47 protein-coding genes (2 of these 47 cut by a window edge) are annotated in these 57,671 nt (G+C 70.4%); 26 read left to right on the forward strand and 21 right to left on the reverse strand.

Going from position 1 to position 57,671, the window contains the following annotated elements:
• The 6 genes from H4W31_RS44305 to H4W31_RS19795 all read right to left on the reverse strand — a co-directional run.
• Nucleotides 1-465 carry the 5' portion of a sensor histidine kinase gene (locus tag H4W31_RS44305; RefSeq protein ID WP_318783279.1) on the reverse strand. It extends 792 nt beyond the left edge of the window, so the window shows 465 of its 1,257 coding nt (coding positions 1-465); the start codon lies at nucleotides 463-465; its stop codon lies off the left edge, out of view.
• Complete coding sequence (locus H4W31_RS19775) at nucleotides 462-1,289, reverse strand: ABC transporter permease subunit (protein WP_192768020.1); 828 nt, start codon at nucleotides 1,287-1,289, stop codon at nucleotides 462-464. The genes H4W31_RS44305 and H4W31_RS19775 overlap by 4 nt, the downstream gene beginning before the upstream one ends.
• On the reverse strand, nucleotides 1,286-2,221 hold the full coding sequence (locus H4W31_RS19780; protein ID WP_192768021.1) for an ABC transporter ATP-binding protein: 936 nt from the start codon (nucleotides 2,219-2,221) through the stop codon (nucleotides 1,286-1,288). Before H4W31_RS19780 ends, H4W31_RS19775 begins: the two co-directional genes overlap by 4 nt.
• A gap of 157 nt (nucleotides 2,222-2,378) precedes the next feature.
• Nucleotides 2,379-3,008: a VOC family protein gene (locus H4W31_RS19785; RefSeq protein WP_192768022.1), complete on the reverse strand. Its 630-nt coding sequence runs from the start codon at nucleotides 3,006-3,008 to the stop codon at nucleotides 2,379-2,381.
• A gap of 290 nt (nucleotides 3,009-3,298) precedes the next feature.
• Complete coding sequence (locus H4W31_RS19790) at nucleotides 3,299-4,600, reverse strand: hypothetical protein (RefSeq protein ID WP_192768023.1); 1,302 nt, start codon at nucleotides 4,598-4,600, stop codon at nucleotides 3,299-3,301.
• A gap of 10 nt (nucleotides 4,601-4,610) precedes the next feature.
• Complete coding sequence (locus H4W31_RS19795; protein ID WP_192768024.1) at nucleotides 4,611-5,123, reverse strand: SigE family RNA polymerase sigma factor; 513 nt, start codon at nucleotides 5,121-5,123, stop codon at nucleotides 4,611-4,613.
• 223 nt (nucleotides 5,124-5,346) lie between these two features.
• On the opposite strand from H4W31_RS19795, the gene H4W31_RS19800 reads away from it, so the two are divergent.
• Complete coding sequence (locus H4W31_RS19800; protein ID WP_225945601.1) at nucleotides 5,347-8,775, forward strand: S8 family serine peptidase; 3,429 nt, start codon at nucleotides 5,347-5,349, stop codon at nucleotides 8,773-8,775.
• Nucleotides 8,776-8,882: 107 nt separating this feature from the next.
• Here the strand turns inward: H4W31_RS19800 and rox are convergent, their stop codons facing one another.
• Entirely contained in the window at nucleotides 8,883-10,364 is a 1,482-nt protein-coding gene (gene rox / locus H4W31_RS19805) for a rifampin monooxygenase (RefSeq protein WP_318783280.1), read from the reverse strand.
• A 451-nt stretch (nucleotides 10,365-10,815) separates the two neighbouring features.
• On the opposite strand from rox, the gene H4W31_RS19810 reads away from it, so the two are divergent.
• Nucleotides 10,816-11,643 (forward strand): DUF72 domain-containing protein, encoded by an 828-nt coding sequence (locus tag H4W31_RS19810; protein WP_225946848.1) that lies wholly within the window; start codon nucleotides 10,816-10,818, stop codon nucleotides 11,641-11,643.
• 49 nt (nucleotides 11,644-11,692) lie between these two features.
• On the opposite strand, the gene H4W31_RS19815 is transcribed toward H4W31_RS19810, so the two are convergent.
• Both H4W31_RS19815 and H4W31_RS19820 read right to left on the reverse strand, forming a co-directional pair.
• Entirely contained in the window at nucleotides 11,693-12,034 is a 342-nt protein-coding gene (locus H4W31_RS19815; RefSeq protein ID WP_192768026.1) for an MmcQ/YjbR family DNA-binding protein, read from the reverse strand.
• A 387-nt stretch (nucleotides 12,035-12,421) separates the two neighbouring features.
• Nucleotides 12,422-12,706, reverse strand: coding sequence for a hypothetical protein (locus H4W31_RS19820; RefSeq protein WP_192768027.1), 285 nt, complete (start codon nucleotides 12,704-12,706; stop codon nucleotides 12,422-12,424).
• A 208-nt stretch (nucleotides 12,707-12,914) separates the two neighbouring features.
• Here H4W31_RS19820 and H4W31_RS19825 point away from each other — a divergent pair, with 208 nt between their 5' ends.
• Nucleotides 12,915-14,801: an alkaline phosphatase family protein gene (locus H4W31_RS19825; protein WP_192768028.1), complete on the forward strand. Its 1,887-nt coding sequence runs from the start codon at nucleotides 12,915-12,917 to the stop codon at nucleotides 14,799-14,801.
• Between the two features lie 25 nt (nucleotides 14,802-14,826).
• Here the strand turns inward: H4W31_RS19825 and H4W31_RS19830 are convergent, their stop codons facing one another.
• Entirely contained in the window at nucleotides 14,827-15,864 is a 1,038-nt protein-coding gene (locus H4W31_RS19830) for a hypothetical protein (protein ID WP_225945602.1), read from the reverse strand.
• Nucleotides 15,865-16,169: 305 nt separating this feature from the next.
• Between H4W31_RS19830 and H4W31_RS19835 the strand changes: the two genes are divergently transcribed.
• Nucleotides 16,170-17,402 carry a hypothetical protein gene (locus tag H4W31_RS19835; protein ID WP_192768029.1) on the forward strand — a complete coding sequence of 411 codons (1,233 nt, stop codon included), beginning with the start codon at nucleotides 16,170-16,172 and terminating at the stop codon, nucleotides 17,400-17,402.
• A gap of 13 nt (nucleotides 17,403-17,415) precedes the next feature.
• On the forward strand, nucleotides 17,416-18,108 hold the full coding sequence (locus tag H4W31_RS19840; protein ID WP_225945603.1) for a formylglycine-generating enzyme family protein: 693 nt from the start codon (nucleotides 17,416-17,418) through the stop codon (nucleotides 18,106-18,108).
• Nucleotides 18,109-18,154: 46 nt separating this feature from the next.
• Here the strand turns inward: H4W31_RS19840 and H4W31_RS19845 are convergent, their stop codons facing one another.
• Nucleotides 18,155-18,970, reverse strand: a complete 816-nt coding sequence (locus tag H4W31_RS19845) for a class I SAM-dependent methyltransferase (protein ID WP_192768030.1) — start codon at nucleotides 18,968-18,970, stop codon at nucleotides 18,155-18,157.
• A 136-nt stretch (nucleotides 18,971-19,106) separates the two neighbouring features.
• Complete coding sequence (locus H4W31_RS19850) at nucleotides 19,107-20,153, reverse strand: LacI family DNA-binding transcriptional regulator (protein WP_192768031.1); 1,047 nt, start codon at nucleotides 20,151-20,153, stop codon at nucleotides 19,107-19,109.
• Between the two features lie 315 nt (nucleotides 20,154-20,468).
• On the opposite strand from H4W31_RS19850, the gene H4W31_RS19855 reads away from it, so the two are divergent.
• From H4W31_RS19855 to H4W31_RS19940, 18 genes are all read left to right on the forward strand, one after another.
• Entirely contained in the window at nucleotides 20,469-21,815 is a 1,347-nt protein-coding gene (locus H4W31_RS19855) for an ABC transporter substrate-binding protein (RefSeq protein ID WP_192768032.1), read from the forward strand.
• Nucleotides 21,812-22,786: a carbohydrate ABC transporter permease gene (locus H4W31_RS19860; RefSeq protein ID WP_192768033.1), complete on the forward strand. Its 975-nt coding sequence runs from the start codon at nucleotides 21,812-21,814 to the stop codon at nucleotides 22,784-22,786. Before H4W31_RS19855 ends, H4W31_RS19860 begins: the two co-directional genes overlap by 4 nt.
• Entirely contained in the window at nucleotides 22,783-23,700 is a 918-nt protein-coding gene (locus tag H4W31_RS19865) for a carbohydrate ABC transporter permease (RefSeq protein ID WP_318783281.1), read from the forward strand. Before H4W31_RS19860 ends, H4W31_RS19865 begins: the two co-directional genes overlap by 4 nt.
• 135 nt (nucleotides 23,701-23,835) lie before the next feature.
• Nucleotides 23,836-25,359: an arabinosylfuranosidase ArfA gene (gene arfA / locus H4W31_RS19870; RefSeq protein WP_192768034.1), complete on the forward strand. Its 1,524-nt coding sequence runs from the start codon at nucleotides 23,836-23,838 to the stop codon at nucleotides 25,357-25,359.
• Nucleotides 25,356-27,116, forward strand: coding sequence for a family 43 glycosylhydrolase (locus tag H4W31_RS19875; RefSeq protein WP_192768035.1), 1,761 nt, complete (start codon nucleotides 25,356-25,358; stop codon nucleotides 27,114-27,116). Before arfA ends, H4W31_RS19875 begins: the two co-directional genes overlap by 4 nt.
• A gap of 149 nt (nucleotides 27,117-27,265) precedes the next feature.
• Nucleotides 27,266-28,672, forward strand: coding sequence for a coiled-coil domain-containing protein (locus H4W31_RS19880; protein WP_192768036.1), 1,407 nt, complete (start codon nucleotides 27,266-27,268; stop codon nucleotides 28,670-28,672).
• Between the two features lie 123 nt (nucleotides 28,673-28,795).
• Nucleotides 28,796-29,353: an MMPL family transporter gene (locus tag H4W31_RS19885; RefSeq protein ID WP_192772828.1), complete on the forward strand. Its 558-nt coding sequence runs from the start codon at nucleotides 28,796-28,798 to the stop codon at nucleotides 29,351-29,353.
• An 11-nt stretch (nucleotides 29,354-29,364) separates the two neighbouring features.
• Entirely contained in the window at nucleotides 29,365-29,835 is a 471-nt protein-coding gene (locus H4W31_RS19890; RefSeq protein WP_318783282.1) for a sensor histidine kinase, read from the forward strand.
• Between the two features lie 114 nt (nucleotides 29,836-29,949).
• Nucleotides 29,950-30,402, forward strand: a complete 453-nt coding sequence (locus H4W31_RS19895; RefSeq protein ID WP_192768037.1) for an amphi-Trp domain-containing protein — start codon at nucleotides 29,950-29,952, stop codon at nucleotides 30,400-30,402.
• A gap of 274 nt (nucleotides 30,403-30,676) precedes the next feature.
• Complete coding sequence (locus H4W31_RS44310; RefSeq protein WP_192768038.1) at nucleotides 30,677-32,998, forward strand: rhamnogalacturonan lyase; 2,322 nt, start codon at nucleotides 30,677-30,679, stop codon at nucleotides 32,996-32,998.
• 65 nt (nucleotides 32,999-33,063) lie between these two features.
• A complete protein-coding gene (locus H4W31_RS19905; RefSeq protein ID WP_225945604.1) occupies nucleotides 33,064-33,861 on the forward strand; it encodes an SAM-dependent methyltransferase in 798 nt (265 codons plus the stop codon).
• A 211-nt stretch (nucleotides 33,862-34,072) separates the two neighbouring features.
• On the forward strand, nucleotides 34,073-38,362 hold the full coding sequence (locus H4W31_RS19910; RefSeq protein WP_404825721.1) for a GH92 family glycosyl hydrolase: 4,290 nt from the start codon (nucleotides 34,073-34,075) through the stop codon (nucleotides 38,360-38,362).
• Between the two features lie 139 nt (nucleotides 38,363-38,501).
• Complete coding sequence (locus H4W31_RS19915; protein WP_318783283.1) at nucleotides 38,502-39,947, forward strand: cellulose binding domain-containing protein; 1,446 nt, start codon at nucleotides 38,502-38,504, stop codon at nucleotides 39,945-39,947.
• Nucleotides 39,948-40,352: 405 nt separating this feature from the next.
• A complete protein-coding gene (locus H4W31_RS19920; protein ID WP_192768041.1) occupies nucleotides 40,353-41,462 on the forward strand; it encodes an Ig-like domain-containing protein in 1,110 nt (369 codons plus the stop codon).
• A 661-nt stretch (nucleotides 41,463-42,123) separates the two neighbouring features.
• A complete protein-coding gene (locus H4W31_RS19925) occupies nucleotides 42,124-43,503 on the forward strand; it encodes an ABC transporter substrate-binding protein (protein WP_192768042.1) in 1,380 nt (459 codons plus the stop codon).
• Between the two features lie 85 nt (nucleotides 43,504-43,588).
• The gene (locus H4W31_RS19930; protein ID WP_192768043.1) at nucleotides 43,589-44,542 is read left to right on the forward strand and encodes a carbohydrate ABC transporter permease; all 954 of its coding nucleotides are present in this window, start codon (nucleotides 43,589-43,591) and stop codon (nucleotides 44,540-44,542) included.
• A gap of 12 nt (nucleotides 44,543-44,554) precedes the next feature.
• Nucleotides 44,555-45,442, forward strand: a complete 888-nt coding sequence (locus H4W31_RS19935; RefSeq protein ID WP_192768044.1) for a carbohydrate ABC transporter permease — start codon at nucleotides 44,555-44,557, stop codon at nucleotides 45,440-45,442.
• A gap of 151 nt (nucleotides 45,443-45,593) precedes the next feature.
• Nucleotides 45,594-46,106, forward strand: coding sequence for a hypothetical protein (locus H4W31_RS19940; protein WP_192768045.1), 513 nt, complete (start codon nucleotides 45,594-45,596; stop codon nucleotides 46,104-46,106).
• Between the two features lie 47 nt (nucleotides 46,107-46,153).
• On the opposite strand, the gene H4W31_RS19945 is transcribed toward H4W31_RS19940, so the two are convergent.
• On the reverse strand, nucleotides 46,154-46,804 hold the full coding sequence (locus H4W31_RS19945; protein WP_192768046.1) for a response regulator: 651 nt from the start codon (nucleotides 46,802-46,804) through the stop codon (nucleotides 46,154-46,156).
• Nucleotides 46,801-47,964, reverse strand: coding sequence for a sensor histidine kinase (locus tag H4W31_RS19950; protein ID WP_192768047.1), 1,164 nt, complete (start codon nucleotides 47,962-47,964; stop codon nucleotides 46,801-46,803). The genes H4W31_RS19945 and H4W31_RS19950 overlap by 4 nt, the downstream gene beginning before the upstream one ends.
• 127 nt (nucleotides 47,965-48,091) lie before the next feature.
• On the opposite strand from H4W31_RS19950, the gene H4W31_RS19955 reads away from it, so the two are divergent.
• Nucleotides 48,092-48,955, forward strand: coding sequence for a hypothetical protein (locus H4W31_RS19955; protein WP_192768048.1), 864 nt, complete (start codon nucleotides 48,092-48,094; stop codon nucleotides 48,953-48,955).
• A gap of 31 nt (nucleotides 48,956-48,986) precedes the next feature.
• Here the strand turns inward: H4W31_RS19955 and H4W31_RS19960 are convergent, their stop codons facing one another.
• Nucleotides 48,987-49,373, reverse strand: coding sequence for a hypothetical protein (locus H4W31_RS19960; RefSeq protein WP_192768049.1), 387 nt, complete (start codon nucleotides 49,371-49,373; stop codon nucleotides 48,987-48,989).
• Between the two features lie 138 nt (nucleotides 49,374-49,511).
• Here H4W31_RS19960 and H4W31_RS19965 point away from each other — a divergent pair, with 138 nt between their 5' ends.
• On the forward strand, nucleotides 49,512-52,664 hold the full coding sequence (locus tag H4W31_RS19965; protein WP_192768050.1) for an AfsR/SARP family transcriptional regulator: 3,153 nt from the start codon (nucleotides 49,512-49,514) through the stop codon (nucleotides 52,662-52,664).
• A 42-nt stretch (nucleotides 52,665-52,706) separates the two neighbouring features.
• Here H4W31_RS19965 and H4W31_RS19970 read toward each other — a convergent pair whose 3' ends face one another.
• Nucleotides 52,707-53,546 carry a hypothetical protein gene (locus H4W31_RS19970; protein WP_192768051.1) on the reverse strand — a complete coding sequence of 280 codons (840 nt, stop codon included), beginning with the start codon at nucleotides 53,544-53,546 and terminating at the stop codon, nucleotides 52,707-52,709.
• Nucleotides 53,543-54,763: a hypothetical protein gene (locus H4W31_RS42915; protein WP_225945605.1), complete on the reverse strand. Its 1,221-nt coding sequence runs from the start codon at nucleotides 54,761-54,763 to the stop codon at nucleotides 53,543-53,545. The genes H4W31_RS19970 and H4W31_RS42915 overlap by 4 nt, the downstream gene beginning before the upstream one ends.
• A 721-nt stretch (nucleotides 54,764-55,484) precedes the next feature.
• On the opposite strand from H4W31_RS42915, the gene H4W31_RS19985 reads away from it, so the two are divergent.
• Entirely contained in the window at nucleotides 55,485-55,670 is a 186-nt protein-coding gene (locus H4W31_RS19985; protein WP_192768052.1) for a hypothetical protein, read from the forward strand.
• A gap of 73 nt (nucleotides 55,671-55,743) precedes the next feature.
• Here H4W31_RS19985 and H4W31_RS19990 read toward each other — a convergent pair whose 3' ends face one another.
• The 4 genes in view from H4W31_RS19990 to H4W31_RS20005 are tightly spaced (at most 19 nt apart) and all read right to left on the reverse strand, a layout consistent with a single transcriptional unit that may run on beyond the window.
• Nucleotides 55,744-56,298, reverse strand: coding sequence for a GTP-binding protein (locus H4W31_RS19990; protein WP_192768053.1), 555 nt, complete (start codon nucleotides 56,296-56,298; stop codon nucleotides 55,744-55,746).
• A 19-nt stretch (nucleotides 56,299-56,317) separates the two neighbouring features.
• Entirely contained in the window at nucleotides 56,318-56,683 is a 366-nt protein-coding gene (locus tag H4W31_RS19995; RefSeq protein ID WP_192768054.1) for a DUF742 domain-containing protein, read from the reverse strand.
• Nucleotides 56,673-57,110, reverse strand: a complete 438-nt coding sequence (locus H4W31_RS20000; protein WP_192768055.1) for a roadblock/LC7 domain-containing protein — start codon at nucleotides 57,108-57,110, stop codon at nucleotides 56,673-56,675. The genes H4W31_RS19995 and H4W31_RS20000 overlap by 11 nt, the downstream gene beginning before the upstream one ends.
• Nucleotides 57,107-57,671, reverse strand: partial view of a sensor histidine kinase gene (locus H4W31_RS20005; protein WP_318783284.1) — the 3' end only. It continues 1,907 nt past the right edge of the window; the window shows 565 of its 2,472 coding nt (coding positions 1,908-2,472); its start codon lies beyond the right edge, outside the window — the gene reads right to left on this strand; it ends in the stop codon at nucleotides 57,107-57,109. The genes H4W31_RS20000 and H4W31_RS20005 overlap by 4 nt, the downstream gene beginning before the upstream one ends.

Here is a 57,671-nt window from a genome sequence, read left to right on the forward strand (position 1 = left end):
CCATGAGCCGCCGACGAGCAGCCAACCGATGATGATCAGGCCGGGCCCCTCCTGCCACCAGTACGCGTGCGCGCTGCCGGCCGGGCGCGACGGTACCGTTCCGGCGATCCCGAGCGCCGTCAGGACGGCGGCCGGCGCCCACCGCCGCCCCGCCGCGCTGACCCCGACGCTGTAGAGCGCCACAGCCGTGGCGAGGAACGGGTCCGTCAACACCCCGAGCGGCAGCGCCAGCACCGACCCGCTCAGCACCACGGCCAGGACCGGCAACGGCCACAGCCGTCGTACGGCGAGCGGCAGCCCGATCGCGGCGGTCAGCGCGTCCGCCGCCCAGCCGGGCAGTTCCGCCGGCACCGGGGCGGACGCCTGGGTGTGCCGCAGCAGCAGGAGCGCTCCGACGTAACCGGCCGCGCCGAGGCAGTCCAGCGCGACCAGTCGTCGGTGACCCGGCCGGTTGACCGAACTCACTGATCCCGGCGCCGCATGCTCAGATAGCCGCCCAGTGCGGACGCGAGCGTCCAGAGCAACAGCACTCCGATCCCGGTCCACGGGCCGAGGACGGTGTCGTCCGGCGGCTCCCGACGCAGGATGATGCTGCCGGCCGCGTCGGGCAGGAACTGGGCCACGGTACGCACCTTCGGCAGGTTGTTCAGGATCTCCGACCCCATGAAGAAGATCGGCACCAGGATACCCAGCGTCAGGGCTGAGCTGCGCAGCATGGTTGCCAGCCCCATCGAGAACGCGCACGCCAGCGTCAGGTAGAGGACGGCGCCGGTGATCGCCCGGGGTACGCCGTCGTCGGTGAGCGCTGCGTTGTGCTCACCGCCGATGGCCGCCTGCGCGGTGAGGAACGTGACGAGGGTGACGACGGCGGCGACGCCGAACGCGATCAACGTCCCGGTGACCAGTTTCGCCGTGTAGAACACGCCCCGCCGGGGCACCGCCGCCAGCGAGGAACTGATCGTTCCGGTGGCGTACTCACCGCTGGTCAGCAACACGCCGAAGACGACCAGGGCGATCATGCTGAGCCGGAGGCCGTTGAATCCCGACCCGACCGGGTCGAAGGACGCCTTCCCCTCGGGGCTCATTCCGTCGTACGCGCCGCGCAGCACCATCCCGAACAGCAGGGCGATGCCGACACTCGCCGCGAAGCACAGCACCAGGGAGCCGAGCGACGACCGCAGGGTACGGGCCTTGGTCCATTCGAACGCGATCGCCGATCCGATGGCGGCCGGTGTGGACGCCGGTGTGGACGCCGATCCGACGGCCGATCCGGTGGTTGCCATGCTCATTCTGCCCCTCCGGTCGACCGTACGGCCGATCGCTCCGCCCGATGACCCACCGAGTCGGCGGTGAGTCGCATGAAGGCCTCCTCCAGCGACGCCGACTGCACGCTCACCTCGTGGACCGTCACCCGGCTCTGCGCGACCAGCGCCCCCACGGTCTCGACCGGTGCGCCAGTCACCTCCAACGTCGCGTCGGGACCGCTGTCGGCCCGGACACCCGCCCCGGCCAGTACGTCCCGGAGCCGCTCCGGCTCGGGGGTACGGATCCGGATGTAGGAACGGGAATTGGCGGCGATGAACGCCTCGACGGAGGTGTCCGCCAGCAGCCGGCCCCTGCCGACTACGACCAGGTGGTCGGCGGTCAGTGCCATCTCGCTCATCAGGTGGCTGGACACCAGGATCGTCCGACCCTGCGCCGCCAACCGCTTCATCAGGTCGCGGATCCAGCGGATGCCCTCCGGGTCGAGTCCGTTCACCGGCTCGTCCAGCAGCAGTACCGGCGGGTCGCCGAGCAGCGCCGTGGCGACGCCGAGCCGCTGGGCCATGCCGAGGGAGAGGGCGCCGGCACGCCGCCGGGCCACGCCGCCCAGGCCGACCGTTTCGAGCACCTCTCGGACCCGGCTCTCCGGAATCCGGTTGCTGCGGGCCAGCCCCAGCAGGTGGTGGTACGACGTCCGCCCCGGATGCACCGCCCTCGCTTCGAGCAGGGCTCCGACCTGCCGCAACGGCTTGGCCAGTTCACGGTACGGCCGCCCGCCGATCAGGGCCGTACCCCGGGTCGGTCGGGTCAGTCCGAGCAGGGCGCGCATCGTGGTCGACTTGCCCGCCCCGTTCGGACCGAGGAAACCCGTCACCTGGCCCGGCTTCACCTCGAAGGAGAGCCCGTCGACGGCGACCGTGTCCCCGTAGCGTTTCGTCAGGTCACATACCTCGATCATGGGCCGAAGAATGGCCCAGGAACCGAGCTGGGCACATCGGGCCCGGGACTGTCATCCTCGAGACTGAGGCCGCGGACGTCGACCAGTTGTCACGATCGGGAACCGTGGATTCTCAGCCAGGGTGATTCGCGGCCGAGTGCCGCCCGCCCACCCCCGCTCACTGGGGCGGTTCCGTGCCCGTCTGCTCGCTCACCAGGTAGGCCGCGTACCAGTCGGGCCAGTTCGGGTCCGTCTCTCCGGTCCGCTTCTCGTGCTTGTCGTGGGCGTCCGCCGCGCGCCGGAGTGCGCTCGCCAGGTCACTCGCGGAGCCGTACGACGTCGGGCCGGCCTCGATGCGCCCGGGCAGTCGAGTCGTGATCTCCTGTAGCAGCCAGGTGTTGCCGTCCGGGTCGCGGAACGTGGCGCGCGAGAAGTAGCTGCGCCGCTCGGGATCTGGGCCGTCGACCGGGCCGTCCGGACCGAGGTGGAAGGTCTCGCCCACCTCGACACCGGCGGCGACCAGCGCCTTCCGGGCCGCCTGGACGTCGGAGACGATCAGGTACGAGTTTGCCGAACCGGGCGCCGCCGAGGTGAGGTCCGGGCCGAACTGCACGGAGCATCCGGAGCCGTGCGGGGTGTACTGGACCACGCCGGGCGGGGTCTGGTCGAGCCGCCACCCGAGGCGCCCGTAGAACTCCTTCGCCCGGTCGACGTCCGAGACGGGGACGACGACCACCTCGAGCTTCATGTCGACGTTCTCGACGCTCGTCGTACCACTCGCGTCACTTCGGGCATTCCCCGTGCTCATCGCAGCCTCCCTGGGCTGAATCAGGGCGTCAGGCGCTACCCGAAGGGCGCCGGTGACGCAGGGTCCCGGTCACCACGCTACTGCTCCAGCCGTACGGGACACCCCGTTCCCGACATCAGCCCACGATCGGAGCCGGCGGACGGCGGCCCTCGGTGCGTCCCGCCCGGCGGCCCGGCCCCGCACCGAGAGGGCCGAACCCGGCAGGGTCGGCCCTCTCCACGATCTTCCGGTCTCCGGTCGACGCACGCCTACCGCACCAGCCGGCTACCCCTTAGACCTGCCGGTACCCGTCACCTGCAGTGCCACACCACGGCCTGGATGGTGCCCGTCGCGTCGTCCGACTGTCCGCCGACGGTGCGTCCGTCGTCGCTCAACGTGTTCGGGAGGTCCGACAGCCCACCCCGCTTGGTCAGACCCGGCAGCAGCACCGTCGCGCCGTCGGCGAGCAGCACCGCACGCCCCTGCCGGTCCGTGCCGACCTGCCAGCCCTGCGCGTTCGGGACGCCCGCACCGATCCCCAACTCGGCGAAGACGCGCACCTCGCCGGTACGGACGTTCCAGCGGACCGCGCCCCTCCGGACCTCCTTCTCCCGACCTGCCGAGCGAGTGGGGTCCACGGCGGGGTTGCCTCCCATGGGACCGAGGCCGTTGCTGGCCACCCCGGTCGCCCAGCCGTTCCGGATGCTGAAGACCCGGGCGACCGTGGCCGGCCCACCGTCGAGGCTCGGCATCGCAAGCTCGCGGTGGGTGCCGTCCGGGAACCAGACGTAGGGCCGGGCGTTGTCGACGGTGCCGACAGTCGTGCCGTCGGTGTCGATGTCGATGGCGGTGGCCTGCGTCGTGCCGGTGGGCACCGGCAGCCGGATCGGCTGTGCGGTCGCCGACGGCCAGACCAGCGCGGCCTGCGCGGTGTCGTCGCCCACGATCGCGCCGGCGTCGTTGATGGCGTTCGCGGATCCCTGCGACACGCCTTTGAGCTGTGCCACCTTGCCGTCGTGGTAGACGTACGGGACCTGGCGGGCGTCCGTGTCGCCGCCGCCGAGGTAGCTCCAACCGACGGCGGTACCCGTCGAGTTGACGTCCCGCAGCGACTCCTCCAGGTCGCCGGGGAGCATCACCTTCTCGCCCCTGCCGTTGTGCCAGATCACCGCCTGGTAGCCGCCGCCCTTCGGGTACGAGCGCCCGACGAGGTACCGGCCGCCGGGGTCGGCGCCGGAGACCAGTGCCTTCGGCGCGTCGTCCGGTACGGGCAGCCGCTCCAGCCGGCAACTGCTGGGCGGGGTCGCCGCCGGGGCGCTCCAGCCCGGGGTACCCGGGATCGTGTACTCCGGCTTCGGCGCGGCATTGGCGGTGGCGGTGGCGGTACGCGGCGTACCGGTCGCCGCGGTGTGCGAGGGGGCGTCCTCGAACACCCCTGCGGCGAACGAGACACCGGCGACGGCGAGTGCGGTGACCGTCGCGACTCCCGCGTACCCGGCGCTGCGGAGGGCCCGGCGGCGGCGTCCACCGGCGATCGCGCGTTGGATGTCCACCGTGGACGGAGAGGGTGGCTCGTCGTCGAGTGATCGCAGCAGATCGAGTTCGGATGTCATTATCGGCTCCTCAGTTCGTGGCGGAGAAACCTGCGAACTCCCGCTCACCGAGCAGGCGTCGCAGCGTGGCCAGTCCACGGGAGGTCTGGCTCTTGACCGTGCCGGTCGAGCAGCCGAGTGTTCCGGCCACCTCCTCGACCGACAGGTCGTAGAAGAAGCGCAGCACCAGCACGGCCTGCTGCCGGCGGGGCACCCGACGGAGCGCCGCGCGGACGACGTGACGGTCCTCGAAGCCGTCGTCGGAGAGCGGTGGTGGCTCGGGTGCCTCCCGGAACAGCCGGACCCGCGCCCACGCCAGCCGCCGCCCGTCCAGGTACGTCCGCACCAGCATCGTGCGGACGTACGCGTCGAGATGGTCGGCGGCCTGCGCACGCCACCACTTCACGTACAGCGTGGTGATGGTCTGTTGGACCAGGTCGTCGGCGCGGTGCTCGTCGCCGGCCAGGAGGTACGCCAGCCGCCGCAGCGCGGGTATCCGCGCCGTGACGTAGTCGACGTACTCCTTCTCCGAGGCATCTCGCATCGCCCGTCCCTCCGTTGGGTCATCAACCCTCAGACGGGCACGGACGATCACCGGGTTGTCCGGTTCCGCGGATTGTTCGGGTGGGCCGGTCGGGCCCACCGGTGACCGGGTGGGGAGGGCCCGCCGCGTCGGTCGTGCCCGGGATTCGATCCGGAAGTCAGGCAACCCCGTGGACGGCCGACCCCATCTTAGGGGCGTGATCGTCGGAGCTGAATGGAGCGAGATGCGTAGACGCAGGCGTCAACTGCTGCTCGGGTTGTCCACCACCGCAGTGCTGCTGGCAGCGCTGGGGGTCCCCGGTGCGGGCGTCGCGGCGGAGGGTCGGAGCAACGCGACCGGTACGGCGACCGACGCCGTACCGTCGTTGCTTCCGGCCGGGCGGACGTACACGGTCACGCTGTTGACCGGGGACGTGGTGACCGTCCGGGGCGCGTCGTCGGGCTGCCCGGTGGTGAGCGTGCGCCCGGCGAGTCCGAGCGGCGTGCTGACCCGTAGCTGCGGCCCGGACGGGCACGTGCGGGTGGTGCCGGCCCGGGTCGCACCGCTGATCGACAAGGTGCTGGATCCGGCCCTGTTCGACGTGACCGCGTTGATCCTCGACGGCTACGACGACGCGCGTACGAAGGACCTGCCGCTGATCGTCCGTCCCGGCGGACAGGTACGCCAACTGACGGCCGATCCGCTCGTCGCCGGCCTGGTCGGGGCCCGCGCGCTGCCGAGCATCGAGGCGGTCTCGGGCCGCCGGTCGAAGGCGACGGGCGCGGATCTGGTCCGGTCGTTGTCGGCCCGGTCGGCCACGGCGCGCTCGTCGGGCCCGTCGCGCAAGGTGTGGCTGGACCGGCGGGTCCGGGCCAGCCACGGGTCGGGAAGCACCACCGACCGGTTGGACCGCAACCTGCACCAGGTCGCCGCGCCGCAGGCGTGGGATGCCGGGTACACCGGTGCCGGCGCGCGGGTCGCGGTGCTGGACAGCGGCGTGGACGCCACCCATCCGGACCTCACCGGCCAGATCGCGGAGAAGATGGACTTCACGGTCGACGGGGGTGACGCGGCCGACCGTCTCGGCCACGGCACCCACGTGGCGGCCACGATCGCGGGCACCGGTGCGGCCTCGGGCGGCTCCCGCAAGGGCGTGGCACCGGGCGCGCGGCTCGTCGTCGGCAAGGTCCTCGACGACAACGGCGAGGGCACCGACTCGCAGGTGATCGCCGGGATGGAGTGGGCCGCCAGCCGCGCCACCGTGGTGAACATGAGCCTCGGCGGCGAGGCGGCCAGCGACGGTACCGACCCGCTCGCCCTCGCGCTCGACGCGCTGTCCCAGCGGACCGGCGCGCTGTTCGTGGTCGCGGCCGGCAACGCCGGGCCGGTCGACGGTACGGTGTCCAGCCCGGGCGCCGCCGCGAGCGCACTCACCGTCGGCGCGGTGGACGGCGACGACGTACTCGCCGAGTTCTCCAGCCGTGGGCCACTGGTCGGCACCCGCGCCGCGAAGCCCGAACTGGTCGCGCCGGGCGTGGACATCGTCGCGGCGCGCGCGGCCGGCACCACCCTGGGCCGGCCGGTCGACGCCCGCTACACGGCGGCCTCCGGCACGTCGATGGCGACCCCGCACGTTGCCGGCGCGGCCGCCGTGCTGGCCCAGCGCCACCCCGACTGGCGGGCCGGGCAGCTCAAGGCCGCGCTGGTCGGCGCGGCCGATCCGGTCAGCGGCGGTGACGTGTACGCGGGCGGTGTCGGACGGCTCCAGGCGGCCCGGGCCCTGTCCGGTGTGGTCGGCACCCAGCCGGTGGTGCATCTCGGCACCTGGGCGTACCCGCAGTCCGGCATGGCGGAGGCGAAGCTGGGCTGGGTCAACACCGGCACCGGTCCGAAGGTGGTCACCCTCGACGTGGCGGTGACCGACCGTCACGGCGTCGCCGCGCCGGCCGGTACCGCGTCCCTCTCGACCGGTCGGGTGCCGCTCGCCGCGGGTGCCGGCGGCGGTGTCACGCTGCGCGTCGACCGTACGGCGGTCGCGGCCCGTCCCGGTTTCTACACGGCCACGGTCGCGGCGCGCGTCGACGGTCGGGTGGCATCGCGTACGCCGGTGACGTTCTACGTGGAGCCGCCCAGCTTCGACCTGACCGTCGAAACGACCGCGATTCCGGGTACCCCGGCCGGGGCGAGCGCGATGGTCATGATCCAGGTGGTCAACCTCGACGACCCGGCCTGGTACGTCGGTGCCGATTCCGGCGATCCCGGCGACACGCTGACGTTCCGGGTGCCCGCCGGCCGGTACAGCGTGATGGCCTCGGCCATGTCCTGGGTTGAGGGCGACGAACGGGCGGCGATGGCCGGCGATCCGGACCTGGAGGTGGTGGGCGACACGTCGGTGAAGGTCGACCTGTCCCAGGCCAGGCGGCTGGCGGCCAGCGTCGACGGGGTCGCCACGGAGGCCGAGTCGGTCGGCCTCAACTATCTGCAGACGGCGCGGCGCGGCGACTTTGCCTGGACCGACTTCGCTTTCGCCTGGGGTGCGGCGGCCAGGGACTGGAACGTCTTCGTGGCACCGAACAGCGGAGTCGGCGTCGGAACGTTCCGGACGTACGCCGCGTTCGGCCTGGACGCGCCGGGGAGCGGGCAGAGTCCGTACCTCTACGACCTCATCCATCCGTTCGGCAACGGCATTCCGGACGACCCGACGTACCGGGTGACCGCCGCCGCGCACGCCGCTCTCGCCCGGATCGACCAGCGCTTCAACACGCTCGACATGCCGAACTCCGACACCGGGCACAAGCGGTACGGGTTCAGCCCGGAGGGAGCGTTCATCGCCGAGACCGATACCGAAGGGCTCTCCGGCGACCGCACCGACTACGTGTCGTCCGGCTTCGCCTGGCTGGACGAGGCGTTCTGGAACGGGATCGTCACCCAGGAGGGACTGGCCCGGTACGCGCCCGGCAGCCGGCAGGCCAAGGTGTGGATACGACAGCCGCTGCGCTCGGACTGGTACGACCACCCGGCCGGCTCGCCGAGCGGATGCGCGCCCCTCGCACCGACCCGTACGAGTGGCAACCTGCACGTCGAACTCGTCACGTTGACCGATCAGCACCAGCGGTTCGACTGCCTCGCCGACGGCTTCGACCTTGACATCCCGCGCACGCTCACCCTTGCCCGCGACGGGCGGACCGTGGGCCGGGTCGACGGCTCGATTGCCGACTTCACCGTTCCATCGCAGGCCGCCGACTACCGGCTGACCTACGACATCGACACCAGCGCCGTGCTGCCGGTGTCGACCCGGGTCACGACCTCCTGGACCTTCCGGTCGACCGGCCCCTCCGGCACCGGCAGGGTCCCCCTGCCGCTGTTGTCGGTGGACTACGCCCTACCGCTGGACGCGGCGAACCACCCCACCGCCGACGGCACGGCGACCTTCACGGTGCACCAGGCACACGGCGTCCGGGCACAGGTGATCAACTCCTTCAACCTGTCCGCATCCCTCGACAGCGGTGCGACCTGGCAGCCGGTCCGGGTCGACCGCTCCGTCGACGGCACGTACCGGGCCCAGCTACCCCGACCCACGACGGGTCAGGCGGTCTCGCTGCGGGTGGCGGCCCACGGCAACGCCGGTAGCGGCATCGAGCAGACGATCATCGACGCGTACCGGGCCGGATAGCCCTCGGGTACGGGCCGGGGAGGCTCGGTGCCGGATATCCGGTACCGAGCCTCCCCGGCGTTCCGATCTTCGGCCCCTCGCATTCGTTCTCGGTTGCTCGGGCGGAGTCAGTTGGCCGGCTTGCCGAACCAGCGGAAGAGGTGGTCGTCCAGGTCCTGCTGATCGTCGCCGATCCAGGCGACGTGGCCGTCGGGGCGTAGCAGGACGCCCGGAACATCCAGTACCGCGGTGGGATCCCCGAGGTAGTCGACCCGGTCCGACCAGCCGCCGACGGTCAGGCGTTCGGTGCGGTCCAGCAGCAGGCCGCGGCCGCGATGCAGCAGATCGTAGAGCTGGCCCTGCTTCACGTCGATGTCGCGCAGGCGGCGGCCGAGCAGGTCGGGGCCGGTACCGAAGTCGTAGCGGATGCCGATCGCGGTGATCTTCTCGATCAGGTGGCGGTTCACCTCGTCGAAGTCCATCAGTTCGGTGAGCAGCCTGCGTACGGCCTGCGGGCCCGGTTCGGTGGACGACAGTTCGATCTGGGCGCGGGTGTTGTCCAGCACGTCCTCGGCGACCGGACGACGCTCGGCCTGGTAGGTGTCCAGCAGTGTTTCCGGCGCCCAGCCGTGGACCTGTGCGGCCAGTTTCCAGCCGAGGTTGAACGCGTCCTGAACGCCCAGGTTGAGGCCCTGCCCGCCGGCGGGTGGATGGATGTGTGCCGCATCGCCGGCCAGCAGCACCCGGCCGACCCGATAACGTTCGGCCAGCCGGGTGGCATCCCCGAAGCGGGACAACCAGCGCGGGGAGTGCACGCCGAAATCGGTTCCGGCGATGGTGCGCAACTCCTGTTTGAAATCCTCGAGGGTGGGCGGTTCCGCACGATCGCTGACTCCCGCGGCGGGGACTACGACGCGATAGACCCCCACGCCTGCGGGCCCGAGGCTGAATCGCCGGTCGGTCCCGCGGATTCCGGCCATCCTGGCGGCGATCTCCTCCTGCGGCACACCCACTTCCATCTCGCCCATCAGCGTCTCGGTCCGCGAGGGCTCGCCGGGGAAGCCGACGCCGAGCAGTTTGCGCACCGTACTGCGCCCGCCGTCACAGCCGACGAGATAGCGCGAACGCAGCCGTTCCCCGTCGGCCAGCTCGACGGTCACACCGTCGTCGTCCTGCGCGAGACCGGCCACCGGACAACCGCGCCGGACCTGCGCACCCAGTTCGATCGCATGTTCTTCGAGCAGGTGGACGATGACCGGCTGCGGGATGCCCAGCAGATAGGCGTGCGCGGAATCCAGGCCCGCGGGCGCGGGTTTGTCGATGGCGGCGAAGAAGCCAGCGGCCGGACGCTGTCTGCCGCGTTCGCGAATGGGCTCCAGCAGCCCGCGCATCGCCATCAGCTCGATACTGCGAATATGCAGACCGACTATCCGGACGAACGACACGGGCTCGGTCTCCTTCTCCAGGACGAGTACCCGCACGTCGTGCAGCCGCAGTTCGGCGGCCAGCATCGCACCGGTCGGCCCGCACCCGGCGATGATCACGTCGAACCGAAGGGCCGCGCGATCGGTGCCGGAGGCCGGCGATGGGAGTCCGGGGACGTCGCTCACGGTGGAGTCGCGCTGGACCGTACCGGTCGACGACAGCTCGGCGGTGAACCGCAGAGGATGCATAGGTGATGCCTTTCGGGAGGGCCTTTGGTGAGGCGCTCCCGGCGACACCTACGTCAATCGCCCGACCATGACGGTAAGGGGGAGCACCCACATCGATACAGCGTTCATGGGTCTCACCTCCTCGGGCGTTGTCACGGTCAGCCGCAAGCTACAAGCCCGATCACCATCCCGTCCAGTCCTTTATCAGCTACCTGATCACGACTCCGAACGGGCCCGGGCGGCGGTGATGCTGATCGGCGCCCGGCCCGGTAGGACTCCACCGGGTCGGCCGCCGGTAGGTCGTACATACAATGCGGCCGGCGCCTCGGGAGGTGGACCCGGGGCAGCCGTCCGGGGGCGGATCAGCTGTGGGAGGGGCCGGGTCATGCGTCTTCACGTGGGCTGCGCGATGTGGACTCACAAGTCGTGGCAGGGACGCCTGCTGGCCCATCCACTTCCACCCACCGAGCGCCTGCGGCACTACGCGAGCTGGTGCAACGCGGTCGAGGGGAACACGACGTTCTACGCCACCCCGGCCCGGGACACCGTGGCCTCGTGGGCGCGACAGACCGACCCCGACTTCCGGTTCGTGGTCAAGCTTCCGAAGGTCATCACGCACGAACGCCGTCTCACCGACGTCGACGAGGTGCTCCGCGTCTTCCTGGACGCGATCGAGCCACTCGGCCCGCGGCTCCAGGCCCTCTGGGTGCAGTTGCCGGGATCGTTCGCCCCCTCCGACGTCTCCGTACTGGCTCACTTTCTGCGCCGGCTCCCCGGGACCCACCGGTACGCCGTGGAGGTCCGTCATCCCGGATTCTTCGACGACCCGCGCTCGACCCGGCTGCTCGAAGGAGTTCTCACCGACGCGGCCGCCGAATGGATTCCATTCGACACCACCGCCTTCTTCCAGAGCCCGCCGACCAGTGACGCGGAACGGGACGCGTGGACCAAGAAGCCGCGCATGCCGCTGCGATCGTGCGGGTTGACCGACCGGCCGATCGTCCGCTACCTCGGCCGTGACGATCCCGCGCGGACGGTCGAGGGCTGGCAGCACTGGGTCGACGTCGTCACCGGGTGGCTGCGCGAGGGCCGCTCACCGACGATGTTCATCCACACCCCGGACAACGCCGACGCCCCCACGCTCGCCCGACGCTTCCACGACGAGGTCCGGGCGCGGGTTCCCGAACTCGACGTACTGCCCCAGCCGATCCCGGCCGAGCCACTGACCCTCTTCTGACCCGGCGAGCCACGCCCCGCGCCGGCCAGCGGAGGTCCGCCCGCGCCGGTCAGGTTAGGGGGTGTTCGTCGACGAGTCGTTCGGGCGCGGTGAGTTGCCAGGCCTCGTAGAGCAGTTCGGTGAGTTCGTCGGCGTCGATCCCGGGCAGGTGGACGACCACCCAGCCGAACCCGCCGGAGGTGAACTGCACCTCGAAGACGTCCGGCCGCTCGGCGACCAGGGCGGCCTGCTCGGAGAGCGTCTGCTTCAGGCCGACGGTCTGCGTACGCGGCCAGTGGTAGCCGAACTTCTTGCCGCCCACGCTGAAGGACGTGTAGTCCCGCGCCTGGCCGCGTTCGACCTCGGCGAGCCGGTCGACCATCCGTAGGAACTGCGCACTCGGTACACCCACGCCGACCATTCTCGGGTACCGCCCGCGCGGGCCGGCACCGGCCGCCACCGTTCCGGTTGCCGGCGATCCAGCCAGTGGGACGGTTCCGGTACGGCAGGCCTCACTCCGCGCCGCCCCGGGGGCCGACCGGACCGGTTGCCGCCCGCCGGACCGGCCGCGCCGTCGAGCGGTGTCCGGCGTCGGTGTTTAGCGTCCCGAGCCGAGGGGAGACAGGCTTCCCGGCCGGCACCGGCAGGGTGGTGACCGCTGTCCCGGCCACCGGCCCCGCCCGTTCCCGCCGGCCGACGAGCCGTCGCCGGTGTCGACGCAGTCGGGGACAACCGCCGGACGAGGAGGAGTCGAGATGGCCGACGCACGACGGGCAGGTCCGATCCGGTCCACCAAGAGTCAGCCGAGCCGCCGCGCGGACGGCCGAGGAGGCAGCACCCGTACGGCCACGAGGCCGGCCGCCGCCCGCAAGGTCACCGGCGCGAAGAAGGCGCCCGGCAAGGGCACCGCCGCGGCGAAGAAGGTCGCCACCGCCACCCGGCGGGCCACCGGGGCGACCGCGGCGAAGACCCCGAGGAAGCGGGCGACCACCACCGCGAAGGCGGCGAAGAAGGCCACCCCGGCGAAGCGGACCGCGCCGTCGAAACGGGTGACGGCGAAGAAGGCGACGGCGAGGGAGGCCACGACGGCGAAGGCGGCCCGCAAGAGTACGGCGACAACGGCACCGGCCCGGAGGACGACCCGAGCGGCGTGAGCGCCACCGGCCGATCGCGCGAAGACGGATGTGGTGATTGAACCGAAGACGCCGGAAAACCGTTCTAGATCATGGGCGGTCCTGGTACGACCCCGGCCCGCCACGCCACCAGCGGCCTCGTACGAGGGGATCTTCGGGTTGTCACTCTTCACGCGCTTCCGTCAGCTGCCGACTCGGGAACGGACCACGGCGAAGGACGACGCGGCGAAGGCCGATCGCCAGCAGAACATCCCGGACGGCGATCCGACCGGCGGCCCAGGGCACGATGGCCCTGGGGACGGCGATGCGACCGGCGGCGGTGCCGGCGACGCCGGGGACGGCGCCGAGATCCACCGCGACGCCGGGGCGGCAGGTGATGGGGACGTCCCCCGCAGCGGGCGGCGTCGGGTCGCCGCGCGGGTGACCACCGGGCTGGCCGCCCTGCTCGTGCTGCTCGCCCTCCTCGCACCGAACAACCTCGACGATCTCACGCTCGGCAGCCTCGTCCGGGTACCGGTGGAGGCACTGCTCGGCCTCGCCCTCGTGCTGGTCCTGCCGCCGAGGCCGAGACGGGTGGCGGCGGTACTCGGCGGCGCGGTGATCGGCCTGCTGGGCATCCTGAAGATCATCGACATGGGCTTCTACGCGGTCCTCGCCCGCCAGTTCGACCTGGTACTGGACTGGATCCTGATCGACGACGCGATGGCGTTCCTCACGGACTCGGTCGGCCGGGTCGGTGCGATCGGCGCCGCGATCGGGGTGGTGCTGCTCGTCGTCGCGGTGCTCACCCTCATGACGATGTCGGTGCTGCGCCTGACCCGCCTCGTGGTCCGGCACCGGACCGGAACGGCCCGCGGCGTCGCCGTGCTCGGGGCCGCCTGGGTCGCCTGCGCCCTGCTCGGCGTGCAGATCGTCCCCGGCGTTCCGGTGGCCGCGAAGAACACCGCGGGGCTCGCCTACGGGCGGGCGCACCAGGCCCGCGCGGCCCTGCGGGATCAGCAGGACTACGCCAGGGAGGCCGCCGTCGACGCCTTCCGCGACGTACCCGGTGACCAGTTGCTCACCGCGCTGCGCGGTAAGGACGTCCTCCTCGTCTTCGTCGAGAGCTACGGACGCGACGCGGTGGAGAGCCCGAAGTTCGCGCCGCAGATCGGTCCGGTGCTCGACGCCGGGACCCGCCGGCTGGAGGCGGCCGGGTTCTCCTCGCGTAGCGCCTTCCTCACCTCGCCGACGACCAGCAGTGGCAGCTGGCTGGCCCACTCCACGCTGCTGTCCGGCCTGTGGATCGACAATCAGCAGCGGTACCGCAGCGTCGTGTCGAGTGACCGGCTGACTCTCACCGGCGCCTTCCGCCGGGCCGACTGGCGGACGGTCGGCATCATGCCGGGTGTCACCCGGGCCTGGCCGGAGGGGGCGCTGTACGAGTACGACCAGATCTACGACGCCCACCAGCTCGGGTACAACGGGCCGAAGTTCAGCTGGGCCACCATGCCCGACCAGTTCGCCCTCTCCGCCTTCGAACGTCTGGAACACGGGAAGCCGAACTCGCCCCCGTTGATGGCCGGGATCACGCTGGTCTCCAGCCACGCGCCGTGGACGCCCATTCCCCGGTCCGTCGGCTGGGACGAACTCGGGGACGGATCGGTCTTCGAGGAAATGGCCCGGGAGGGACAACCGAAGAGCGCCCTGTGGCGCGATCGCGCCAAGGTACGCACCGAGTACGGACGCTCGATCGAGTACTCGCTGAACAGCACGATCTCCTACCTGGAGAAGTACGGCGACGACGACACCGTGCTCGTGCTCCTCGGCGACCACCAGCCGTCCCCGGTCGTCATCGGTGGCGGTGCCAGCCGGGACGTACCGATCTCGATCGTGGCGCGCGACCCGGCCGTACTCGACCGGATCGCCGGGTGGAGCTGGCAGGGCGGTCTGAAGCCCGGTCCGAAGGCCCCGGTCTGGCGGATGGACTCCTTCCGGGACCGCTTCCTGACCGCGTTCGGGCCGCCGGCCGGTACCACCCCTTCGGCGGTACCGGCCGGAAAATAGGCCGCCCGGTCCGGCTGTGCGCCGGTCAGTAGGTGATGAAGCCGTACAGGGCCAGATGGTTCGACCTGGTGCCGCTCACGGTGTGGCCGACGGCGGACGGCTGCACGCCGCCCCTGATGAAGAGGTAGTCGATCTTGCTGGAGCCGTTGGTCGCCTTCGTCCCGTAGCCGGTCATGCCGAAGCCGCCCAGCGTGCTGGCGGCGATGCCGGTCCGGTTCGCGTCGATCCCCACCACCCGGATCGTCGAGGCGTTCAGCAGGCTGGTGGCGTCGGCACCGAGGTTGATTCCGGTGTTGGCGATGCCCGTGGAGCCGTCACCCGCGCAGGCGTTCTGCCGGTTCTCCTGCGGCAGGTGCATGGTCGCGGCGAAAACGGTGGTACCGGTCTGCCGGATGGTGAACCTCGCCGCGATCGCGCTCGTACGCTTCCACTTGTGGTAGTCGGTGGTGTCCGGGTCGCTGTTCGGCGGCTTGTAGAGCGTGCACCCGGCGCCGTTGGCGTACGCCGTCCCCGGCTTCAGCCAGCCGGCACTCCAGTACTTCGAGATGTCACCGCTGGCGAGGCTGAGCGTCCTGGTGTTGTAGACGATCCCGTTGGTCTGCTTCTTCTTGAGGTCGCCGAGCGCCTGCGAGCTGCACTTGTGCGTGCTGCCCCACGGCTCCGGGTCGGCCCAGGCCACGATCGCCTGGTAGGTGCCGGCCGGGTAGCCGAACTTGGCCGAGAGCTGGTCGGCGTACGCCTGGGCCTGGCCGGTGCCGCGTACCTGCTGCACGATCAGGAGGTCGGGGGCGACCACGCCGGCGGTGCCCGTCCGGCCGGCGTCGTCGACGAGCATCGAGGTGAGGTGGTCCGGCCCGGAGACGCGGGTGCACGTTCCGTTGGCGTTGTTGACCACGAGGTTCTCGATGTTGTTGTTGTAGACCCGCAGGACCCGTTCCGCCGGCGCGGCCGCCGTGGCGGCGGGTACGCCGACCCGGGCCGAGGCGTGCGTCGTCGGGACGGCGGCGAGTGCGACGGCCAGCAGAAGTACGGCCGACTGTGCGGGGCGGGGTCGGAGAGCCAAGAGGATGCTCCTGTGCCTGGTTGCGTCGACGACTTCCGGCGTGACGCGGCGGTCGGGGATCGAACTCTATCGCGATCTTGTGCCGGCGGGCGCTGCCGTTCGTCGATGAGTCTGCGGCCCGTCGACATCGACGTTGACGACCGGAACGCCCTACGGGACCCTTCCCGATGGAGCGTCCGAACCACCGGTTGCGGCTGGCTGCCCACGCCGCGACTGCGCAATCCGCGACGGTTGCGCCGGGGCGCCGTCCGGGCGACCCGGCGCGCTTTGGGCCGGATCTGCGTTTTAGGGGTACGGGAGGACGGATGTCCGGAGGACGGCGCGGTCCGCTGCCGGTGCTGTGGCTCTACGGGCCGCCCGGGGTCGGTAAGACGACGGTCTCCTGGGAGCTGTTCAGTCAGCTCAGCCTGGCCGGGATCCCGACCGGCTACGTGGACATCGATCAGCTGGGCATGTGCTACGCCACTCCCACGTCCGACGAGTGGGCCCCGGAACCGGCGTCCGATCCGGGCCGTTACCGGATGAAGGCTCGTAACCTCGACGCCGTCGTGGCGAACTTCCAGGCCGCCGGTGCCCGGTGCCTCCTCGTGTCCGGCGTCGTCGACTCGGCGCGCGGGGTCGACGACGCCCTGATCCCGCATGCCGCGCTGACGCCGTGTCGGCTGTGGGCCGCGCCGGCCGCGCTGCGGCAGCGCATCGCCGGCCGTGGCCGGCCGAGTGACCAGGTCGACGAGGTGCTGCGGTACGCGGACGCGCTGGACCGCAACGGCCTGGCCGGCGTCCGGGTCGACACCACCGGACGCAGTGTCGCCGACGTCGTCCGGCTCGTCCGGGAGCGAACCGGCTGGCCCGACCTGGGCCGGCCGCCGGAGCCGCCGACCGACGACGGCGCCGAACCGGCCCGGCCGGGCAGCGGTACCGCGAACGGTCCGGGGCGGATCCTGTGGCTGTGCGGCCCGACCGCCGTCGGCAAGTCCACGGTGGGCTGGCAACTCTACGAGCGGCTCAGCCGCGCCGGCCTCCGGACCGCGTTCGTCGATCTCGACCAGATCGGCTTCTACCGTCCGGCCCCGGCCGGGGACCGTGACAACCACCGGCTTCGGGCCGGCAATCTCGCGGCTGTCTGGCAGACCTTCCGGGCCAGCGGCGCGCATCGCCTGATCGTCGTCGGCCCCGTCGACCGCGCCGAGACCGTACGGACCTACACCGGCGTGCTTCCCGCCGACACCCTCACGCTGTGCCGGCTGCACGCCGGGCCCGCCCAACTCACCGAACGGATCATGCTGCGCGTCGAGGGTCTCGTCTCGACCTGGGGACTGGCCGGTGACGACCTGCGGGGGCGGTCGGGCGCACTGCTGCGCCAGGTCGTCGACGACGCGACGGCGGACGCCGAGTCCCTGGAACGCACCGGAGTCGGTGACCTGCGCGTCGACACGGACGGCCGAGGGGTACCGGACATCGCCGAGGAGATCCTCCGCCGGGTCGGCTGGTCGGGTCCGGACGCTTCCCGGCCGGGTGTCCAGGGGGAGCGTCGGTAGGATCGGCCCGCCCATGGATGAGCGAGAAGAGCACGAGATGATCGCCGTACCGCCGGGGCAGGTGACGCTGTCGGACCGGCGTACCGAGCGCAGCTGGTCGGTAGCGCTCGGGGCGTACCAGATCGCGGCGTTTCCGATCACCCAGGCGCGGTACGCCCTGGTCACCGGCGAGCGGCCGAGCGTCGCGTACGGCGACCAGCTGCCCGTCGAGGGCGTCTCCTGGTGGGACGCGGTCCGGTTCTGCAACGCCCTGTCCCGGCGCGAGGGACTGACGCCCGCGTACCGCCTCGACGCCGACTCCGAGGTCGACGCCGACGTCGAGGAGGTGGAGTGGGACGCGGGCGCCGACGGGTACCGGCTGCCGACCGAGGCCGAGTGGGAGTACGCCTGTCGGGCCGGTACGACGGGCCCCAGGTACGGGCCGCTCGACGAGATCGCCTGGCATCGGAGCAACTCGGACGAGCGGGTGCACGCCGTGGGCGGCAAGCGGCCCAACCCGTGGGGCCTGTACGACACACTCGGCAACGTGTGGGAATGGTGCTGGGACGTCTACGACGCCGAGGTGTACGGCACCTACCGGGTGTTCCGTGGCGGCGGCTGGTGTGACGAGCACTGGAGCTGTCGGGCCTCGGTACGCCGCCGCAGTTTCCCCACCTTCAAGATCGACGATCTGGGCTTCCGCGTCGCGCGTACCGTCCTGCGCTGATGGACCGGGTGCTCGTCGGGACCGGCGGTTGAGCACCGGGCGAAGATCAGGCCGCCCGCGTCGCGACCACCTCGAGGTAGGCGGACGGGAGTCGTACCGTGCCGTCCGTCGCCACGTTCGACCGCCGTGCCAGCTCGACCAGGTCGGCGTGCAGCGGCTCGCCGTGCTCCTGGCCGAGCGCCTCGAACGCCTTCAGCGTCGGCCCGTAGTTCTCCCGGAAGAAGTCGGCGAACTGTTCCGGGCTGGCGTGCCGGAAGACGAACTCCCGTCGGGTCGCCCGCAGGTCGGTCACGGTTGCCCCGAACAGTTCGGCCAGCCGCTGCCCGGTACCCCACTCGGCCGGCGGCCGTAGGCCCTTGGGCGGCGGCACGTGCCGGCCGACGGTGCGGAAGAGGTCGCCGATGAAACCGTCCGGGGTCCAGTTCGCCAGCGCGATCGTTCCGCCCGGTCGGCACACCCGGACCAGCTCCGCGGCCGCCTTCTCCTGGTCCGGCGCGAACATCACCCCGACACAGGACAGTACGGCGTCGAAGGTGCCGTCCGGGTACCCGATCTGCTCGGCGTCCCCCGCCACGAACTCGACCGGCAGTCCCTCGGCGGCGGCCCGGACGCGCCCCCGGGCCAGCAACTCGGGCACGTAGTCCAGGCCGGTCACCAGGCAGCCGCAGCGGGCCGCCGCGATCGCCGCGTTGCCGCTGCCCGTGGCGACGTCGAGCACCCGCGCGCCGGCCGGCAGGTCGGCGGCGGTCACCAGCAGTTCGGAGATCGGGTATATCCGCGCGGCCACCGCGTGGTAGTCGCCGCTGGCCCAGGTCTGCTGCTGTGTGGACTTGACGGCGCCCAGGTCGAGCATGGTGGTCATGGTCCCCCCTCGGTGGTGGTCTGCCGGTCACGCTAGGTGGCCGCCACCGCATCGCGAATCGGGAGAACTCCCTATCTTCAGCTGCCGGTATCCGACCTTGGCGCGACCGGTGGCACGAGGCCCGGGGCGGCCACGTTCAGGCGCGACGGCTGCCGGGGGCCGGGCCGACAGTGCTCTCCCGGACGACCAGCTTGTGCGGGGCCCGAAGTTCGAGGCCGGGCGGGGGAGTGCGGCTGCCGATCCGCAGCAGCAGCCGTTCGACCGCCGTGGTCGCGATCATCTCCTTGTCCGGCGAGATCGTGCTGACGGTCGGGTTCGAGTACGCGCCGTCCTCGATGTCGTCGTACCCGATCACGGCCACGTCCTCCGGCACCCGCAGGCCCCGCGAGACCAGCGTGTGTATCGCGCCCAGCGCCACGAGGTCGCTGTAGCAGAAGACCGCGTCCGGCGGGTCGGCCAGGTCGAGCAGGCGGGCCATCGCGCCGGCACCGTCCGGCCGGTTGAACCGGGGGGTCCGGATGATCAGGTCCTCGTCCACCGCCAGTCCCCGGCGTTCGTGTGCCTCGCGGAACCCCCGGGTCCGCAGCTGTGCCGCCTCGCCGGTCTCGTACGGCTGGTCGCCGATCGCGGCCACCCGGCTGCGGCCGAGGTCCAGCAGGTGTTCGGTGGCCTGTCGGGAGGCGGCGACGTCGTCGATCCCGACGTGGTCGAAGGTGCCGTCGCTGACCCGTTCGCCGAGGATGACCAGCGGCAGCGTCGGGTCACGGTCGGCCAGTGCGGCCTGGGACAGGCCGAGCGGGCTGAAGATCACCCCGTCGAACAGCAGCCGGCTGGAACCGTGGTTGACGAGCATCCGTTCGTGGTCGCGGTCGCCGTCGGTCTGGTCGATCAGCACGTTGTAGCCCTGCACCCGGGCCGCCCGGATGATGCCCTGGAGCAGTTCGGAGAAGTACGGGGTGTCCAGATAGGGCACCACCACGGCGATCTGGCCCGAGCGACCCTGCGCCAGGTTCCGGGCCAGTACGTTCGGCCGGTAGCCGAGTTGGTCGACGGCGCGCTGTACCCGCAGCCGGGTCCGTTCGGTGACGTTGGCGTAGCCGTTCACCACGTTGGAGACCGTACGGCTGGAGACGCCGGCGAGTTCCGCCACGTCGCGGAGCGTGACCTCTCGTCCTCGTCGCATCTGGTCCCCTCCGCTGACGTGCTGTTCTCCGGCTGAGGTTAGACCCCGACAAAGTTTCGGGAACGTTACCTCTTGCCGTCTATCGGGCGTCCGTGCATGCTGTTTGCAGCGCTGCAAAAGGTCTTGGCGAGACGGTACCAGCGCTCTTGCCGATTCCCCAGCACGGCCCCTGCGAGCCCCCCGCGGGCCACCTGCCTCGCGCGGGGCCGGAGTCCCTGCGATCTGACGGCCGGCCCATGGTGTTCGGAGCACCGCGGACCGGCCTACCTGAACACACATGCACGCGATGCGCTTCGAATCCCTGTGGGAGGACCAATGAATGTCAGGAAATTCATTGTAGAACGGAGAAGGCGCAGCCCCGCCGGAAGCATGGCGGTCGCGGTGCTCACCGCGCTGGCGCTGGTGGCGACAGGCTGCGGCTCGGACGACGCCGACGAGCAGCCCGACGGGCCAGTCAAGATCAAGGTCTGGGCCTGGTACCCCGCGTTCCAGCCGGTCGTCGACCTGTTCAACAAGACCCACACCGACGTCCAGATCGAGTGGACGAACGCCGGCACCGGCCAGGACCAGTACACCAAGCTCCAGACCGCGCTCAAGGCCGGCAAGGGCGCCCCGGACGTGGTGATGCTGGAGTTCCAGGAACTGCCGACCTTCCAGTTGACCAAGCACCTGGTCGACATGGGCAAGTACGGCGCCAACGACATCAAGGGCAACTACGTCGACTGGGCCTGGAAGCAGGTCACCAACGGCGACTCGGTCTACGCGATCCCGGTCGACGCCGGACCGATGGCGATGCTGTACCGGCAGGACGTCTTCGACAAGTACGGGCTGACCGTGCCGAAGACCTGGGCGGAGTTCAAGGAGCAGGGGCAGAAGTTGAAGGCCGCCTCGCCGACCAGTTTCATGACCGACTTCGGCGCCAACGACGGCGGCTTCATGACCGGGTTGATGTGGCAGGCCGGCGCCCGCCCGTTCGACTACACCGCCGCCGAGGCACCGAAGATCGGCGTCTCGCTGAACACCGAACCCGCGAAGAAGACGATGACGTACTGGGAGGACATGGTCGACAGCGGCCTGGCCGACACCACCGCCTTCGGTACGACGGACTTCTACAGTGGCCTGGCCAGCGGCAAGTACGCGACCTACCTGGCCGCCGGCTGGGGCCCGGGTTACCTGCAGAGCGTGGCCAAGACGACCTCGGGCAAGTGGCGGGCGGCGCCGCTACCGCAGTGGACCGCCGGCGAGAACGCGCAGGGCGACTGGGGTGGTTCGTCGTTCGCGGTGACCGACCAGTCCAAGTACCCGAAGCAGGCGACCCAGGTGGCGATGGAGATCTTCGGCGCCAACAAGGACGCCTGGAAGATCGGCATCGACCAGGCGTTCCTCTTCCCGACCGCGACGCCGATCCTGGAATGGGACTACTTCCTGGGCAAGAACTACGAGTTCTTCGGTGGGCAGAAGGTCAACGAGGTCTTCGTGCCGGCGTACAACGGCATCGGCGAGTTCGAGTGGAGCCCGTTCAACAGCTACTACTTCAACCAGTTGACGACGGCGATGAACCAGGCGGTGTCGCAGAAGTCCTCCTGGCCGACCGCCCTGGACACGGCGCAGAAGAACATCTCGACGTACGCCACGCAGCAGGGCTTCACGGTCGCGCAATGACCGATCCCGACCGTTCCACCACTACGACGCGGGAGGAGCCGCCCGGTCCCGGTGACCAGGACCGGGCGGCCGACACCCCGCAACGGCGGGCGGGGGCGGCACGGCGCCGCCCCCGGGTGGGCCGGCAGGCGCTGGCCGGCTGGCTGTTCGTCACGCCGTTCGCCGTACTGCTCGTGGTGTTCCTGCTGCTGCCGATGGCGTACTCGTTCAAGATCAGCCTTTACCGCTCGACGCTGGTCGAGGGCGAGGTCTTCGCGTACCTCGACAACTACCGGCAGGCGCTCGGCGATCCCGAGTTCCGCCGGGGCGTCTGGCGGGTCATCGTGTTCGGCCTGGTCCAGACCCCGGTGATGATCGGGCTGGCCTGGCTCGCCGCGCTGCTGATCGACGAGGCCACGTCGCGGTTCTCCCGGCTGTTCCGGCTCGCGGCGTTCGTCCCGTACGCCGTGCCGGTGGTGATCGGAACCCTGATGTGGGGCTTCCTGTACAGCCCGAACACCGGCCCGCTCAGCGCGCTGACGGACCTGAACTTCCTCTCCGGCGGAACCGTGCTCTTCTCGCTCGGCAACATCGTGACCTGGCAGTGGGCCGGATACAACATGATCGTCCTCTACGCGGCCCTGCAGGGCGTGCCCCGGGAGATCTACGAGTCGGCCCGGATCGACGGTGCCGGTCCGGTGCAGATCGCGCTGCGGATCAAGACGCCGATGATCTCGGCGGCGATCGTCCTCGTCACGATCTTCACGATCATCGGCACGCTCCAGTTCTTCACCGAGCCGCTGATCCTGCAACCGCTGAATCCCGGTGCCATCACCAACAGCTACACCCCGAACGTGTACGCCTTCCATCAGGCGTTCTCGTTCCAGCAGTACAACTACTCGGCGGCGATCTCGTTCCTGCTGGGCCTGGTGGTCTTCGTCGGGTCGTACATCTTCCTGTTCGCCACCCGCCGAAGGAGTGCGCTGCGGTGACCACGGTGACCAACGACGGCGCCGGGGCCGGTCCCGAGGCGCACATCCGGGCCCCGCGCCGGGCGACCCGGTTCACCGGCGGCCGGATCGCCTCGCACGCGGTGATGGCGCTGATGACGGTGTACTTCCTGCTGCCGTTCTGGTGGCTGCTGGTCGCGGCGACCAAGGACAACGACGGCCTGTTCGGCTCGGCGCCACTCTGGTTCGCCGACGAGAACAACTTCTTCGACAACCTGTCCCTGCTGTTCAGCCAGGAGAACGGTGTCTACCTGAAGTGGCTCGGCAACTCGGCGCTCTACTCGGTGGTGAGCGGCGTCGGGGCGACCGCGATCGCGGCACTGGCCGGGTACGCCTTCGCCAAGCTGCGCTTCCCCGGCCGCAACGTGCTGTTCGCCGCGCTGCTCGGCCTGATCATGGTGCCGGCCACCGCGCTGGTGCTGCCGACGTACCTGCTGATGAGCGAGGTCGGGCTCACCGACACGATCTGGGCGGTGATCCTGCCCTCGCTGCTCAACCCGTTCGGGGTCTACCTGCTGCGGGTCTACGCCCACGACTCGGTGCCGGACGCGATGCTGGAGGCCGCCCGGATCGACGGCGCCGGCGAACTGCGGGTCTTCCGCAGCGTCGCGCTGCCGGCGATGCGTCCGGCGCTGGTCACGGTGCTGCTGTTCACGATGGTGGCGACCTGGAACAACTTCTTCCTGCCACTGGTCATGCTCAGCGACAACACGCTGTTCCCGCTCACCGTCGGGCTCCGCACCTGGTACATGTCGGCCACCATCGGCAACGGCGGACCGGCCCTGTTCAACGTCATCGTGGTCGGCGCGCTGGTGGCGATCGTGCCGTTGATCGTCGCGTTCCTGCTGCTACAGCGGTACTGGCGCGGCGGCCTGACCATCGGCGCACTCAAGTGACCCGGCTACCCAAGTGACCCGGCTACCCAGGTGACCCGACAATCCAGGTGACCCGACAATCCAGGTGACCCGACAATCCAGGTGACCCGGCCCTGCGCCACGGTCCCCGAAGCGACACCGCCCCGAAGGGAACCCATGCTCGCCGCATCCGTTGTCCTCGACCCTGCCGCCGTGGTGGCGCCGGTCAGCCGCCGCACGTTCGGCTCCTTCGTGGAGCACATGGGGCGGTGCGTCTACACCGGCATCCACGAGCCGGGCCATCCGCAGGCGGACGAGGACGGCTTCCGTACCGACGTACTGGCCCTGACCCGGGAGCTGGGCGTCACGATGGTCCGCTATCCGGGCGGCAACTTCGTCTCCGGGTACCGCTGGGAGGACGGCGTCGGGCCGGTGGCGCAGCGACCGCGCCGACGGGACCTGGCCTGGCACAGCATCGAGACGAACCAGGTCGGCATCGACGAGTTCGCCCGTTGGGCGGCCAAGGCCGACGTCGAGATCATGTACGCGGTGAACCTCGGCACCCGGGGCGTCCAGGAGGCGCTGGACGTGCACGAGTACGTCAACCACGCCGAGGGCACCCAGCTGTCCGAGCTGCGCCGGGCCAACGGGGCGGCGAAGCCGTACGGGATCACGCTCTGGTGCCTCGGCAACGAGCTGGACGGCCCGTGGCAGACCGGCCACAAGACCGCCCAGGAGTACGGCCTGCTCGCCGCCGCCACGGCAAGGGCGCTGCGCTCCGCCGAGCCGGGCCTGGAGCTGGTGGCCTGCGGCAGCTCCAGCTCCGCCATGCCGACCTTCGGCAGCTGGGAAGCCACCGTGTTGGAGCACGCCTACGACGTGGTGGACTACGTCTCCTGCCACGCCTACTACGAGGAGTTGGACGGGGACCTCGGCTCGTTCCTGGCCAGCGCGGTCGACATGGACCACTTCGTGGACAGCATCGTGGCCACGGCCGACAGCGTGGGCGCCCGGCTGCGCAGCAAGAAGAAGATCAACATCTCGTTCGACGAGTGGAACGTCTGGTACCTGTCCCGGTTCCAGGGCCAGGAGCCGCGCGCCGACTGGCCGGTGGCGCCCCGGGTGATCGAGGACGAGTACAACGTCGCGGACGCGGTCGTCGTCGGCAACCTGCTGATCTCCCTGCTCCGGCACAGCGACCGGGTCACCGCCGCCTGCCAGGCGCAGCTGGTCAACGTGATCGCGCCGATCCGTACCGAACCCGGCGGGCCGGCCTGGCGTCAGACGATCTTCCATCCGTTCGCCAAGACCGCGGCGCTGGCCCGGGGGAGCGTGCTGCACACCCGGCTCGACTCGCCGACGTACGCCACCGCCCGGCACGGCGAGGTGGCCGTGGTCGACGCCGTCGCCACCTACGACGGTGAGGACGGCGACCTGGTGATCTTCGCCGTCAACCGCGACCAGACCGATTCCGTGGAGTTGACCGTGGACCTGCACCTGTTCAACGCGGACCTGCACCTCGCCGAGGCGTGGACCCTGACCGACGACGACCTGCGGGCCACCAACACGCGGGAGCAGCCCGACCGGGTCACCCCGGTTCCGGCGCAGCGGGTGACGGTCGACGGTGGCACGCTGCGCGTCGTACTGCCCCGGGTGTCGTGGAGCGCGATCCGGCTGCACCCGGCGCGGGCCACCCGATGAGCCGCCGACCGCCGATCCGGTGGGCCGTACTGGCCACCACGACGGCACTGCTGCTGGGCACGGTCGCGCCGGCACCGGTGGCCGCGGTGGGCGTACCGGCCGGGTCGAAGGGCGTACCGGTGGCGGTGTCGCCGGTGGTCGCGTCCGGTTCCGGGCGGCCGTCGCCGGACCCGATCGCGCACGATCCGACCATCATCAAGCAGGGCCGGTACTACTACGAGATCATCACCGGTGACATCGGCACCCGGACCTACCTGCCGATCCGCCGCTCCACCGACCTGGTGCACTGGACCGTCCTCGGCACCGTCTTCGACACCCCGCCGCAATGGGTGGTCCAGGAGCTGGGGATCACCCCGGGCGACTTCTGGGCGCCGGACGTCAACTACTTCGACGGCGAGTACCACCTCTACTACGCGGCGTCCTCGTTCGGCACCAACAACTCGGTGATCGGGCTGGCCACCAACGCGACGCTGGACCCGGACAGCCCGAACTACCGGTGGGTGGACCGGGGCATGGTGATCCGGTCGTCCAGCACGGACAACCACAACGCGATCGACGCCGACGTCGTCTTCGACGCGGCCGGCGTGCCGTGGATGTCGTTCGGGTCCTTCTGGGACGGCATCAAGATGCGCCGCCTGGACGCCTCGACCGGGCTGCTGTCGCCGGCCGATCCGACCCTCTACTCCCTCGCCTCCCGGGGCGGTGCCGCGATCGAGGGGCCGTCGATCGTCCGCAAGGGCCGGTACTACTACCTCTTCGCCAGCTTCGACTTCTGCTGCCGGGGAGTGAACGCCGACTACCGGGTGGTGGTCGGGCGGTCCACCAGCGTGCACGGCCCGTACCTGGACCGGGCCGGCGTGCCGATGTTGGCCGGCGGCGGCACCGAACTGCTGCGCGGCTACAACGGCTTCCGGGGCACCGGCGGTGGCGACGTGTACCTCGGGTCGGGGCGCGGCCGGTCGGGTGCCGACCTGTACGTCCACCACTACTACGACGCGGCCGACCAGGCACTGCCGAAGGGCTCGGTCCGGACGATCTCCTGGGCCGGCGGCTGGCCGACGCTGGGCGAGCCGCGCAGCGGCAACCGTGGCTTCGGCCGGGGCGACGCGTACGTCAACCTGGTCGGTCGGGACGGCGGGGCCGTACTGACCAACCGGAACTGCGGGTACGAGGGGGCCGACATCGGGCTGGACGCCCCGGTGCCCGGCGACCCCTGCCAGCAGTGGCGCCTGGAGGACCGGGGCGACGGCCAGGCCAGCATCCTCAACCGGCACAGCAACAAGGTGGCCGAGGTGGCGGCGTGCGTCAACGCCGACGGTGCCCGGGTCGCGCAGTGGGGCTGGCTCGACAACGACTGCCAGAAGTTCCGGGTCGTGGCCACCGACGACGGCTGGTCCCGGATCGAGAACCGGATCGCCGGCCGGGTGCTGGACGCCTGTGCCCGCCCCGGTGCGGCGGTACAGACGTTCACCTGGCGCGGCGACGCCTGCCAGCAGTTCCGGCTGCAACCGGTGGGCGAGGTGCTGATCACCGACCTGGCCAACCGGCGGCTGCTCGGCGGTGCACGGTGGCGGTTCGTCCACGTGACCGAGGGCTACTACCGGATCGTCGACCAGCGGACCGGGCGGGCGCTGGCCGCGACCGATCGGCCGGGCCCGGGCGCGCAGTGGCGGATCGAGGCGCTGAACAACGGGGCGTACCGGTTGGTCACCCGGGACGGCGGCGCCGTACGGGAGGTGCTCCTGCTGACGCCGTAGCGCTGGGTGACCGTCGGAACGGATCCGGTCACGAAAATGTTCCGGATCCTGGATCTGCCGTCGCCGGCAGGTATGATCCGCCGGTTGAGCCCACCCGCGGCTTGGCTCAGACGCCGGTACCGGGCTCACGATCGTATGGAGGATGGCGCATGTCCCGAGGCCAGGAGCTGTTCGACCTACACGAGGACACGGCTACGCGACCGACCTTCGAGTCGGCGCTGCGCGGTTACGACAAGCGGCAGGTCGACCAGTACGTGGCACAGGCCGGCCGCGACATCTCGAAACTGACGGCCGAACGCGCCCAGGCGTTCAGCCACATCCAGAATCTGACCTCGCACATCCAGCAGATGCAGGCGGAGCTGGGCGAGCTGCGTGACCGGCCGCCGCAGTTCGACCGGGCGTCCTTCCGCGACCTGGGCCCGATGGTCGACACGATCCTGGCGACGACCGAGAAGCAGGCCGAGGCGATCATCGACGCCGCCGGGCAGCGGGCGGCCGAACACCAGGCCGAGGCGGAGCGTTTTCTCGCCGAGACCCGTGAGCAGGCCGACCGGCTCAGGGCCGAGGGCGAGGCCGCCCAGGAGCGGGCCGAGCAGGAGGCCAGGCGGATCAACGAGCGCTGCGTCCAGCAGGTCGAGCAGGCCCGGTCCGAGGCCGAGGCGACGCTGGAGCAGGCGCGGGCGCAGATCCAGCAGGAGATCGAGGCGGCACACGCCCAGACCCAGCAGGAGCTGGCGCAGTGGAAGGCGAACGTGGAGCGGGAGGTCGGCGAGCGGCGTACCGCCGTCGAGTCGGACCTCGCCCGCCAGCAGGAGCGGGGCGAACAGGAGAACGCCAATCTCCGCGCCGAGGCGCAGCAGTACGCGACCGAGCTACGCCGGCACGCCGACGAGCAGGCCGCCGCCGCCCAACAGCAGCTCAGCGCCGTGGTGGAGGAGCTTGAGTCGCGCCAGCAGTCGTTGGCCCAGCTACAGGCCGCGCAGGAGACCGCGCAGCAGCGGCTCACCCAGACCCGCCAGGACGGTGCGATGGCGGAGAACGCGGTTTCCCAGTTGCAGCAACGGTTCGGTGAGATCAGGCAGGAGCTGACCGGCCAGCTCAACCGGCTCGACGAGGCTCGCCGGGCGGCCGAGACCGCCGAGCGGCACGCGGTCGAGGTCCGGGCCCGAGTGCAGCGCGAGGCGAAGCGGGTGGCAGACCGGGCCGCTGCGGCGGTGATGGCGGCGGCGGCGATCAGCGGCGAGACCGGCGAGTACCGGATGGTGGCGGTCCGGCCGGAGGCCGAACAGACCCCCGACGAGGCGCCCGAGCCGCCCGCCGCGCAGGTCGAGCCGGAGTCGCCCGCGCCGCCCGCCGAGGACCACCGGCAGTCCGTCGAGGATCACCGGCAGCCCGTCGAGGACCACCGGCAGCCGGTCGAGGACCACAGATCGCTGTTCGAGGACCACCGGCAGCCGGTCGAGGACCACAGATCGCTGTTCGAGGACCACAGGCCGCCGGTCGAGGACCACAGGCTGCCGGAGGAGGTCGTCGCGGTGCGCCACTACACGAGCTAGGCGTACTGCCGCCGTTCGAGATCGTGCTGGGTTCCCCGGTCGAGGCGCCAGGGATCGGTCGTCAGGCAACCGTCAGGTTCGCGGGCGCCGGGTCGTCAGGCACGGGCGGTGTGATGAGGCTCCTTGGTCCACGACCGCTGGGAGTTCATCGTCATGGCCGCATTGCTCTACCGGCTCGGTGCATGGATCTGTCGTCACCGCGGGACCGTCCTGGTGGCCTGGCTGGCCGTGCTCGTCGCCGCCGGGGCGCTCGCCGCCACCATCGGCGGATCGTACGTGGACGACTTCTCGCTCCCTGGCTCGCGCGCCCAGCACACCCTGGACACCGTCGCCGAGCGGTTCCCCGCCTCGTCGGGCGCCTCCGCACAGGTGGTGTTCGTCGCACCCGCCGGCCAGAAGGTGGCCGAGCGCAGAGCCGTGATCGAGCAGACCCTCGCGGCCGCCGCGAAGGCGCCGCAGGTGGCCGGGGTCGTGGACGCGTTCGCCGCGAAGACGGTCTCGCCGGACGGTCGCGTCGCCCTGGCCCACGTGGACTACCACGAGAACCGCGCCCAGGTGGAGGGCGGCGCCCTCGATGCGCTGGAGGACGTGTTCCGGCCGGCCCGCGAGGCCGGCCTGCGGGTGGAGTTCGGCGGGTCGGCTTACGGCGACTGGCCCACCTCGACGCGGCCCGGCCGCTGAACCGTGGGCCGGTGGACGTGGTGGCGCTGGCCGGCGAAGTGGTGGACGACGCCCGGGTGGTCACCGCTGACCGAGCCATCACCCTGCGAGGGGCAGCGGAAGCGGCCGTCGACGGGGACAGTCCGCGCATCCAGCAGGTGCTGCGCAACCTCGTCGGCAACGCGGTGCAGCACACCCGGCCCGGTTCGCCGGTCAAGGTCACGGTCAGCGCCCAGGATGGGCAGGTGGTGGTCGCGGTACGAGACGAGGGTGACGGGATCGCGCCGGAGCATCTGCCGCACGTGTTCGAGCGTTTCTATCGCGCCGACCCCAGCCGCAGCCGCAACGGCGGTGGCTCATCGGGTCTGGGTCTGGCCATCGTCGAGGCGATCGTGACCGCGCACGGCGGCACGGTCGGGGTCAACTCGGCGCTCGGGCAGGGCACCACCGTCCGGGTCACCTTTCCGGCCACCGCCGCCCGGCGGGCGGAGCAACACCAGTGATGATCTCGAAGGGCGCCGCCGTACCGGCTGTCCCGCCGTACGTCAGCGCGGGCGGCGCGGTCTGCACTGCCCGTGCCGGACCCGTTCGGGGTCGGTCCTCAATGGAGTGCGAGCATGTCGGGCATGGAAATCTACGAGGACGCCCGTACGGTGTCGCGGGCCGATCTGGCCGCGTGGCTGCGTCAACTGGCCAGTCAGTTGGAGTCCGGCGCGCAGATCTTCTACGGCGCGGCCGGGGCGGTCGCGGTCGCCGACCAGGTCCACTGTGAGCTGGAGATCGAGCGCGAGGACGGGGAGATATCGGTCGAGATCGAGTTCAGCTGGGCCAGCCCTGAGCCGGCCGCCCCGGCGGACACGGCCGGCGAGGACGACACCGCCGACGAAGACGAGAGCGAGAACGAGGAGACCGGGGACGCCGTAGCGGCCGAGGAGACGCCGGAAACGCCGGAGACCCCGGCCGTGGCCGCGACCACCACCGACGGCGACGCGGAAAGCAGCGCCGGAACGCCCCCCGCCACCGCCCCGACCGGAACCGACCAAGGTACGGAGCCGGCCGGGAAGGCGTGACCGGCCTCGGCTGAGGTGTATCAGCGGGTGCAGGGGCCTGCTCGCCATCGCGGCGGGCGGGCCCCGATCCGTGGGAAACCTCCCGTGCCGGATTGACGGGCAAACCGGCACACCTCGGCTCAGGCTGCCGCGATGGGCGTGGAACGCGTCTTGACAACCACCAGGCTCATCCATAATCTTCGGTCGATTGTATCGTTTCAGTCAGCTCCACCCTGGAACCGCTCAGCCCCTTCACCTGGGCCGGGTCGCCGGCACGCGACATCAGGAGAAATCCATGGGACCTCGTACCGGAAGATCTCCTGCGGCGCGGATCACCGCGGCGCTGGTGGCCTGCGCATCGGCGACCGCCCTGCTGGTCGGCGGTCCGACGGCGGTCGCCGCGACGCCCGGCGGCGGTCACAACCCGAAGGGTCCCGCGCTCGAAGACCTCGACCGTGGCCTGGTCGCCGCCGCCACCGGCGAGGGAGTCTTCCTCAGCTGGCGGCTGCTCGCCCCCGAGGTCTCCGGGCGGTCCCGCACCGGGCTGACCGGGGCCGACTTCCACGTCTACCGGGACGGGCGGCGGATCGCCACCGTCACCGACAGCACCAACTACCTCGACCGGGCCGGTACCGCCGCCGCCTCCTACCGGGTGGCGGCCGTGGTCCGGGGTCGTGAGGTCGACCGCAGCCGGGCGGTGTCGCCGTGGGCCGGCGGGCACCGGGACCTGCCGCTGCGCAAGCCCGCCGACGGCGTCACCCCGGCCGGCGAGGCGTACACCTACTCGGCCAACGACATCAGCGTCGGCGACGTCGACGGAGACGGGGCGTACGAGTACGTCGTCAAGTGGGACCCGTCGAACTCCAAGGACGTCTCCCAGGTCGGCTACACCGGGCCGGTGTTCATCGACACCTACACCCTCGACGGCACCCTGCTGCACCGCATCTCGCTCGGCGTCAACATCCGCGCGGGTGCCCACTACACCCAGTTCCTGGTCTACGACTTCGACGGCGACGGCCGCAGCGAGATGATGTTCAAGACCGCCCCCGGCACGAAGATCACCCGGTACGACCGGACCGGTGCCGTGGTCTCCGAGCGGTACATCACGATGCCCCGGGAGGACGTCCGGGCGGGCTACTCGCACACCGACGACTACCGGCTGACGCCAGCGGCGTACCGGGAGAAGCTCGTCGAGCTGTTCCAGGGTTGGCACCGGCATCCGGAGGTGCTGGCCGGGCGTTGGCCGGCGACCCTGGAGCAGGCCTTCGGCATCGCGCCGACGTACGCGTACCCGCTCTCCCGTACCGACGCCGAGGCGCTGACCGACCACTTCATCGACGTCTACGCCCCGGCACGCAGCACCCGTAACGCGCTCCGCTCCTTCCAGGGCTTCATCGTCGACGGGCCGGAGTACCTGAGCGTGTTCGACGGTGCCACCGGCCGGGAGCTGGAGACCATCCGGTACAAGCCGGGCCGGCACGACGACGGGCTCATGTGGGGCGACTACGCGATGAGCCGGATCGAGCCGGGCAACCGGGTCGACCGGTTCCTCGCCGGGGTGGCGTACCTGGACGGCCGGCACCCGTCGGCGATCTTCGCCCGGGGTTACTACACCCGCGCGACGCTGGTCGCCTACCGCTGGGACGGCAGGCGGCTGCGCGAGAACTGGTACGTCGACAGCGGCTGGGTGCCGATGACCAACCCGTTCAACGACGGCCCGCACGGTAGAGAGGGCACCGATCCGGAGTACGGCACCCTCACCACCCAGGGCGCGCACTCGCTGAGCGTGGCCGACGTGGACGCCGACGGAAAGCAGGAGGTCGTCTACGGCGGGGCGACCATCGACCACGACGGCAGCCTGCTCTACAGCTCGTACGGCGTGCTGCCGCCCGGTAGCGCCAACCCCGGGGCGATGGCGAAGGTCGGGCACGGCGACGCGATGCACGTCACCGACATCGACCCGAACCGTCCGGGCCTGGAAACCTTCATGGTGCACGAGGGCGCGACCGGGGCGCCGTACGGCTACGCGCTCCGGGACGCCGCGACCGGCGAGGTGATCTACGGCGGCTACACCGGGGTGGACACCGGCCGGGGCATGGTCGGCGACGTCGTACCCGCCGAGCCGGGGCTGGAGACCTGGGCGTCCGTCGTCGTCGGCGCGCCCACCGGGCCCGGCCTGCGGACGGCGGACGGTGACCTGCTCGGCACCAGCATCCCGGGAACCAACCAGAGCATCAGGTGGGCGGCCGACATGACCACCCAGATCGTGGGCGGCGCCCTTGAGGTGACCCCGACCATCGACGACTGGCAGCGCGGCCGGCTGTTCACCGCCGAGGGGACCCGGACCAACAACGGTACGAAGGGCAACCCGGGCCTGGTCGCGGACGTTCTCGGGGACTGGCGCGAGGAACTGCTGACCCGGACCGCCGACAGCTCCGCGATCCGGATCCACCTCAGCACCGAGGTGACCGACCGCAAGCTCTACACCCTGATGCACGACCCGCAGTACCGGGTCGAGGTGGCCCGCCAGCAGACGACCTACAACCAGCCGTCGTACCCGAGCTTCTATCTCGGCTCGGACATCGACTGGTCGCGGGTCCCGGTGCCGGGGCGCTGATCGCCGTACCGGAGGTTTAAGATCGGCGAGCGTCAGCAGACTTCGCACGGAAGGCGGGATCGGCCTTGCCCGAACAAAATCACGCACCGTCCGGAATCGACACGACGCAGATGAGCCACGCCCGCGCCTACGACTATGTGCTGGGTGGCAAGGACAACTTCGCGGTGGACCGGGAGGCCGCCCGGCAGGTCATCGCGCTGGCACCGGACCTGCCCGCCCTCGGCAAGGCCCAGCGCAGGTTCCTGCTGCGCGCCACCCAGATGTGCGCCAACGCCGGGATCGCGCAGTTCCTCGACGTCGGCGCCGGCATCCCCACCTCGCCGAACGTGCACGAGACGGCTCGGGCGATCAACTCCGACGCCCGGGTGGTCTACGTCGACAGCGACCCGATCGTGTTCGTCCACAACCGTGCCCTGCTGGCCACCGACGACAAGATGGCCTCGATCCAGGCCGACGTACGCCGGCCGGAGCAGCTCTTCGACGACCCGCAGGTACAGCGCCTGATCAACTTCGACGAGCCGATGCTGCTGCTGTTCATCGGCCTGTTCCACCTCGTCACCGACCAGGAGGACCCGGCGGCGCTGATCGCCCGGTTCCGGGACCGGATGGCGCCGGGCAGCCACATCTGCATCTCCCAGTTCTGTGTGGACGGCAGTGACCCGGCGGCCAAGGCCAAGCTGGAGGAGATCTCGGTCAACTCCCCGGCCCCGATGACCTTCCGGCCCCGGGCCGAGATCGAGAGCTTCTTCGACGGCTTCGAGCTGCTGCCGCCCGGAGTGGTCGACGTGCAGCAGTGGTGGCCGGACGAGACGGCCGCCCCGACCATGCTGAAGGTCGCGGCCGGCATCGGCCGGAAGCGGTAGTACCCGCCACTGCCGGAATCGGCCGGGCATGACGGTCCCCGCCGCGGCATCGGCGGGAGACGGTGGCCGACGGCGCCGGGCGACTTCTCCCGGTCCGTCCGGCTAGGCGGCAAATCCTTGACAATGTCGTCTCGTGGTCGAACGCTCATGTGATCTCCGTTCGGGTGTGCCATCCACACCCGACCAACCCCCTCCATGGGAGATCCTCATGATGCTGTCCAGACGTGCCCTTCCCGTGGCGCTCGTCGCCGCGATCGGCCTGGCGGTGCCCGCCGGACCGCTTCCGGCCGGGGCCGCGCCGCCGGGCGGGACCGAGTTCCACTCGTCGCTGGAGGCCGGCGACCCCCAGCCGAGCTGGACCAACACCGCCGAGGTCGATTCCTCCGGCCGGAAGAGGATGTCCGGCGTGACCGGCAGCCCGGCGACCGGGATCCCGGGCAACGTCACCGACCGGGCGACCGAGGTCACCGGCAGCGGCGAGAATCCGCCGAACGAGACCGCGTCGCGGGCCGTGGACCAGAACATCAGCACCAAGTGGCTGGTCTTCGCGTCGTCCGGCTGGATCCGGGTACGCCTCGACGAGCCGGTCGCGATCGTGCACTACGCGCTGACCTCCGCCAACGACGCACCCGAGCGCGATCCGCGAAGCTGGACGTTGCAGGGCTCCGCCGACGGGGCGGAGTGGACCACTCTGGACAGCCGTACCGGGCAGGAGTTCGGCGAGCGCTTCCAGACCCGGGAGTACCGCTTCGAGAACAGCACGAAGTACCCGTACTACCGGCTGAACGTCAGCGCGATCGGCAGCGGCGGCATCACCCAGCTCGCCGAGTTGCAGCTCTCGGACGGCGACACCACCCCGCCGCCGGTGACCGACATGCGCGGCTTCGTCAGTGGCGGCCCGGTGAACGGACCCACCATGAAGCCGAACGTCGGCTGGACCGGGCGCAACGCGTTGCAGTACTCCGGCGGGCAGACCGTCGACGGCCGTGGGTACGCGTACAACCGGGTCTTCGACGTGGACGTCCAGATCACCCCGGACACCGAGCTGTCGTACGTGATCTTCCCCGAGCTGACCGCGCAGGACCTGGACTACCCGAGCACGTACGCCGCGGTGGACCTCGCCTTCGACGACGGCAGCTACCTGAGCGACCTCGGCGCCGTCGACCAGTACGGCTTCGGCCTGAGCCCGCAGGCGCAGGGGGCCTCCAAGTCGCTCTACGCCGACCAGTGGAACGCGAAGCGGTCCCGGATCGGGGCCGTCGCCGCCGGCAGACGGGCGGTACGGATCCTGGTCGGGTACGACAGCGGCACCGGCACCGGCGTCTTCAACGGCTGGCTGGACGACATCCGGCTCACCGCCCACCCGGTCCGGCCGAGCGTCGCCCGGCTCTCCGACCACGTGCTCACCACCCGGGGCACGAACTCGACAGGTGGCTTCTCCCGGGGCAACAACATTCCGGCGACCGCCGTGCCGCACGGGTTCAACTTCTGGACCCCGATGACGAACGCCGGCTCGACCGACTGGCTCTACGACTACCAGCGCGGCAACAACGCCGAGAACCGGCCGACCCTCCAGGCGTTCACGGTCAGCCACGAACCGAGCCCGTGGATGGGGGACCGGCAGACCTTCCAGGTGATGCCGTCGGTGGCCGAGGGGGTGCCGAGCGCCGACCGGGCCACCCGGGCGCTGTCGTTCCAGCACGCCAACGAGATCGCGAAGGCGCACCACTACGGCGTGACCTTCGACAACGGGCTGGTCACCGAGATCGCCCCGACGGACCACGCGGCGATGTTCCGGTTCACCTTCCCCGGAGACCGGGGCAACCTGATCTTCGACAACGTCAACAACAACGGTGGGCTGACCATCGGCGACGGTGGTGAGATCACCGGCTACACCGACGTACGCAGCGGGCTGTCCAACGGCGCCACCCGGATGTTCGTCTACGCCGTGGTGGACCGTCCGGTGGTGGCCAGCGGCCGGCTCACCGGCGGCGGCGGGAACAACGTCACCGGCTACCTCGGCTTCGACACCAGCGCCAACAAGCAGGTGCAGATGCGGATCGCCACCTCACTGATCTCGGTCGACCAGGCCCGCCGGAACCTGCGCAACGAGATCGCCGAGCGCGACACCTTCGAGACGGTACGGGAGCGGGCCCAGCGGCTCTGGGACGACAAGCTGCGGGTGATCGAGGTCGAGGGCGGCACCGACGACCAGCTCACCACCCTCTACTCCAACCTCTACCGGCTGTTCCTCTACCCGAACTCGGCGCACGAGAACGTCGGCACCCCGGACGCGCCACGGTGGCGGCACGCCGTGCAGTCCTCGGCCACGTCGTCGATCCCGATCACCTCCACCCCGACCGAGACCGGGGCCGAGGTGGTCGACGGCAAGGTGTACGTCAACAACGGCTTCTGGGACACGTACCGGACCACCTGGTCCGCGTACACGCTGTTCACGCCCGGGATGGCCGGTGAACTGGTCGACGGGTTCGTGCAGCAGTACAAGGACGGCGGTTGGGTGTCCCGCTGGTCGTCGCCCGGGTACGCGAACCTGATGACCGGAACCAGCTCGGACGTCGCCTTCGCGGACGCGTACGTCAAGGGGGTCCGGAACTTCGACGTGAAGGCCGCGTACCAGGCGGCGGTCCGCAACGCGACGGTGGCCCCGCCGGGTGCCAACCCCAACAACACCAGCGTGGGGCGGAAGGGGTTGCAGACGTCGATCTTCGCCGGCTACACCTCGTCGGCGGTGTCCGAGGGCGTCTCCTGGGCCCTGGAGGGTTACGTCAACGACTTCGGCATCGCCAACATGGCGACGGCACTGGCGGAGGACGCCGGCACGCCGGAGGCCGAGCGGGCCGGCTACCGGTCCGACGCCGAGTACTTCCGGAACCGGGCCCAGAACTACGTGCACATGTTCGACCCCGGGGTGGAGTTCTTCCAGGGCCGGAACGCGGCGGGGGAGTGGAAGTCCGACCCGGACGACTACGACCCGAAGGTGTGGGGGCACGAGCACGACTACACCGAGACGAACGGGTGGAACTTCGCGTTCCACGTACCGCACGACGGGCAGGGCCTGGCCAACCTGTACGGCGGTCGGAACGCCCTCGCCGACAAGCTGGACGAGTTCTTCGCCACCCCGGAGACGGCCAGGTTCCCCGGCTCGTACAACGGGACGATCCACGAGATGATCGAGGCTCGGGACGTCCGGATGGGCATGTGGGGGTTCAGCAACCAGGTGTCGCACCACATCCCGTGGATGTACACCTACGCCGGGCAGCCGGCGAAGACCCAGGCGAAGGTCCGGGAGGTGCTGTCCCGGATGTACCTCGGCAGCGAGATCGGGCAGGGCTACGCCGGTGACGAGGACAACGGCGAAACCTCGGCCTGGTATCTGTTCAGCGCGCTGGGCTTCTATCCGCTCCAGGTGGGCAGCGCCGACTACGTGATCGGTTCGCCGCTGTTCCGCAAGGCGACCGTGCACCTGGAGAACGGCCGGGACATCGTGGTCAACGCGCCGGAGAACAGCGCCGGCAACGTCTACGTGCAGGGGCTGCGGGTCGACGGCGTGCCGTACGACCGGACCTCGATCTCGCACGCCGACCTGGTCGACGGTGCGGTGCTGGACTTCCAGCTCGGTCCCGTTCCGTCGGGTTGGGGGACCGGGGCGGCGAGCGTGCCGACCTCGTTGACCGAGCCCGGTGCGCCGGCCCGGCCGCTGGCCGACATCACCGTCAAGGGCGGACCGGCGGCGCTGACCGACGACACCTCGGGCACCGAGGCCGCCCTGAACACGGCCGTCACCTGGTCCGTTCCCGGTACGCCGGAGCTGGTCACCCAGTACACGCTCACCTCCGGGGCGAACCCGGGTGATCCGCGGGGCTGGCGCCTGGCGGGCTCGTACGACGGAAAGAAGTGGACGGTGATCGACACCCGGGCCGAGCAGACGTTCCCGTGGCGGGCCCAGACCCGGGCGTTCACCGTCGAGCGGCCCGGCCGGTACGCGTACTACCGGCTGGAACCGACCGGGTCCGACGGCGCGGTGACGCTGGCCGAGGTCGAGCTGCTGGCCAAACCGGCGCCGGAGTGCACCCGGGCGGTGACCGGTTCCCGTAGCGGCCCGCTGACCGTCTCCACCGGGGTGACCTGCCTGTCCGGGGCGACCGTCAGGGGCCCGGTGACGGTCCGTGCCGGTGCCGCGCTGTACGTCGACGGTGGCAGCATCGCCGGCCCGGTCTCGGCGACCGGTGCGGCGGCGGTCGTGCTGCACGACGTCGAGGTCGGTGGTCCGGTCTCGGTGGTCGGGACCTCCGGCGCGGTCGGCATCGAGCGGGCCAGCATCGGTGGTCCGGTGACCCTGGTCGGCAACGCCGGGCCGCTGGTCGCGGCGACGACGATCGGTGGTCCACTGTCCTGCGTGGTCAACGAGCCGGCCCCGGTCGGCAACGGACTGCCCAACACGGTACGGGGCCCGGCCGGCGGGCAGTGCGCCGGAATGTGACGATCGGTGGATAGCAGCGGGGCGTCCGGCGGCTGCCGGGCGCCCCGCATCGGGTAGACCGGAGCTTGACGCGAGCGTAATGGTTAAGTTAACTAACTGATCGACGGCTGTCGTCGTCCTCGACCCGGGGGAGATTCCGGTGACCGTATGCGCCGTGCTCCGCCCCGCCCTCGCGGCCGGGCTGGTCAGCCTGCTCGCCGGACTCGCGGTGCTGACCGCCCCGACCGCGTACGCCGCCGAGGCGCGGTTGTCCGCGACCTACGTCGAGGCATCGACCTGGAGCACCGGGTACGGCGGCGGCTTTACGATCACCAATGTTGGCGACGCCGTGGCGGAGGACTGGACCGTCGAGTTCGACCTGCCCGCCGGTTCGCGGGTGACCAGTTCATGGAGTTCGGTCCGCAGTCAGACCGGCCAGCGGTACCGCTTCACCAACGCCACCTGGAACGGAAGCCTCACCCCGGGCGCCTCCGCCGACTTCGGGTTCAACGTGAGCGGCCTCGGCCGGCCTACCAACTGCCTCGCCAACGACCAGGCCTGCGTCGGTGCTCCGACGACGCCGAGCCCGACCGCTCCGCCGAGCCCGACCGCGCCGCCCAGCCCGACGCCGAGTTCGCCGCCCGGCCCGACGGTCGTGGTGGGCACGGCGGCCCAACTTCGGGCCGCGCTCGCGGACGCGGTGCCCGGCCAGCGCATCCAACTCGCGCCGGGGACCTATCGCGGCTCGTTCGTCGCGCAGCGGCCCGGCACTGCCGCCGCCCCGATCGTTCTCACCGGTCCGCGCGACGCGGTCCTGATCAACGACGGTCCGAGCGGCACCGGACCGTCATGCCCGGCCCCGACCGCCGGCTGGGATTCCGGGTACGGCCTCTGGCTCTTCGCCGCCGCGCACTGGCGGCTGGCGGGCTTCACGGTCGCGGAGTCGAAGAAGGGCATCGTCCTGGACAACTCGCCGCACGTCACCATCGACGACGTGTACGTGCACCACGTCGAGGACGAGGCGATCCACTTCCGCCGCTCCTCGGCGGACGGGATCCTGCGCAACTCCCGGATCGAGCACACCGGGCTGGCGCAGCCCGGCTACGGCGAGGCGGTCTACCTCGGATCGGCGAACTCCAACTGGTCCTGCCACGGCAACAGTGCCGGGGTGGACCGCTCCGACCGGGTCCAGGTGCTCGGTAACCGGCTGGGCCCCTCGGTGGCCGCCGAGCACATCGACGTCAAGGAGGGCACCGTCGGTGGCGTCATCCGGGGCAACACGTTCGACGGGCGCGGGCTCTCCGGCCAGAACTCGGCCGACTCGTGGGTCGACATGAAGGGCACCGGCTACGTCGTCGAGGACAACGTCGGCTCGTACGCCCCGCCGGGCACCTTCGCGAACGGGTACGAGACACACAACCCCGTCGCCGGCTCCGGCTGCGGCAACATCTGGCGTCGCAACAGTTCGGACCTGGGCGGAGTGGGCCGGTGGGCCATCAACGTCACCTCGACGTCGAAGTGCCCGGGGAATCTGAACGTGGTCTACGCCAGCAACACCGTGACGAACGCGACTGGCGGCCTGACCAACATCGCGGTGACCCCCTGACCCCATCGCCCCTCGGCTCGGGGCGGCGCCCTACAGGTCGCACAGCGCCCGGACGTCGACGCCGCGCACAGCGCCGTCATCTGTGACAGTCGGTAGCTGTCATGGTCCCGGCTCAAGAACCTTGCCGTGCTGACCCGTGATCGGTTGGCAGGAGTCACCCTTGCGGTCCAGCGGTGGCCCTCAGGTCGGTTCTCCCTGGCAGAGCGCAGCATCTTCGTCACCCGACCACTTACCCCGGCGTGCGGCCAACGACCAGGCGGGGTGCTCTGCGACACCGCGACGAGAAGCCACCCGTAGTCGCTGTCGGATTACGGTCAGTAACGAACGTCTCTGTTGAAACGCGTCTAGCTTCACGAGCAGGGGGCGAAGCGAAGAGCCACGTAGCGCGCACATCGGGAGAGCACCATGTGGAACAAACGGGTCGCAACGCTGGTCGTGTTGCTCACCGTGGTCAGCGCCACGGCCGTGCCCCCTACGGCTCGAGCCGGTGCACGTGGGGACGTGCTGTTCGGCGACTACAACTCCGACGGCTTCCAGGACGAGGCCGTGCTCGGCGCGATCCTGCCGAACCTCTGCTCGACCATCGTCACGTACGGCGCGGCACCCGGCTTCTACACGCCCCCGATCGCCTACACATACCTGGCCCTCGGCGGCAGCGCGACACCCGACTGCCCCGACATCGGAGTAGCGGCCAACGTGGATGACGACCCAGCCGACGAACTGTGGATTGCCTGGTCCCAAGGCGCCCCGGCCACCGTGGACTTCAACCGGCTGGTGCTGCAGACCCCGTCCTTCACTCCCACGATCCGGTACACCTCAACGATTATCCGACCCACCTTCATAGGCAAAGCCGTGTTCGATGCCAGTGGCCAGTACAGTCCGTACGCGATCGGCCCCGGCGGGCTGTTGAGCTCCATCATCGAAGGAGACGTGGTGGTCGCTGGTCCCGTTGCCTTCTGCTCCGTCGACGCCCCCACCGTGCAGATCGCCGACTGGAACAGCGACGGCATCGACAGCGTCCTGCTCACCTACACCAGGGGCTGCACCGACAACAGCAACGGCGTGGTGGAAATCCGCCAGGACGGTGCCATCCGCCACCTCGAGATCGACCCGGCCGGCCGAACCGCCTGGACCGCCCGGCTCACCAATGCCAACGGCGACCGATTCCCGGATGTTCGCACCGTCAACCAGACCACCGGCGAGGTGAGCTACTTCATCAACAACGGCGGCGGCGACTTCTCGCTGACGAGAGCACCTGACGCCAACACCGACCAGGTCACCCTCGCCACCGTCAGGCCGCTGGCCATCGACATCCTCGCCAACGACTTCGTCAGCCGCTACGCCGAGATCACCATCACCGTCCCACCCAGGTACGGAACCGTCCAGGTGCTCTCCGACCGCCGGGTGATCTACCGACCAAATCCGACTCACGGCCGCACCGACAGATTCACCTACCAACTCGTCGAAGAAGGCAAGCGGAGCAGCGCGACGGTCAACATCAGATTCCCGGACTGATCGACTCGCAGAGCTCCCAGGCCCTCGACAGCCGACGACACGGCAACGTCGGTGTCAACCATGGCCATCTCCACCCGGTAGGACACCAGTCGGCGACCCCTACGCACGTCCCGCTGCCGGCTGCCCTGTAGGCGGCGAACCTCGGCGACGGAGAAGGCGAGTACCGCGCCAGGCGGCTCGCCCATGCCCCACCTGGCGCGGCGACGTACCCCGTCGTTCTGGCCGCTCCGTTAAACCAGTCGGCCACCGGGGCAGTGTTTTCTCTCCCCCTCCCCCCAAGGTTCTCTCCCCGCTGACCGGCGCGCAGCGGCGCGCGGGCAGTTCAGCCGAGGGCTCAGACGGCAGCCGAAAAGACAGCTTTGCCGCAAGTGCTGGCGCGTTCGTCAGCCGAGAATCGGGCTGAAGTGGGGGATTTCGTACGACATCCGCGTCGGCTTGTCGTCGTCTGCCGTAATCAAGTCGTGTCTTTTCAAAACACAGTCGATATCTTGCTGAAATGAGTTCGTCTCGCTACAGTGACTCCACTCACAACCCGACGTCAGGCAGCTCCAGGGCCAGGTCACGCATGGCAGATAGAGATCAGAAGCAGGGCATGGCCGCGGTGACGGTCCCGCGGATCAGCAGAGGTCATGGAGACTCCCGTTCCCGAAGGGATGGACAGATGTCCGTACCGCAGTACCGGAAGGTCGCGGCGATGGCGCTCGTGGCCGGCCTGGGGCTCAGCCTCACGGCATGCTCCACAAAGAGCGACGACAGCGACTCGACCGCAGGCGGCAAGGTCACCATCACGGTCGACTGCCAGCCGGTCGGCTCGCAGAAGGAGCTGTTGCAGAACTGGAACGCCGACGTCGTGGAGTTCCAGAAGCAGAACCCCGACATCGTCGTCAAGAGCGTGAGCGTCGGCGAGCAGTGCAACAACCCGCCGGACTTCACCGCTCGCCTCGCCGGCGGCACCGTCACCGACGTGTTCTACGGGTACATGACCGATCTCCAGCAGGTGCTCGACTCCGGTCAGGCGATGGACATCACCTCGTTGGCCAACAAGGACTCGATCCCGACCTGGGACAGCGTCGACCCCGCGCTCAAGGAGGTCTTCAGCGACGGCGGCAAGCTCTACGCCGTACCGGTGAAGAACTACTCGATGGGCCTGGTCTACAACAAGGCCCTGTTCCAGCAGGCCGGGCTCGACGTGAACAGCCCGCCGAAGACCTGGGCCGAGGTCCGGACCGCGGCCAAGAAGATCTCCGCGCTGGGCAACGGCATCGCCGGGTACTCGGAGTACAGCGCCGGCAACACCGGCGGCTGGCACTTCACCTCCCTGCTCTACTCCCAGGGCGGTCAGGTGCTGACCCCGGACGGCAAGAAGGCCGACTTCAACAACCCCATGGGCAAGCAGGTCCTGCAGAACCTCAAGGACATGCGGTACGGCGACAACAGCATGGGCGCCCGCCAGCTGCTTCAGTGGGGCGACCTGCTGACCAACGCCGGCGCGGGCAAGGTCGGCATGTTCATCGGCGCACCGGACGCCACCCAGGCGATCGTGAGCCAGTTCCAGGGCAAGTTCCAGGACTGGGCGATGGCCCCGCTGCCCGGCCAGGACGGCCCGGCAAAGGGGACGCTCGGTGGCGGCGAGGGTTACTTCTTCAAGAAGGACCTCACCCCGGAGCAGGTCAAGGCCGGCATGAAGTGGATCGCGTACCAGAAGCTGACGCCGGGCAAGGGCCAGTTCGACTACGTACGGGCCAAGCCGCAGAACTACCCGGTGGGTCTGCCGCAGCCGCTGCTCTTCGCCAACGGCAGCGAGGCGCAGAAGCAGGAACTCGAACTGCGGAAGGCGAACGCCAACGTCGACACCGCCAACTTCGCGATCTTCGAGGCGACCCCGGTTGCGATCAAGGGTGAGCCCCGCAACGCGCAGGCGATCTACGCGGTCCTCGACGCCGCGATGTCCGGAGTACTGACGAACCCGAACTCGAACATCGACGCGCTGCTCAAGACGGCCGAAGAGAAGGTCAACCAGCTCCTGGCCGCCGAGAGCTGACCCTCTGTGGCGGGAGCCGGCGTGCCGGCTCCCGCCACCAGAGCGCACCACACCGTCGACGTCACCGACTTCCGCAGGAGTTGCCTTGGCGCTCACCACCGTCCCGGGTACCAGCAGAGAATCGCCTCGCCCCGCGCCGTCGCGCCCGGCACGATCGGGTACGAGCCTCGGCCGCAAGGTACGGGACAACCTCACCGGGCACACGTTCCTGATCGGGGCCGTGGTCTGCTTCGCCGTCTTCTCCTGGTACCCGATGATCCGCGGCATCGTCATGAGCTTCCAGCGCACCCGGCGGGGCGAGACCACCTGGGTCGGCTGGGAGAACTACTCCCGCATCATCGACGACCCGAGCTTCCTGACCGCCTGGAAGAACACGTTCTACTTCACGGTTCTCGCGCTCGTCCTCGGCTACGCGGTGCCGTTCTTCGTGGCGATCCTGCTCAACGAGTTCCGCCACGCCAAGGGGTACCTGCGGATCCTGGTCTACCTGCCGGTGATGCTGCCGCCGGCCTCGGCGCTCTTCCTCTTCAAGTACTACGCGTACGACCCCAGCGAGGCGGGACTCTTCAACGCGATCCTCAAGGCGCTGCACCTGCCGACCTCGCAGTGGATGCAGTCCCCCGAGATGACGATGCCGGCGATGGTGGTCGCGTCGACCTGGATGAACATGGGCAGCGCGGTGCTGATCTACCTGGCGGCGCTACAGAACATCCCCGGCGAACTCTACGAGGCGGCCGAGCTCGACGGCGCCGGGATCTGGCGGCGGATCGTGAACGTGACGATCCCGCAGACCCGGCTGATCCTCGCGCTCCTGGCGATGCTCCAGATCGTCGCCACCATGCAGCTCTTCATCGAGCCGCTGATCCTCGCCAACGGTGCGGGCGCGGAGGACTCCGCGACCTCGGTGGCGTACCTCATCTACCAGCACGGGTTCTTCCAGAACGACCTCAACGGTGCTGCGGCGCTCGGGGTGATCATGCTCGTGGTGCTGGCCGGCTTCTCCGCCGTCTACGTGCGGCTGACCTCGAAACAGGACTAGGACGGGCCACCAATGGCACAGGACTCCGGGACCCGGACCCTCATCTCGCACGCCCAGCTCCGGCGCGGGCGCGGCAAGTTCCTCTACTGGACGCTGCTCGCCGTCGTCGTCGTGGTGTTCACGCTCGTCTTCCTCGGGCCGCTGTACTGGATGGTCACCGGTGCGCTGAAGTCCGGTCAGGAGATCGCGCAGACCCCGCCGTCGCTGTTCCCGAAGGACCCCCAGCCGCAGAACTACATCGACGCGTGGAACAACCTCGACCTCGCCAAGCTGCTCTTCAACACGTTCTACTACGCGGCCGGCGCGCTGGTGTTCCAGCTCGTCCTCGACACCGCCGCGGCGTACAGCCTGTCGAAGCTCCGACCGATCTTCGGCAACGCGATCCTCGGCCTGATGCTGGCGACGCTGATGATCCCGGCGATGGTGCTCATCGTCCCGCAGTACGTGACCGTGATCGACCTGCCGATCGTGCACATCAACCTGCTCGACTCGCCCTTCGTGATCTGGCTGCCCCTGGTCGCGAACGCGTTCAACATCTTCCTGCTGAAACGGTTCTTCGACTCGATCCCGGAGGAGCTGATGTCGGCGGCCGTGATGGACGGGGCGACGCCGCTGCGTACGCTCTGGTCGATCATCCTGCCGATGTCGCGCCCCATCCTCGGCGTCGTCTCGATCTTCGCCGTGACGGCGGTCTGGAAGGACTTCCTCTGGCCGAAGCTGGTCATGCCGTCGCCCGAGACCCGGACGGTCAGCGTCGGCATCTACGCCTTCGCCGGCGGTACGCCGATGAACGTCGTGATCGCCGCCTCGGTCATCGCCGCGATCCCGACCGTCATCATCTTCCTGCTCTTCCAGCGGAACATCATGTCCGGCCTGACCACCGGCAGCCTCAAGGGATAGCCAGCGGTTGGGCGCAAGCCGCGTCGAGTGGCTCAGCCGAAGGTTGGACCGGGCGGGCATCCCCGGCCACCAATGGACGATGTGGGCGAACCGGTCATCACCGTACGGTCGATCGCATCCAATCCGGCGAAGCGATAGCGAGGTGTTCCTGATGCCCGGAGACGACGACATGATTCCCGGACACGACCGGCGGCGGTTCCTGGGGCGTACGGCCGGTGCCGGCGCGGTGGCGATCGGTGCGGCGATGGCGGCGAGCGGGTTGGCAGAGGCTTCCCCACCCGACCATCGACAGCCGGACAGCCCGGTCGTGGGTACCTGGCGCGGCGTCGTCACATTGCCGCACGAGGAGGAGGTGGCCCTGCTCACGTTCCTGCCGGGCGGCTTCTTCCTCTCCTTCGCCCAGGGGATCCACATCGCCACGGGGCGGTGGAGGGCCACCGGGCGACGCACGGTCACGTTCACCCTGTGGCAGGTGCTGCCGGACGACCTGAAGGGGTTGCCGCTGCGTTACAACGGCGAGGTCCGGGCCCTGCACCACGCAGAGGTACGCGGCGACGAGCTGACCAGCGAGGGCACCTACCGGGGGCTCGACATCGACGGCAACGAGACCGGCCGGGGACCGGTGTCCGCCCGGGCCACCCGGTTCGACATCGGCACGTTCTGAGCCGCCGGGCGGACCGGACCGGACCGGTCCGGTCCGGTCCAGTCCGGTCAGCGGACCAGACCGGCGCGGTACGCCAGGATCGCCGCCTGCACCCGGTTCGTCAGTTGGAGCTTGGCGAGGAGCCGACTGATATGGCTCTTCACGGTGGCTTCGCTCAGGTACAGCCGCTGGCCGATGTCGCGGTTCGTGAGGCCCTCGCCGAGCGCGACGAGCACCTCCCGCTCCTTGCCGGTGAGCACGTCGAGCCGCTTGAGCGCCTCCTGGCGGCGCGGGTTGGCCGGCTCGGCGAACCGTTGCAGCAACTTGCGGGTGACCTGCGGCGACAGCATCGCGTCCCCGGCGGCGGCGCTGCGTACCGCGGCGGCCATCTGATCGGCGGTGGCGTCCTTGAGCAGAAAACCGACCGCGCCGTGCCGCAGCGCGGTCGCCACGTACTCGTCGAGGTCGAAGGTGGTCAGCACGACCACCTTCGGCGGTGCCGCGAACCGGGACAGCGCGGCCGTCGCGCCGAGTCCATCGGCGCGGGGCATCCGGATGTCCATCAGCACCACGTCGGGGCGCAACTCGTACGCCTGCCGTACGGCCTCGTCCCCGTTGCCGGCCTCGCCGACCACCTCGATGTCGTCGTACGCGTCCATGATGGTGCGGAGCATCGCTCGGACCATCCACTCGTCGTCCACGACCAGCAGCCGGATCACGACAGCACCTCCAGGTCCGGGCCTGTCACCGGTAGCCGGGCCGACACCTCGAACCCACCGCTGTCCAGGCGACGGGTGCCCAGCGTGCCGCCGACCAGCCGGACGCGTTCGGCGATACCGAGCAGCCCGTGCCCACCGCCCGGTGCCACCCCCGGTGCCCTGGTGCCGCCGTCGTCGCGGACCACCAGCCGGAGTCCGTCCCCGTCCGACTTGAGCACCACGCTGGTCCGGGCGTCGTACGCATGCTTGTGCACGTTCGTCAGCGCCTCCTGCACCACCCGGTAGATCGCGTGCTGTACCAGGGCCGGGGCGGTGAGCCCGGCGGAGACGGAGAGTTCGACGGTGTGCCCGAGCGCTCGGGAGGCGTCCACCAGCTCGGGCAGGTCACCGATGCCGGGCTGCGGGCGCAGCGGCGCGGCGGCACCGTCGCGCAGCACGCCGACCAGGGTGCGCAACTCGGCCAGCGCCTCCCGGCCGATGCCCTGGATCCGGCCGGCGATGGCCACCGCGTCCCGACCCCGCGCCGACTCGAGCGCGGTGGCGTGCAGCACCATCAGCGCCACCCGATGGGTTACCACGTCGTGCATGTCCCGGGCGATCTGGGCCCGCTCCTGCGCCCGGGCCTGGTCGATCCGGAGCCGTTCCTCGCGCGCGTTGCGCCGGACCCGCTCCTCCAGGTTCGCCAGCACCTCCCGGCGGGACGTCAGGTAGAGGCCCACCAGGACCGGCAGGATGCTGAGGGCGACACTGAGCGGTACGCCCGCGTCGCCGCCGTTGGACCGCCAGATCGGCCAGGCCGTAGCGGCCACCATCAGGGCGGTGAGCGGGAACCGCAGCCAGGTCCGGCGCAGGTGGGCACCGACGGAGAACTGCGCCAGTAGCAACCCCGGCCACGCCCCCACGACGATCCAGCAGAGCAGCGCGGAGCCGTACAGCAGCAGTGGCCGGTCGCGCCGGACCAGCACGGCGAGTCCGCTGAGCAACCCGAGGGCCAGGTTGACCACCAGCGGGGCGCGGTGGTTGACGATGGGGGAGCCGTTGAACAGCCCGGACTGGAGCCCGTCCCACGCACCGGCGAGTACGCAGACCGCAGCGAGCGTCAGGTCCACTGCGCGGCGCTGGCGAGGGCCCATGCCGGAGAAGTCTATGCAGGTCGCCATGGTGCCACCTCGGCCGTTGGACTCATCCGAAAGTAGTGCCGGGGTACCGGCAACACACGACCATCGAGTGGCGCTTCGAATCACGTCGGCCGATGGCCGGCGGTTCGGTCGTACCTAGCGTCGAGGCATGTCTTCCGATGTCCTACCCGAGGCCGCCGACCGGTCCACCCGTACTGCCGTTCCGACGCTGCACTGGCTCTTCGTCGGCTTCGCCGCGCTGACCGTCGGGATGCTGCTGAACGGCTCCGACGCTGCCCCACTCCGGGCGGCAGCGCTGTTCGGCTACCCGGTGGCGGCGGTGCTGTCGGTGGTCGCCGCGCTGGGCGGGCCGGAGCGCGGGCGCCGGATCGCCATCGTGCTGCACCTGGTCCTGGCGCCGGCGCAGTTCGTCTTCAGCATCCCGGCCCCGATCGCGCTGCTCGGCATTCCGCTGTCGCTGACGATCCTGGCGCTCAGCCGGCCGAGATTTCCCCGGATGGCGCCCCGGACCCGGAAGGTCTGGCTGACCCTGCACGTCGGGTTCAGCGTGGGCTGGCTCGGCGTGGGGCTCACCATGACGGTACTGGCGATCCTCGGCACCACCACCGACTCGCACACGCTCCGGCACGGCGTCTACGAGGTGTTGCACGTGGTGGACCTTGCGGCGGCGATCCCGTCGATGTTCCTGTCCATCATCACCGGCCTGGTCGTCTCACTCGGTACGAAGTGGGGCCTGGTCCGGCACTGGTGGGTGCTGGCCAAGTTCGCCATCTCGGTGAGCATCCCGCTGCTAGCCGGCACCGTGGAGAGCGCGCTCGCCGACGAGTTGGCCCGGCGTACGGTCGAGCCGACCGGGGTGCCGGGAAGCAGCGGGGTGGCGCTGGCGGCCTGCCTGGCCGCGTTCACCGTCGCGCTGTGGGTCGCCACCGTGCTGTCCGTGGTCAAGCCGGCGAACCGAACCCGTTGGGGCCGGGCGGCCGAGGCGCGGGAGCGGGCGACGCGCAGGGGCTGACAGACAGGTCGGGGCCGAAGCGGTCGGGGGGTCAGGCGACTCGGAGCCGGGTTACGGATGCCAACCGGGTGCTGTCGACGGCACCGGTGACCTCGTTGGGACGGTCGATTGGCGGCGACGTCGACTCCGCCGCACCGACACCTGCCGGGTCCGGCGCGTCCGCCTCCGGAGTCGGCCCATCCGACGGCCCGGCGGTGACGGTCGAGTCGACGGACGTCAGGATCTCGTCGAGCGTCGAGGCGAGCCTGCGCGCGTCACCGACGTCCAGCCGGAAGGATCCCCGGCACACCGGTCCGAGCCACAGGGACATCACGACGGTGCCACGCTCGCTGTGATAACTGACCCGCATCGTCCGGTCGCCGCCGCGCGTATCAGTGAACAGATCACCGAAGCTCGGCATCGGCAGTACCTCGCTCATGGTTCCAGGATGCGCGAAGAGCGGTCGGCTGGGAAGGGCCGACAACCGGGGAGCGGGCCCGGGCCGGGGTCCCGTCGGTGGGTCGACCCCTTGCCTCGGTACCCGCCGCACGCCACGCTGTTAGGCATGGGGGACGGCATGACCGTAGCTCGGGAGGACCTTTCCGGCGCGCCTTCCGGTGCTGTGGGCGGTGACGGCGGTGACGCCGTACGGGTGGAGATCCTCGGGTCGGTACGGGCGTGGCGCGGCGAGCGCCTCATCGCCTTCTCCTCGCCCGGTCAGCGCACGGTTCTCGGCCTGCTGGCTCTCGCGGCGGGCCGGCCGATGACCCGAGCGGAGATCATCGACACGCTCTGGGACGACAGCCGGTCGCCACCGACCGCGACGAACATCATCCAGACCCACGTCAAGAACCTCCGTCGCCTGCTCGAACCCGGTCGCCCGACCCATACCCGCAGCGCCGTCCTGCCCCGGATCGGGGACGGGTACGCGATGGCCGTACCGGCGCAGAACCTCGATCTGCTCCTCTTCCGTCAACTCGCCGGCACGGCCGCCGAGGCACAGCGTCGGGGTGACCCGTCCAGCGCGGCCCGACTGTGGCAGCGGGCGTTGGCGCTCTGGCGTGGTGCGCCGCTCGTCGACGTCCCGTTGCTGGCCCGGCATCCGAAGGTCATCGCGCTGCTGGAGGAGCGGCGGGCGGCGGTGACCCGGTACGGCGAGGTCATGATCGCCATCGGCCGGGCGGCGGACGTGCTGCCGGCGCTGGAGGAGGCCGCCGGGCAGAGCCCGCTCGACGAGACGGCCCAGGGCCTGTTGATCCGGGCCTACCACGCCATGGGGCGGCGGGACCGGGCCGTCTCCGCCTTCCGGGAGGTCCGTCGGCGGCTCGTCGAGGAGTTGGGGGTCGAACCCGGACCCGAGCTGACCGGTGCCTATCGCGCCGCGCTGCGTACCCGGGACCAGGGCACGCCAGCTCCGGCCCAGCCGGCCGGGCGGCCGCAGGCGGAACCGGTCCGAAAGTCCGGCCCCGCGCAGCTTCCCGCGGACGTGTCCGGCTTCATCGGACGCTCGGCCGAGGTGTCCATGTTGGACCGGCTGCTGCTGCGGCCGCCGGAGGAGGGCTCCGCGGAACCGTCCGCGGTACCGACGGTCGTGCTGTCCGGCACCGCCGGGGTGGGGAAGACCGCCCTCGCGCTGCGCTGGGGCCACCGCGCCCGACACCGGTTCCCCGACGGGCAGCTCTACGTGAACCTCCGTGGCTACGACATCGCCCAGCCGATGCCACCACGGGAGGCACTGGCCGGGTTCGTCCGCGCCCTGGGTGTGCCCGGCAGCGAGGTCCCGTTCGACCTCGACGAGTGCGCCGCGCGGTACCGCAGCCAACTGGACGGCCGGCGGATGCTGATCGTCCTGGACAACGCGGCATCGGTGGAGCAGGTACGCCCACTGCTTCCGGGCAGCGCCTCCTGTGCCGTACTGGTCACCAGCCGGGACACCCTCGCCGGCCTGGTCGCCCGGGACGGCGCGGACCGGATCGGACTCGACCTGCTCTCCACCGCCGACTCCGTCGAACTGCTCTGGCGGACTCTCGGTGAACGGGTCGCCCGGGAGTCCGAGGCTGCCGCCGCACTCGCCGGTCGCTGCGCGCGGCTGCCGCTGGCCCTGCGGGTCGCCGCCGAACTCATCCTCACCCGGCCGAGCGCGCCGCTGGCCGTACTGGTCCGGGAACTGGCCGACGAGCAGGGTCGGCTCCACCTGCTCGACGCCGGTGGCGATCCACGGACCGGAGTCCGGGCGGTGCTGTCCTGGTCGTACCGGCAACTGGCGCCGGCCACCGCGCGGGCCTTCCGGATGCTGGGCCTGCACCCGGGGCCGGACATCGACCGGTACGCGGCAGCCGCCTTCCTCGGCACCGAACCCGAGCCGGCCCGACAACTGCTCGACACGCTCGCCCGGGCACACCTCGTGCAGCCCGAGGGCGATCAGCGGTACGCCTTCCACGACCTGCTCCGCGCGTACGCGGCCGAACGCTCGGCGGCCGACGAGTCACCGGCCGAGGCCGATGCCGCCCTGGACCGCCTGTTCGACTACGAACTCTTCGCCGTGGCGGCGGCGATGGACATGTTGTACCCGGCGGAGCGGCACCGCCGCCCACAGGTCGGTACGCCGTCGGTGACCCCGGCACCGATCACGGATCCGCAGGCCGCCCGGGAGTGGCTGGACGCCGAACGGGCGACCCTGGTCGCGACGGCGGTCCGGGCAGCCGAACGCGGCCGGCCCTCGCACGCCATCCGGATGACCCTGACGATGCTGCGGTACCTGGAGAGCGGCGGCTACTTCGCCGAGGCCGAACGGATGCACGAGCACGCCCTGGACGCGGCGCGGAACACCGGTGACCGGATCACCGAGGCGCACCTGTTGACCGGGCTCGCCGTGATGTGCGCCCAGCAGGGCCGCTACGCCCCCGCGATCGAGCGCCTGCGCCGGGCGGTCCTGCTCTGCCGCGAGTACGGCGACAGCGCGGGTGAGGCCCGGGCGCTGGGCAACCTCGGCCACGTCCACCAGCGCCAGGGCCGGTACGCGGAGGCCGCTGTGGCGCTGCGGGACGCCCTGCTGCTGTGCCGGCGGGTCGGTGACCGGGCCGGCGAGACCCGGGCGGCGGGCAACCTCGGCCATGTGCTGCTGCGGCAGGGCGGCTACCGCGAGGCGGCGGTCCATCTGCGGAGCTCCGCGATCCTGTGCCAACGGATCGGGGACACCACCGGAGAGGCGTACGCGCTGGCCAGCCTCGGTGAGCTGCACGTGCGCGTCGGACGGCTGCCGAGGGCCGCCAGCCGGTACCAGCGGTCACTGGCGCTGTTCGAGGCGGTCGGGGACCGGGCCGGGGAGGCGCACGCCCTGGACGGTCTCGGTCGGGTCCGGCTCCGGCAGGACGACCACGCCGCCGCGCTGATCGCCATCGAGCAGGCGCTCACCCTGCTGCGCCGGGTCGGTGAACGGGCCGGCGAGGCGTCGTCGACCAACAGCCTCGGTGAGTTGCTGTACCGCCTCGGCCAGCCCGTACGGGCGCGGTCGGAGCACTCCACCGCGCTCACCCTGGCCAGCGAGATCGGGGACCCGTACGAGCAGGCCCGGGCGCACGCCGGACTGGCTCGGGCGTACCGGGCGACCGGTGACCTCGAAGGTGCCGCGACGCACTGCAACTCGGCGAACGCGCTGTACCTGATGCTCGGGGTGCCCGAGGCGACCGAGTGCCGCGAGGAGCTGGCCATCCTCGACCGTCAGGCCTGAGCGGCCCGACCCCCGGTCCGGTCCCGCCCCGGACCACGTCCCTCAGTGCGACGTTCCCAGTTGTCCGCGCCACTGGCGCAGGGCGGCGACCAGTTCGGCCGGCGCGCCCGCCTGACCCAGACGCCGGGTCTGATCCTCGACGTAGCGCCGATAGAGGTGCACGAGACCCGCGGCCAGCAGCGGCGCGGCCTGGGCCGGGTCCAGCGGCTGTCCTGCCCGGACCTGGGCGGCCAGCCGGACCAGCGGGGTCGCGATGGCCTGCGGCTGGGCCAGGTACCACGCGATGGCCTCGTCGTTGGTGGCGGCACGTCCCATGGTCATCGTGTTGGAGTAGAGAAACCGGACCGGGAACAGTACGGCCTTGGTGAACCAGACGGGGTCCGCCAGGAGCCGGCGAGGTCGGTGGAGTTCGGCGGTCACCTCGTCGGTCGCCAGGACCTTGACGGCGAACTCGGCGCTGTCGACGAGCAGCTCGTCGGCGGTCGGGACGGCGACCTGCGGGGCCACCTCGGAGCCGAGCAGCAGGACCCCCTGCTCGGCCAGGTCGAGACGGTCGATGACGGGGAACCGCCCGTCGTGGTGGCCCCGGCGCAGCGCGGGCAGGGAGGCCCAGAACACGGAGAGCTTGCGGTGCAACGCACCACGCTGGCCCAGGGTCTGGCAGGTCTGCGCGACGGTCTCGGTGTCGCCGCCGCGGGTCTCGGTGATGACGACGGCCAGGTCGATGTCGCTGACCGCAGGGGCGTAGCCGCCGTGCGCGAGGCTGCCCAGGGCGTAGGCGGCGAGAAAGCGGTCGGCGAACACCTTCTGGAAGTCGTGGGCGCAGTCCAGCGCGACTGCCCGCGCCGCAGCCGCCGGGCCGTGCCCATCGACCGTACTCACGCGGCGGTGTCGCGCAGGGCGCACTCGGCGATGCGGTCGGAGACGACGGTGATGACCTGCCAGGCGCGATCCAGTACGACCAGCACGTCGTCCACGGCCCAGTCGGTGCGCTGCCGCAGGATCTGGTACCCCATGTCGAGGTGCTCGACGTCGGCCTCGTCGTGCAGGTCGAAGTACGGGTCGTCGGGGAAGGCCCGCACGCCGGCCTTGCTGAGCGAGAGGCTGCCGGCCTCCAGGGCCAGGTGCGCGAGCACCACGCGCTGCACCCCCGGAAGCGTGGCGAACTGGTCGACGAACCAGGACGCGCCCGCTTCGATGACGGGATCCCAGACCTCTCGCTGGTCCTCCGCCCGGCTCCGGGCCAGGATGGCGTCGTGGCCGATCTCCTCCTGCTGGTGTTCCAGGGCGAGCTTTCGTAGGGCCGGGTCGGCCTCGTAGATGACCCGGGCGCTGATCATGCGCTGGAAGGCGTTCGACCACGGCTGGAGGTACGTCAGGACCGCCTTCTTCGTGGTGTCCGGGGTTGCCTCGTCCGACAGCAGACGGATGAGGCGGGACGACTCGTACTGCTCTTGCCGCGCGGTGTTGTAGTCGGCGACGCGTTGCAGGGCCGGGTGGCTCACGGTGGGCTCCTTAGCTACGAGCACGCCGGGTCGGGACGCGACCGGCGTGGGGGCTGACTGGTCGTAGACGGGGAAACGGAAGTAGGTGGTGATGTCGTCGTGGCGTCGCGCGGCCCGGTGGCTGACGAGTTCGAGTACGCCCCGACTGCCCGCCAGCGCGGTGGCGACGGCCTGCAACGGCCGAGGGTCCACGCCCTGACTGCGCAGCAGGTTCGCGGCGCGGTCCACCGCTTCCGCGTTGCCGGACGCCAGACTCGACATCCGCAGGTACGTCGTGGACTCGGCGGCCCGGCCCAGGCCGGATCGGAACGCCAGACAGGTCAGCGCCTCCGCACCGGCATCGGCCCGCGCGCCGGCGAGCGTCCGGTACGCGGCCAGCGCGCCGTCGGTGTCGTGGTCCAGCGCCACCGACGCCATCCGGTTCAGCTCGTCGATGTCGGCCCCGTGGTTCCGATAGTAGATCTTGGCGCGGGACTCCTGCGTGTCAGCGAGGTCGAGGCCGAGGAACTCGATCTCCCGTCGGCCGGCCTGGCCGTCTTCCTCCACCCGCCGGTGGGCGTCCTCCCACGCCTGCGCCATACCCAGTCGTTCCATTGCCCGAGTCAGCGCGGAAAAGCGCTGCTCGACCGGCCAGGAGTACAAACCGAAATACGCTTTGTAGACCACTCGCCCGGGTGGACGCCACGCCATCGAGTACCACAGAGGCGCCGTCGCGAAGACCTCCCTGACCTGACCGAACCGACGTGAGTCCGCAGTCAGGGCGGGCCATACGCTATTCGCGTCGGACAGGCAGTCGAACAACACCCGCAGTTCAGGGCGTCCTCCCGACCAGTTCATTGACATTTCTGCCGGGAACCCGTCCGCGGCGACAAACGACGGTTGGCCGGGCGCGTCCCCAATCCGCTCGCCAGCCCACGCCGGAAGCAGTTTGCGCAGCTCCTGAGTGGTTTGCGCGGCCTGCCCGGCGGGCACCGCGAGGGCCTCGCACGCACTGGCCCACAAGCCACACAGGAACTCGTCGAATCGCAGATCCCGGACGTGGGAGCCCTTCAGCCATGGGGCGCTCACCACCCGGTCCACCCTCGATGATCCGAGTTCATCGGCCTACAGTGACCCACCGAACCGGGAGTGTCAATGAAGTCGAAGATGCGCGCATCCGCGCTTCCGTCAATATGATCAACATCACAGATGTGGCCGGCTACAGCGCAGAGTGACATTGTCTGGCTTAGATGCTTCTACCAATGTCCCGGACTCATTACGTGAAGTGCGGATACGCCATGACCGATCGCCGACGGCGAATGCTCCGGGGTACGAAATGATCACCCAGAGCGATCAACATCCCTCCCCGGTCGACGCCGACGCCGATGCTGCGACCGGGATCGGGGACCGGGGTCTTGACGCCGACGCGGATGACGATCACGACGAGGATGCGGATGCCGATGCCGATGACGCCGACGACCGGCTCGCCGGGGAGCGCGAGGTGGAGGCCGGACAGGCGTAGGTCGGACAGGCGTACCGGGAGCCGTTGACGGAAGGCGTCACCGAGGGGCGTTCACGCCTCCCCGGTGCCCGCCTCAGGTGCTGACCGGCAGGCGTGCCATGGCGTGCCGCACCAGCTCGATCAGCGCCTTCTTGCTGGACGACCGGTCCCTGGCATCGCACCACAGGAGCGGAACGCTCGGGTCCAGCTTCAACGCCGTACGGATCTCCTCTTCGCTGTACAGGCACTCGCCGTAGAACCGGTTGACGGCGGCGACGAAGGGAATGCCACGCCGCTCGAAGTAGTCGATCGCGGGAAAGCTGGTCCCGAGCCTTCTGGTGTCGACGAGCACGATCGCGCCGACCGCGCCCTGGGCGAGCTCGTCCCAGATGAACCAGAACCGGTCCTGGCCCGGTGTGCCGAAGAGGTACAGGACGACATCGGGGGTGATGGTGATGCGGCCGAAGTCGAGCGCCACGGTCGTACTCGTCTTGTCCTCCACCCCCGTTATGTCGTCCACGCCGACGCTGGCCTGGGTCAGGACCTCTTCAGTGGTCAGCGGCGGAATCTCGCTGACCGATCCGACCAAGGTGGTCTTGCCGGTGCCGAAGCCACCGGCCACGACGACCTTGACCGATTTGCGATCCACGTCTATCAGTCCTTCTTGTCTAAAGTCTTTCGAGACCGGCGAGAACCGTCTCCAGCAGCCGACGATCCGCGATCTTCCGCTGCGCGGGAGCTCCGATGCCCAGGAACCCTTGTTCGAGGAGTACGTCGACCATCACCTTCGTGATGGTGAGCGGGCGATGCAGGTACGCGCCGATCTCGGCTATGGATATCCAGCCGGAGCACCGGTTCATGATCTCCTTGTACTCCGGCTCCAACCGCGTGGTGTCGGCCGGCAGGGCGATTACCTGCGTCGCCAGGTCCAGGTTGGTGTTCCGTGGAGTCGTACGTCCGTTGACGAGGATGTACAGCGGCACGAGCCGCCCGGCCTCGCCGTCGTCGTCGCCGTCCCACACGTCATACGTCATGGCCTGTGCCAGGTTGGCCGGTGGGCGCCATCGCGACGGCACGTATCTTGGTGCCGAGGTACTCGCCGATCCGGGTCACCAGGCGGCCCATCTCGTACGCGACCATTCCCATGTCGACGGACTGCTCACAGAGTACGGCCAGCCGGGCGTTCGGTCCGGCGGCGGCGACGAACAGGGTCTGGCCGTGGTACTCGATGATCACCTGCTGGACGGGCCCGCTGTCGAAGCGGCGGCCCATCCCGGCGGCGACGCTGTACAGCGAGGAGGCACCGGCCGACAGGAGTTCAGCGGCGTCCTGCGGCAGCGAGGTGGATTTCTGCACGATCAGTCCGTCGGTGGAGAGGACGACCGCGTAGACGACACCGGGAAGCTCGACAAGGTCGTCCAACATCCAGGTCAGGTCATTCTGCGACGTCGAGTTGGTCATGCTTTTCCGCCTTGGTCAGCTTTGGTTTCTGTTTCCTCGTTGCCCGCTGCCCGGCCGGCCGCCCAGGCCTGCTGGTACTGCGAGAACCGGTTCCGGGCCTCCTCCGGCGACCGCGCGGGCTCCGTCGGTCCCTTCGTGCCGGTACCGGGCAGGCTGTCGTCGCGCAGTTCGGGGACGAGGTGCTGTTGTGGTTGCCGGTGCGGCAGCGGCGGACGGGCGGCAGCCTGTGGGCTGGCCGCTCCGGCGGGCTTCGGGCTGGCCGTTCCGACGGACTTGGCACCGGGCGCCGGAGCGGACCTGGGGCCGCTCGGCCCGGCGGGTTTCGGGCTGGTCGTTCCGGTCTCCGCCGTACGCCTGGCGGACGGCTCCGATTGTCGAGGTGTGCTGGCGCTGCTGCTCGGTTGACGGTCGCTCATCACTCCGCCCGCGCGGTCGGGTCGTCGGCTGTCGCCGCTGTGGGGGTTGCGTAGGGTCTGGACCGATCCGTTCGAGACCATCACGCCCCCCGGGGCCGGAGCCGCGGTGCCGGGACGCGGTTCGCGGCGACCGGTGCCACCCAGC

The sequence above is a fragment of the Plantactinospora soyae genome, assembly GCF_014874095.1.
GTDB lineage: Bacteria > Actinomycetota > Actinomycetes > Mycobacteriales > Micromonosporaceae > Plantactinospora > Plantactinospora soyae.

What these genes read in the sequence shown, in the direction of transcription:
- H4W31_RS19775 (WP_192768020.1), bottom strand. Translation starts at nt 1,289, where the DNA reads ATGAGCATGGCAACCACCGGATCGGCCGTCGGATCGGCGTCCACACCG.
- H4W31_RS19780 (WP_192768021.1), bottom strand. Translation starts at nt 2,221, where the DNA reads ATGATCGAGGTATGTGACCTGACGAAACGCTACGGGGACACGGTCGCC.
- H4W31_RS19785 (WP_192768022.1), bottom strand. Translation starts at nt 3,008, where the DNA reads ATGAGCACGGGGAATGCCCGAAGTGACGCGAGTGGTACGACGAGCGTC.
- H4W31_RS19790 (WP_192768023.1), bottom strand. Translation starts at nt 4,600, where the DNA reads ATGACATCCGAACTCGATCTGCTGCGATCACTCGACGACGAGCCACCC.
- H4W31_RS19795 (WP_192768024.1), bottom strand. Translation starts at nt 5,123, where the DNA reads ATGCGAGATGCCTCGGAGAAGGAGTACGTCGACTACGTCACGGCGCGG.
- H4W31_RS19800 (WP_225945601.1), top strand. Translation starts at nt 5,347, where the DNA reads ATGCGTAGACGCAGGCGTCAACTGCTGCTCGGGTTGTCCACCACCGCA.
- H4W31_RS19810 (WP_225946848.1), top strand. Translation starts at nt 10,816, where the DNA reads ATGTGGACTCACAAGTCGTGGCAGGGACGCCTGCTGGCCCATCCACTT.
- H4W31_RS19835 (WP_192768029.1), top strand. Translation starts at nt 16,170, where the DNA reads ATGTCCGGAGGACGGCGCGGTCCGCTGCCGGTGCTGTGGCTCTACGGG.
- H4W31_RS19840 (WP_225945603.1), top strand. Translation starts at nt 17,416, where the DNA reads ATGGATGAGCGAGAAGAGCACGAGATGATCGCCGTACCGCCGGGGCAG.
- H4W31_RS19845 (WP_192768030.1), bottom strand. Translation starts at nt 18,970, where the DNA reads ATGACCACCATGCTCGACCTGGGCGCCGTCAAGTCCACACAGCAGCAG.
- H4W31_RS19850 (WP_192768031.1), bottom strand. Translation starts at nt 20,153, where the DNA reads ATGCGACGAGGACGAGAGGTCACGCTCCGCGACGTGGCGGAACTCGCC.
- H4W31_RS19855 (WP_192768032.1), top strand. Translation starts at nt 20,469, where the DNA reads ATGAATGTCAGGAAATTCATTGTAGAACGGAGAAGGCGCAGCCCCGCC.
- H4W31_RS19860 (WP_192768033.1), top strand. Translation starts at nt 21,812, where the DNA reads ATGACCGATCCCGACCGTTCCACCACTACGACGCGGGAGGAGCCGCCC.
- arfA (WP_192768034.1), top strand. Translation starts at nt 23,836, where the DNA reads ATGCTCGCCGCATCCGTTGTCCTCGACCCTGCCGCCGTGGTGGCGCCG.
- H4W31_RS19875 (WP_192768035.1), top strand. Translation starts at nt 25,356, where the DNA reads ATGAGCCGCCGACCGCCGATCCGGTGGGCCGTACTGGCCACCACGACG.
- H4W31_RS19880 (WP_192768036.1), top strand. Translation starts at nt 27,266, where the DNA reads ATGTCCCGAGGCCAGGAGCTGTTCGACCTACACGAGGACACGGCTACG.
- H4W31_RS19895 (WP_192768037.1), top strand. Translation starts at nt 29,950, where the DNA reads ATGTCGGGCATGGAAATCTACGAGGACGCCCGTACGGTGTCGCGGGCC.
- H4W31_RS44310 (WP_192768038.1), top strand. Translation starts at nt 30,677, where the DNA reads ATGGGACCTCGTACCGGAAGATCTCCTGCGGCGCGGATCACCGCGGCG.
- H4W31_RS19910 (WP_404825721.1), top strand. Translation starts at nt 34,073, where the DNA reads ATGCTGTCCAGACGTGCCCTTCCCGTGGCGCTCGTCGCCGCGATCGGC.
- H4W31_RS19920 (WP_192768041.1), top strand. Translation starts at nt 40,353, where the DNA reads ATGTGGAACAAACGGGTCGCAACGCTGGTCGTGTTGCTCACCGTGGTC.
- H4W31_RS19925 (WP_192768042.1), top strand. Translation starts at nt 42,124, where the DNA reads ATGTCCGTACCGCAGTACCGGAAGGTCGCGGCGATGGCGCTCGTGGCC.
- H4W31_RS19935 (WP_192768044.1), top strand. Translation starts at nt 44,555, where the DNA reads ATGGCACAGGACTCCGGGACCCGGACCCTCATCTCGCACGCCCAGCTC.
- H4W31_RS19940 (WP_192768045.1), top strand. Translation starts at nt 45,594, where the DNA reads ATGCCCGGAGACGACGACATGATTCCCGGACACGACCGGCGGCGGTTC.
- H4W31_RS19950 (WP_192768047.1), bottom strand. Translation starts at nt 47,964, where the DNA reads ATGGCGACCTGCATAGACTTCTCCGGCATGGGCCCTCGCCAGCGCCGC.
- H4W31_RS19955 (WP_192768048.1), top strand. Translation starts at nt 48,092, where the DNA reads ATGTCTTCCGATGTCCTACCCGAGGCCGCCGACCGGTCCACCCGTACT.
- H4W31_RS19960 (WP_192768049.1), bottom strand. Translation starts at nt 49,373, where the DNA reads ATGAGCGAGGTACTGCCGATGCCGAGCTTCGGTGATCTGTTCACTGAT.
- H4W31_RS19965 (WP_192768050.1), top strand. Translation starts at nt 49,512, where the DNA reads ATGACCGTAGCTCGGGAGGACCTTTCCGGCGCGCCTTCCGGTGCTGTG.
- H4W31_RS42915 (WP_225945605.1), bottom strand. Translation starts at nt 54,763, where the DNA reads ATGGAACGACTGGGTATGGCGCAGGCGTGGGAGGACGCCCACCGGCGG.
- H4W31_RS19985 (WP_192768052.1), top strand. Translation starts at nt 55,485, where the DNA reads ATGATCACCCAGAGCGATCAACATCCCTCCCCGGTCGACGCCGACGCC.
- H4W31_RS19995 (WP_192768054.1), bottom strand. Translation starts at nt 56,683, where the DNA reads ATGACGTATGACGTGTGGGACGGCGACGACGACGGCGAGGCCGGGCGG.
- H4W31_RS20000 (WP_192768055.1), bottom strand. Translation starts at nt 57,110, where the DNA reads ATGACCAACTCGACGTCGCAGAATGACCTGACCTGGATGTTGGACGAC.